At 27.4% G+C, this 57,671-nt stretch carries 51 protein-coding genes and 1 riboswitch (2 of these 52 running past the window's edge); of the genes, 39 read left to right on the top strand and 12 right to left on the bottom strand.

The features are described 5' to 3' along the window. From clpX to ABUA17_RS03400, 7 genes are all read left to right on the top strand, one after another. Nucleotides 1-948: the 3' portion of an ATP-dependent protease ATP-binding subunit ClpX gene (clpX, locus tag ABUA17_RS03430; protein WP_042396251.1), read on the top strand. The gene continues 348 nt to the left of window position 1, outside the view; the window shows 948 of its 1,296 coding nt (coding positions 349-1,296); the start codon falls outside the window, past its left edge; its stop codon occupies nt 946-948. Between the two features lie 160 nt (nt 949-1,108). Next, nucleotides 1,109-2,764, top strand: coding sequence for an ATP-dependent protease LonB (gene lonB / locus ABUA17_RS03425; protein ID WP_042396249.1), 1,656 nt, complete (start codon nt 1,109-1,111; stop codon nt 2,762-2,764). Nucleotides 2,765-2,936: 172 nt separating this feature from the next. Beyond that, nucleotides 2,937-5,267, top strand: a complete 2,331-nt coding sequence (lon, locus tag ABUA17_RS03420; RefSeq protein ID WP_055291221.1) for an endopeptidase La — start codon at nt 2,937-2,939, stop codon at nt 5,265-5,267. Next, a complete protein-coding gene (gene yihA / locus ABUA17_RS03415; RefSeq protein ID WP_042396246.1) occupies nt 5,257-5,859 on the top strand; it encodes a ribosome biogenesis GTP-binding protein YihA/YsxC in 603 nt (200 codons plus the stop codon). The genes lon and yihA overlap by 11 nt, the downstream gene beginning before the upstream one ends. A gap of 151 nt (nt 5,860-6,010) precedes the next feature. After that, entirely contained in the window at nt 6,011-6,370 is a 360-nt protein-coding gene (locus ABUA17_RS03410) for a hypothetical protein (protein WP_052330613.1), read from the top strand. Between the two features lie 23 nt (nt 6,371-6,393). Further along, complete coding sequence (locus tag ABUA17_RS03405) at nt 6,394-6,690, top strand: hypothetical protein (RefSeq protein WP_042396244.1); 297 nt, start codon at nt 6,394-6,396, stop codon at nt 6,688-6,690. A 109-nt stretch (nt 6,691-6,799) separates the two neighbouring features. Next, nucleotides 6,800-7,315, top strand: coding sequence for a hypothetical protein (locus tag ABUA17_RS03400; RefSeq protein ID WP_042396243.1), 516 nt, complete (start codon nt 6,800-6,802; stop codon nt 7,313-7,315). A gap of 149 nt (nt 7,316-7,464) precedes the next feature. Here the strand turns inward: ABUA17_RS03400 and ABUA17_RS03395 are convergent, their stop codons facing one another. Both ABUA17_RS03395 and perR read right to left on the bottom strand, forming a co-directional pair. Continuing rightward, nucleotides 7,465-8,388, bottom strand: a complete 924-nt coding sequence (locus tag ABUA17_RS03395) for a hypothetical protein (RefSeq protein WP_042396241.1) — start codon at nt 8,386-8,388, stop codon at nt 7,465-7,467. Nucleotides 8,389-8,463: 75 nt separating this feature from the next. Then, nucleotides 8,464-8,871 carry a transcriptional regulator PerR gene (perR, locus tag ABUA17_RS03390; RefSeq protein ID WP_042396239.1) on the bottom strand — a complete coding sequence of 136 codons (408 nt, stop codon included), beginning with the start codon at nt 8,869-8,871 and terminating at the stop codon, nt 8,464-8,466. 219 nt (nt 8,872-9,090) lie between these two features. Between perR and ABUA17_RS03385 the strand changes: the two genes are divergently transcribed. Continuing rightward, nucleotides 9,091-9,420, top strand: coding sequence for a hypothetical protein (locus ABUA17_RS03385; protein ID WP_042396237.1), 330 nt, complete (start codon nt 9,091-9,093; stop codon nt 9,418-9,420). Nucleotides 9,421-9,683: 263 nt separating this feature from the next. After that, a complete protein-coding gene (locus ABUA17_RS03380) occupies nt 9,684-9,908 on the top strand; it encodes a hypothetical protein (RefSeq protein WP_042396235.1) in 225 nt (74 codons plus the stop codon). A 39-nt stretch (nt 9,909-9,947) separates the two neighbouring features. On the opposite strand, the gene ABUA17_RS03375 is transcribed toward ABUA17_RS03380, so the two are convergent. Beyond that, nucleotides 9,948-11,414, bottom strand: coding sequence for a nicotinate phosphoribosyltransferase (locus ABUA17_RS03375; RefSeq protein ID WP_042396228.1), 1,467 nt, complete (start codon nt 11,412-11,414; stop codon nt 9,948-9,950). 122 nt (nt 11,415-11,536) lie between these two features. Here ABUA17_RS03375 and ABUA17_RS03370 point away from each other — a divergent pair, with 122 nt between their 5' ends. The 5 genes from ABUA17_RS03370 (at nt 11,537) to ABUA17_RS03350 (ending at nt 17,999) form a co-directional block, all read left to right on the top strand. After that, nucleotides 11,537-13,531, top strand: a complete 1,995-nt coding sequence (locus ABUA17_RS03370) for an ATP-dependent helicase (protein ID WP_042396225.1) — start codon at nt 11,537-11,539, stop codon at nt 13,529-13,531. An 81-nt stretch (nt 13,532-13,612) separates the two neighbouring features. Beyond that, nucleotides 13,613-13,999: a hypothetical protein gene (locus tag ABUA17_RS03365; protein ID WP_042396224.1), complete on the top strand. Its 387-nt coding sequence runs from the start codon at nt 13,613-13,615 to the stop codon at nt 13,997-13,999. Between the two features lie 119 nt (nt 14,000-14,118). Beyond that, the gene (locus tag ABUA17_RS03360) at nt 14,119-15,300 is read left to right on the top strand and encodes a M20 metallopeptidase family protein (RefSeq protein ID WP_154821204.1); all 1,182 of its coding nucleotides are present in this window, start codon (nt 14,119-14,121) and stop codon (nt 15,298-15,300) included. A 105-nt stretch (nt 15,301-15,405) separates the two neighbouring features. Then, nucleotides 15,406-16,374: an RluA family pseudouridine synthase gene (locus tag ABUA17_RS03355; protein WP_042396219.1), complete on the top strand. Its 969-nt coding sequence runs from the start codon at nt 15,406-15,408 to the stop codon at nt 16,372-16,374. Between the two features lie 20 nt (nt 16,375-16,394). Next, nucleotides 16,395-17,999, top strand: coding sequence for a putative polysaccharide biosynthesis protein (locus ABUA17_RS03350; protein ID WP_042396217.1), 1,605 nt, complete (start codon nt 16,395-16,397; stop codon nt 17,997-17,999). A 62-nt stretch (nt 18,000-18,061) separates the two neighbouring features. On the opposite strand, the gene ABUA17_RS03345 is transcribed toward ABUA17_RS03350, so the two are convergent. Next, nucleotides 18,062-21,292: a GGDEF domain-containing protein gene (locus ABUA17_RS03345; RefSeq protein WP_195951231.1), complete on the bottom strand. Its 3,231-nt coding sequence runs from the start codon at nt 21,290-21,292 to the stop codon at nt 18,062-18,064. A 250-nt stretch (nt 21,293-21,542) separates the two neighbouring features. On the opposite strand from ABUA17_RS03345, the gene ABUA17_RS03340 reads away from it, so the two are divergent. Next, nucleotides 21,543-23,000 carry a catalase gene (locus ABUA17_RS03340; RefSeq protein ID WP_042396211.1) on the top strand — a complete coding sequence of 486 codons (1,458 nt, stop codon included), beginning with the start codon at nt 21,543-21,545 and terminating at the stop codon, nt 22,998-23,000. Between the two features lie 65 nt (nt 23,001-23,065). On the opposite strand, the gene spoVB is transcribed toward ABUA17_RS03340, so the two are convergent. After that, on the bottom strand, nt 23,066-24,565 hold the full coding sequence (gene spoVB / locus ABUA17_RS03335) for a stage V sporulation protein B (protein WP_042396209.1): 1,500 nt from the start codon (nt 24,563-24,565) through the stop codon (nt 23,066-23,068). A 201-nt stretch (nt 24,566-24,766) separates the two neighbouring features. Here spoVB and ABUA17_RS03330 point away from each other — a divergent pair, with 201 nt between their 5' ends. The 17 genes from ABUA17_RS03330 to ABUA17_RS03250 all read left to right on the top strand — a co-directional run bounded on the left by ABUA17_RS03330 (nt 24,767) and on the right by ABUA17_RS03250 (nt 42,332). Beyond that, entirely contained in the window at nt 24,767-26,047 is a 1,281-nt protein-coding gene (locus ABUA17_RS03330) for a PQQ-dependent sugar dehydrogenase family protein (protein ID WP_042396207.1), read from the top strand. Nucleotides 26,048-26,231: 184 nt separating this feature from the next. Next, nucleotides 26,232-26,729: a hypothetical protein gene (locus tag ABUA17_RS03325; protein WP_195951232.1), complete on the top strand. Its 498-nt coding sequence runs from the start codon at nt 26,232-26,234 to the stop codon at nt 26,727-26,729. Nucleotides 26,730-26,745: 16 nt separating this feature from the next. Then, nucleotides 26,746-28,431 (top strand): B12-binding domain-containing radical SAM protein, encoded by a 1,686-nt coding sequence (locus ABUA17_RS03320; protein WP_195952290.1) that lies wholly within the window; start codon nt 26,746-26,748, stop codon nt 28,429-28,431. Nucleotides 28,432-28,638: 207 nt separating this feature from the next. Continuing rightward, nucleotides 28,639-28,965, top strand: coding sequence for an ATPase (locus ABUA17_RS03315; protein WP_042396199.1), 327 nt, complete (start codon nt 28,639-28,641; stop codon nt 28,963-28,965). Beyond that, nucleotides 28,952-30,901 carry a V-type ATP synthase subunit I gene (locus ABUA17_RS03310; protein WP_055291919.1) on the top strand — a complete coding sequence of 650 codons (1,950 nt, stop codon included), beginning with the start codon at nt 28,952-28,954 and terminating at the stop codon, nt 30,899-30,901. The genes ABUA17_RS03315 and ABUA17_RS03310 overlap by 14 nt, the downstream gene beginning before the upstream one ends. A gap of 13 nt (nt 30,902-30,914) precedes the next feature. Next, entirely contained in the window at nt 30,915-31,397 is a 483-nt protein-coding gene (locus ABUA17_RS03305) for a V-type ATP synthase subunit K (RefSeq protein WP_042396194.1), read from the top strand. 48 nt (nt 31,398-31,445) lie between these two features. Continuing rightward, nucleotides 31,446-32,030 (top strand): V-type ATP synthase subunit E, encoded by a 585-nt coding sequence (locus ABUA17_RS03300; RefSeq protein ID WP_195951154.1) that lies wholly within the window; start codon nt 31,446-31,448, stop codon nt 32,028-32,030. Between the two features lie 11 nt (nt 32,031-32,041). After that, on the top strand, nt 32,042-33,043 hold the full coding sequence (locus ABUA17_RS03295; protein WP_042396190.1) for a V-type ATP synthase subunit C: 1,002 nt from the start codon (nt 32,042-32,044) through the stop codon (nt 33,041-33,043). Then, nucleotides 33,036-33,347 carry a V-type ATP synthase subunit F gene (locus ABUA17_RS03290; protein WP_042396298.1) on the top strand — a complete coding sequence of 104 codons (312 nt, stop codon included), beginning with the start codon at nt 33,036-33,038 and terminating at the stop codon, nt 33,345-33,347. Before ABUA17_RS03295 ends, ABUA17_RS03290 begins: the two co-directional genes overlap by 8 nt. Nucleotides 33,348-33,364: 17 nt before the next feature. After that, nucleotides 33,365-35,140 (top strand): V-type ATP synthase subunit A, encoded by a 1,776-nt coding sequence (locus ABUA17_RS03285; protein ID WP_154821327.1) that lies wholly within the window; start codon nt 33,365-33,367, stop codon nt 35,138-35,140. Next, entirely contained in the window at nt 35,133-36,515 is a 1,383-nt protein-coding gene (locus ABUA17_RS03280) for a V-type ATP synthase subunit B (RefSeq protein WP_042396183.1), read from the top strand. Before ABUA17_RS03285 ends, ABUA17_RS03280 begins: the two co-directional genes overlap by 8 nt. Before the next feature lie 3 nt (nt 36,516-36,518). After that, nucleotides 36,519-37,160, top strand: a complete 642-nt coding sequence (locus tag ABUA17_RS03275) for a V-type ATP synthase subunit D (protein ID WP_055277905.1) — start codon at nt 36,519-36,521, stop codon at nt 37,158-37,160. 201 nt (nt 37,161-37,361) lie between these two features. Continuing rightward, complete coding sequence (locus ABUA17_RS03270; RefSeq protein WP_195951153.1) at nt 37,362-38,309, top strand: MraY family glycosyltransferase; 948 nt, start codon at nt 37,362-37,364, stop codon at nt 38,307-38,309. A gap of 63 nt (nt 38,310-38,372) precedes the next feature. Further along, nucleotides 38,373-38,521, top strand: a riboswitch (SAM riboswitch). Between the two features lie 145 nt (nt 38,522-38,666). After that, a complete protein-coding gene (gene metF, locus ABUA17_RS03265) occupies nt 38,667-39,554 on the top strand; it encodes a methylenetetrahydrofolate reductase [NAD(P)H] (protein ID WP_055291911.1) in 888 nt (295 codons plus the stop codon). 11 nt (nt 39,555-39,565) lie between these two features. Continuing rightward, nucleotides 39,566-40,021 (top strand): S-ribosylhomocysteine lyase, encoded by a 456-nt coding sequence (locus ABUA17_RS03260; protein WP_042396168.1) that lies wholly within the window; start codon nt 39,566-39,568, stop codon nt 40,019-40,021. A gap of 323 nt (nt 40,022-40,344) precedes the next feature. Further along, on the top strand, nt 40,345-41,064 hold the full coding sequence (locus tag ABUA17_RS03255; protein ID WP_042396165.1) for a LytR/AlgR family response regulator transcription factor: 720 nt from the start codon (nt 40,345-40,347) through the stop codon (nt 41,062-41,064). After that, nucleotides 41,064-42,332: a sensor histidine kinase gene (locus ABUA17_RS03250; RefSeq protein ID WP_154820711.1), complete on the top strand. Its 1,269-nt coding sequence runs from the start codon at nt 41,064-41,066 to the stop codon at nt 42,330-42,332. Before ABUA17_RS03255 ends, ABUA17_RS03250 begins: the two co-directional genes overlap by 1 nt. A gap of 118 nt (nt 42,333-42,450) precedes the next feature. Here ABUA17_RS03250 and ABUA17_RS03245 read toward each other — a convergent pair whose 3' ends face one another. Next, on the bottom strand, nt 42,451-42,588 hold the full coding sequence (locus ABUA17_RS03245; RefSeq protein WP_195951152.1) for a hypothetical protein: 138 nt from the start codon (nt 42,586-42,588) through the stop codon (nt 42,451-42,453). Further along, a complete protein-coding gene (locus ABUA17_RS03240; RefSeq protein WP_154820710.1) occupies nt 42,566-43,147 on the bottom strand; it encodes an accessory gene regulator B family protein in 582 nt (193 codons plus the stop codon). The genes ABUA17_RS03245 and ABUA17_RS03240 overlap by 23 nt, the downstream gene beginning before the upstream one ends. 239 nt (nt 43,148-43,386) lie before the next feature. On the opposite strand from ABUA17_RS03240, the gene ABUA17_RS03235 reads away from it, so the two are divergent. Beyond that, nucleotides 43,387-44,640, top strand: coding sequence for a sensor histidine kinase (locus ABUA17_RS03235; RefSeq protein ID WP_195951151.1), 1,254 nt, complete (start codon nt 43,387-43,389; stop codon nt 44,638-44,640). Between the two features lie 45 nt (nt 44,641-44,685). On the opposite strand, the gene ABUA17_RS03230 is transcribed toward ABUA17_RS03235, so the two are convergent. Then, the gene (locus ABUA17_RS03230) at nt 44,686-44,838 is read right to left on the bottom strand and encodes a hypothetical protein (RefSeq protein WP_195951150.1); all 153 of its coding nucleotides are present in this window, start codon (nt 44,836-44,838) and stop codon (nt 44,686-44,688) included. Nucleotides 44,839-44,995: 157 nt separating this feature from the next. On the opposite strand from ABUA17_RS03230, the gene ABUA17_RS03225 reads away from it, so the two are divergent. The 3 genes from ABUA17_RS03225 to helD all read left to right on the top strand — a co-directional run bounded on the left by ABUA17_RS03225 (nt 44,996) and on the right by helD (nt 49,201). Beyond that, complete coding sequence (locus ABUA17_RS03225) at nt 44,996-45,265, top strand: ACT domain-containing protein (RefSeq protein ID WP_042396157.1); 270 nt, start codon at nt 44,996-44,998, stop codon at nt 45,263-45,265. A gap of 27 nt (nt 45,266-45,292) precedes the next feature. After that, nucleotides 45,293-46,648, top strand: coding sequence for a PFL family protein (locus tag ABUA17_RS03220; protein WP_042396154.1), 1,356 nt, complete (start codon nt 45,293-45,295; stop codon nt 46,646-46,648). A 267-nt stretch (nt 46,649-46,915) separates the two neighbouring features. Further along, a complete protein-coding gene (helD, locus tag ABUA17_RS03215; protein WP_042396150.1) occupies nt 46,916-49,201 on the top strand; it encodes an RNA polymerase recycling motor HelD in 2,286 nt (761 codons plus the stop codon). Nucleotides 49,202-49,384: 183 nt separating this feature from the next. On the opposite strand, the gene ABUA17_RS03210 is transcribed toward helD, so the two are convergent. Next, nucleotides 49,385-50,311, bottom strand: a complete 927-nt coding sequence (locus tag ABUA17_RS03210; RefSeq protein WP_042396148.1) for a hypothetical protein — start codon at nt 50,309-50,311, stop codon at nt 49,385-49,387. Nucleotides 50,312-50,476: 165 nt separating this feature from the next. Between ABUA17_RS03210 and ABUA17_RS03205 the strand changes: the two genes are divergently transcribed. Together ABUA17_RS03205 and ABUA17_RS03200 are read left to right on the top strand one after the other, a co-directional pair. Further along, nucleotides 50,477-51,628: a hypothetical protein gene (locus ABUA17_RS03205; protein ID WP_195951148.1), complete on the top strand. Its 1,152-nt coding sequence runs from the start codon at nt 50,477-50,479 to the stop codon at nt 51,626-51,628. Between the two features lie 60 nt (nt 51,629-51,688). Further along, nucleotides 51,689-53,725 carry a coiled-coil domain-containing protein gene (locus tag ABUA17_RS03200; RefSeq protein ID WP_195951147.1) on the top strand — a complete coding sequence of 679 codons (2,037 nt, stop codon included), beginning with the start codon at nt 51,689-51,691 and terminating at the stop codon, nt 53,723-53,725. 216 nt (nt 53,726-53,941) lie between these two features. Here ABUA17_RS03200 and ABUA17_RS03195 read toward each other — a convergent pair whose 3' ends face one another. Together ABUA17_RS03195 and ABUA17_RS03190 are read right to left on the bottom strand one after the other, a co-directional pair. Next, nucleotides 53,942-55,078, bottom strand: coding sequence for an aminotransferase class V-fold PLP-dependent enzyme (locus ABUA17_RS03195; RefSeq protein WP_055277884.1), 1,137 nt, complete (start codon nt 55,076-55,078; stop codon nt 53,942-53,944). A gap of 28 nt (nt 55,079-55,106) precedes the next feature. Then, on the bottom strand, nt 55,107-55,382 hold the full coding sequence (locus tag ABUA17_RS03190) for a putative Se/S carrier protein (RefSeq protein WP_042396137.1): 276 nt from the start codon (nt 55,380-55,382) through the stop codon (nt 55,107-55,109). 308 nt (nt 55,383-55,690) lie between these two features. On the opposite strand from ABUA17_RS03190, the gene ABUA17_RS03185 reads away from it, so the two are divergent. Next, nucleotides 55,691-57,391, top strand: coding sequence for a YrzE family protein (locus tag ABUA17_RS03185; RefSeq protein WP_055277883.1), 1,701 nt, complete (start codon nt 55,691-55,693; stop codon nt 57,389-57,391). A gap of 31 nt (nt 57,392-57,422) precedes the next feature. Here the strand turns inward: ABUA17_RS03185 and ABUA17_RS03180 are convergent, their stop codons facing one another. Further along, nucleotides 57,423-57,671: the final stretch of an NUDIX hydrolase gene (locus ABUA17_RS03180; protein ID WP_042396131.1), read on the bottom strand. The gene runs 378 nt beyond the window's last position; the window shows 249 of its 627 coding nt (coding positions 379-627); the start codon falls outside the window, past its right edge; its stop codon occupies nt 57,423-57,425.

The raw sequence follows: 57,671 nt of genomic DNA, 5'->3' as shown, positions 1-57,671 counted from the left end.
ACTGGTTCAGGTAAAACACTTTTAGCTCAAACATTAGCAAAATTTTTAAATGTTCCATTTGCAATAGCAGATGCTACTACATTAACTGAAGCAGGATATGTAGGAGAAGATGTAGAAAACATTTTATTAAAATTAATACAAAATGCTGATTATGATGTTGAAAAAGCTGAAAAAGGTATAGTATATATTGATGAAATTGATAAGATTGCTAGAAAATCTGAAAACCCATCCATAACTAGAGATGTATCTGGTGAAGGGGTTCAACAAGCATTATTAAAAATATTAGAGGGAACAACAGCTTCTGTTCCACCTCAAGGTGGAAGAAAGCATCCGCATCAAGAATTTATCCAAATTAACACATCAAATATTTTATTTATTTGTGGTGGAGCTTTTGATGGAATTGATAAAATCATTCAAAAAAGAACAAGAGTTAGCACTATGGGATTTGGAGCTGAAATACAATCAAAAGAAGCAAAAGATGTTGGAGAGTTATTAAAAAATGTTCTTCCAGAGGACTTGTTGAAGTTTGGTTTAATCCCTGAATTTGTAGGAAGATTACCAATGGTAGTTTCTCTAGAATCATTAGATCAAAATGCATTAATTAATATTTTAAGTCAACCTAAAAATGCATTAGTAAAACAATATAGTAAATTGTTTGAATTAGATAATGTAGAGTTAGAATTTACTGAAGATGCACTTAAAGCTATTGCAGATGAAGCTATAGCAAGAAAAACAGGTGCTAGAGGATTAAGAGCAATTGTTGAAGATATAATGATTGATGTAATGTTTGATGTACCATCAGACGAAAATATAAGTAAGGTTGTTATAACTGAGGATTCAATTAAATCTAAGAAGTTACCAGAATTAATTAGACTTGGTGAAAATGAAGTTAGACCTGTTTTAAAAACTAAAAAAGCTAAAAAAAGAAAAGGCATGGAAACTGCTTAAAAAAATCACCTCTAGATTTCTAGAGGTGATTTTTTTTATTTTTGAACGATACCCTTAATATAGAAAAAATAATATTTATTGCTACATATTATGGAATAATAGAACAGTTATAGGTTAATAATACAAAGAGAGTTTAGAAAAAAAGGGAGGATATAAATTCATGAGTGAGATAATGATTATTTTACAAACTATAATGATGGTTCTATTTATCATATACTTATTTAATAGCAATAAAGCTACTCGTTCTAGAACTGTTGTAGTTGATAAAGAAAATAAAAAAGAAATGGAAAAACTTTTGAAAATGAGAAGGATAAAGCTTTCAGAACCTTTGACTGAGAAAAGTAGACCAACTTCATTTGATGATATTATTGGTCAGAAAGATGGGATTAAAGCTTTGAAAGCAGCCATATGTGGTCCTAACCCTCAACATGTTATTATTTATGGACCGCCCGGAATAGGTAAGACTGCTGCTGCAAGATTAGTACTGGAAGAAGCCAAGAGAAAGGAAAAATCACCATTTAAAGAAAATGCTAAATTTGTGGAGATTGATGCTACCACAATTAGATTTGATGAGCGTGGAATTGCAGATCCTCTAATAGGATCAGTGCATGATCCTATTTACCAAGGGGCAGGTGCTTTGGGAGTGGCTGGAATACCTCAACCTAAACCAGGCGCAGTTACAAAAGCTCATGGAGGAATATTATTTATTGATGAAATTGGTGAGTTGCAACCTATTGAAATGAATAAACTACTAAAGGTTTTAGAGGATAGAAAGGTATTTTTAGATAGCTCCTACTATAGTTCTGAAGATCCTAATATGCCGACTTATATTAAAGAAATATTTGATAATGGATTACCAGCTGATTTTAGGTTGATTGGGGCAACAACACGTAGTCCAGATGAAATAATTCCGGCTATTAGATCAAGATGTGTTGAAGTGTTTTTTAGAGGCTTGCAACCAAATGAAATAAGGGAAATTGCCCAAAAAGCAATTAGTAAAGTTGGGTTAAATACTTCTGATAAGGGATTAAATCTTATAAGTAGATTTTGTAACAATGGAAGAGAAGTAGTTAATTTAATTCAATTGTGTTCAGGAATTGCTATTAATGAAGAAAGAGATTATATTACTGAGGATGATATTAAGTGGGTAATAGAAAATGGTCAATATACAGAAATACAAGAAAAGAAAATTTCAGATAGACCAGAAGTTGGTGTGGTGAATGGGTTAGCTGTACATGGAGCTAATATTGGAATGCTTATGGAAATAGAAGCAACGGCAAAGAAGATAGAAGGTAGGGCAGGGGAGTTAAAGATTTCAGGTATTATTGAAGAAGAAGAAATTACTATGAGTAATAGGAAAGTAAAAAGAAAAAGCACCGCATTTTCTTCAATACAAAATGTATTAACCGCTTTAAATAATATATATGATTTAAAATGTGATAAGTATGATATACATATTAATATTCCAGGAGGTATACCGGTAGATGGACCATCAGCAGGTATAGCAATTGCTACTGCTGTATATAGTGCTATATTAGAATTACCTATAGATAATAAAGTTGCGATGACAGGAGAAATTAGTCTTTTAGGTACGGTTAATCCTATAGGTGGTGTTAATGCAAAAATATTAGCAGCTCAAAAAGCAGGGGCAAATAGAGTTATAATACCAGCTGATAACTGGAATGAATCATTTTTGAATTATGAAGGAATTGATGTGATTAAAGTTTCTAATATAAAAGAGGTATTAGACGTGTGTATATTAAATAATGATAAAACAAAAATTGATATTCTTTCAGCAAAGGCAAAGGAGTTATAAAGAGTTAAATGACAAATGCTGATTATAGGTATTTGTCATTTGTTTTTCTTATTTAAACCTTCACGGTAATAAATTAATATGAGAATTAGTATAAAGTTGAAAAAAAATAGTTTTACGTGTATAATTTAAAAGTTAGATATTTTATTTATGATGATTAGAATGGAGGGGGAAAATGAATACTGATTCTATTTTATTACCGTTAATACCTCTTAGAGGTATTACTATTTTTCCCAATATGATTATACATTTTGATATTGGAAGAGAAAGGTCTATTGCAGCTCTTGAAGAAGCAATGTTAAATGAAAGCAAAATCTTCTTAGTTACACAAAAAGACCCTGAAGTAGAAATTCCAGAAAGTAAAGACGATATGTATAGTATAGGAACTATATGTAAAATTAAACAAATACTTAAGTTGCCAAAAGGAACTACAAGGGTTTTAGTTGAAGGGCTTGAAAGGGCTACACTATTAGAGTTTGAAGAAAAGGAAAAATTCTTACAAGCTAAAATTGAAAAAATAGTAGAAGAAGCAACTGAAGTTGAAAGTAATGAAGATATAGCTTTCAGAAATCAGTTAGGAAAAGCCTTTGCAGAGTACATTTACTCAACAGAAGGTGATGATAGTAAAGTACTTAAAATGATGGAGCAAGAGAAGAATTTAAGTAAGATTACTGATTTAATAGCCGCTTATATTCAATTAGATGATAAAAAGAAGCAATCAATATTAGAAACTATAGATGTTTATGAAAGAATAGAAAAGTTACTTGTGTTTATTGATGAAGAAATTCAAATAGTTGAAATTGAAAAAGAAATAGGCAATAAAGTTAAGAGTAAGATTGATAAGAGTAATAGGGAATATTTCTTAAGAGAACAAATTAAAGCTATTCAAGATGAACTAGGAGAAGATGAAGAGTCAAAAGAAATAAACAAATATACGCAGCAATTAAAAAAGCTTAAACTTTCTAAAGAAGTAAAAGAAAAGGCGGAATATGAATTATCGAGATTAAAAACATCAAATTCAAGTGAGGCTAACAATATAAGGAATTATCTTGATTGGCTAGTAGCAATTCCTTGGAATAAAGCTACGAAAGATTCATTTGATATTAAAAAAGCTGAAGAAATTTTAGATAATGAGCATTACGGTTTAGATGAAGTTAAAGAAAGAATTTTAGAATATTTAGCAGTAAAGAAATATACAAAGTCTTTAAAGGGCCCTATACTTTGCTTAGTAGGACCTCCTGGAGTTGGTAAAAGTTCAATAGCTGAATCTGTGGCTAAATCATTAAATAGGAAGTTTGTTAGGATTTCATTAGGTGGTATTCGTGATGAAGCTGAAATTCGTGGGCATAGAAGAACATATATTGGTGCTATGCCAGGAAGACTTATTTTTGCTTTAAAAGAAGCTAAGGTTAATAATCCACTAATACTATTAGATGAAATAGATAAGTTAAGTAATGATTATAAGGGAAATCCTGCTGATGCTTTATTGGAAGTATTAGATCCAAAACAGAATAAAACATTTAGAGATAGCTATATGGAAGTTGAAACTGATTTATCTAATGTAATGTTTATAACAACAGCAAATTCATTGGATACTATTCCACATGCTCTTTTAGATAGAATGGAAATAATACAGGTTTCAGGATATACTTATGATGAAAAATTTAATATTGCAAAGAATTACTTGGTAAAAAGGTTAATGGATGAATGTAATGTTGAAAATAATGCAATAAAGATATCAGATAACGCAATTAAAGAAATTATTAATGGTTATACTAGAGAATCTGGAGTTAGATCTTTAGAAAGACAAATTAATAAGGTTGTTAGAAAAAGTATTACTGAGTTAATAAAAACAAATAAAAAGAGTATTATTGTTTCTTCAAGTAAGTTAGAAAAGTATTTAGGACCAGTAGTTTTTGAGTATGATAAAGAAGAAAAAGAAGATAAGGTTGGAGTTGTTACCGGGTTAGCATGGACTGCATATGGAGGAGATACATTACCAGTTGAAGTTGCAGTAATGAAGGGAAGCGGTAAGTTAGAATTAACAGGACAATTAGGATCTGTTATGCAAGAATCTGCAAAGGCAGCATATAGTTACGTTAGAGCTAATGTTGATAAGTATGATATTCCAGCAGAATTTTATAAAAAGAATGATATTCACATTCATGTTCCAGAAGGTGCGGTACCAAAGGATGGCCCATCTGCAGGAGTGACAATGGTTACTGCTTTAGTATCTGCATTATCTAAGAAAAAAGTTAAAGGTAGTGTAGCTATGACTGGAGAAGTAACATTAACAGGAAGAGTATTACCTATTGGTGGAGTTAAAGAAAAATGTTTAGCAGCACATAGAATAGGAATAGAGACTGTTATTTTACCAAAAGATAATAAAAAGAATGTAAAAGAAATACCATCTTCAATTAAGGGGAAATTAAATTTAATTTTTGCTGACAAGGTTGAGGATGTATTACAAAATGCATTAATCGGAGTTGATGATAATGATAATTAAAAATTCAGAATTTATTATATCTGCTGTTAAAAGGAATCAATATCCTATAGATGGTAGAAATGAAATTGCCTTTGTTGGAAGATCTAACGTAGGTAAAAGTTCAATAATAAATGCCTTAACAAATAGAAGAAAACTTGCTAAAGTTTCACAAACGCCTGGTAAGACAAGATTAATTAATTTTTTCTTAATAAATAATGATTTTTACTTAGTTGATTTACCGGGATATGGATATGCTAAAGTTTCTAAAAAGGAAAAAGAAAGTTGGGGTAAAACTATTGAAATGTACCTAACTGATAGAGAAGAATTAAAAAGAGTAATTTTACTTGTTGATTCAAGGCATAAACCAACAGCTGATGATATCATGATGTATGAGTGGATAAAGCACTTTGATTATGATTGCATTGTAATTGCAACAAAAAGTGATAAATTATCTAATAATGAATTAGGTAAGAGTAAAAAAATAATAAAAGAAACACTTGGACTTGGAAGTACTGATAAATTTTATTTCTTCTCTTCATTAAATAAAAAGGGAAAAGATGAGTTAATAAATAATATTTTTGAAGATTTATCAGAAGAGGCAAAGTCAGTTTAATAAAAAAGCTACCTGTGAAAGGGTAGTTTTTTTATTGGAGAAAAAGATAAAAAAATTATTGGATGGGAAGGGAAAATAGTGTCAAATGAAAATAAAGAGAATAGTATATAGTATAAAAACAAAAAAATAAATCATTAGGAGGAATGTAAAGATGCCTAGTATGCATGATATGATTGATGAATTGAATGACATGGATTGTCCTAGTTTTTCTGCATCAGAACCTGTTGGAAATAATTTTTTAACTACTGGTTGTGGTTTTGGTAGCTGGATTTGGATATTATTAATTTTATTCTATGCTGGACAAGGTGGAACTGCTAATACAGGATGCTGCTGTGGAAATACAGCTTCAAATAATTGCTGTTGTAATAATTCTTATAATAATGCTTATAATAATGGATCATTCTGTGGTGGAGGATATTTATTCTTACTTGTAATATTATTCTTATGCAATGGTACTTTTGGTTGTGGAAATAATGGATTTAATACAAACTGCAATGGATCTCTACTATAACTTAGTAGGAAGGAGGAATAATTATGTCAAAGAAGAGAAATAAGAAATGTTGTTGTCAAGAATGTTGTGAACCTTGTTGCTGCAATAATGCTACAGCTAACAATTATGGATCATGCTGTGGAAATGTTTTTGGTGGATTAAATAATTGTGTAGCACCAATTATATTTTTATTAATTGCTTGTGGATCAGGACTTCTTAATAATAATTGCTCATATTTAATAATCTTATTATTCTTACTATGTGGTGGATCTTATGGAAATCTATTTGGAGGAAATACCGTAGGAAGCAATTGCTGCTGTGAAAGTGACTGCTGCTGCTAGTTAAGAGGATGGAGGGTCTTTATGACCCTCCAAAAAAATATCCTTTTTTATAAACATATACAGTTTAATTACATATAATGGAGTAAAGAAATAATTTGGAGGTACTTATATGTCCAAGCGTAAGCATAAAAATAGAAGCGATACTAGACGTGAAGGTACAAGTGATAATAGAAATAATGCTAACGTAAATGCCAATACTAATAGTAGACCAACATATAATAATGGACCATTTGGTATAAACCCTAATCAATTATTAAGTAGTATGTTTGGAAATATTGATATGAATCAAATAAATAGTTTATTACAATCAATGAATACACAAGGATTTGATTTTAATAATTTAAACTTGGGAAATTTAATGGGGAATATAAACAATATGGGAAATGAATCAAATATAAGAAATAATTCAAATGATAACAATCAATATTCTTCAAATAATGAGAATGTTAATACTATAGATGATGATTTAAACTTTACTACAAATGAAAGTTTTGCTGGTAAAGGAGAAAGAAATGATGAGAATATTCAAATGCTTAGAGCTATTAGAAGTATTGTAGGTGGCGAGAGAGGTAGATTCATCGATAGGGTAATTACTATGTATAACGATGGTATATTTGATGAGTAATAAAATTTTAAAGGTGTATAAAATTGAGTAAAAGGTTAATACTATTAATGTACCGGAGAGTATTCTCCTATAGCGAATGAAGAGAAATCTTCATTAAGCTAAACCCCCCCATCCCCCTTTTAGGCCGCTTTTTTTAGCGGCCTTTTATATTACTTTTTTATTATGGAAGATATTTTAAATTGATTTGATTCATCTATTTCTGCAGTAACATATAAGAGGAGTTCTTTTGGTTTTGAATCAGAGCTAGTAAAATTGATTTTCTCGAAAGATAGTATCCAACATAATGAAGATGTATTACCAAATTCATTCCAAGTAGTATCATAACAATAAGCTTTTTGAAATGAATATCTATAATTACTTTTATCTAAATTCCATAATAGTCCTAATTGATCACTTTCTATTGTAGAGGTAAATATATCTGGAGCATCATCGAGCTCATAATCAGCCTCAACACAATCTATTAATAATTGAATAGAATTAAGTGAAGGTATCTTTGGTGAACTAAAACTAATATCTTTCAGTGTGGTAGAATTTAAAATATAGCCTTCTGTAGCTTCATCACCCTTAGAAGAAGATGTTGTATAAATTTTAGGGGTTTTCGAATTGTTAAAGTCTAAAATAGATAATATATTATTTTGAGTAAAAAATACTTCTTGAAAGCTATTATTTTCCCATTTAAAAATATAAAAAGTTGATTTGTTGTTTTTTAATCCACTTATTATTATTTCGGGAATCTTATTTCTATTCAAATCTATGTATGAAATTTTTATAGCGCAAGATGGAGAAATATCAAGTAAAGAATAGTCAAATTCGTTACTTTTTAATAATGTTTCTCCCAGAGAGTTTTTAATTTTTATTGAATAAGTTGAATTGGTAGAGATAATGGATAACTCATCATTTTCGCCATCGCCATCAAAATCATATTCCTGATTATTTTTATTGCTATTATATGCATTTGATAGAGTTTGTGAATTTCTCATGTATGTATTTAAATATAATCCTAAAATGATTACAAAAAAAATTAATGGTATTAATTTTAAAAAGTTCTTTTTTTGTAAATTAAAATTAAACATAGCATCACCTCAGTAAAGTATATGTGATTGCTATACAATAAATAACTTTAAGCAAGAAAAAAAGTCAGTAGAATACTACTGACAATCTTTACATAATCCATAGAAGAAAAGTTTGTTCCATTTTACATTATAGTGAGTATTTTCTTCAACCATTTTATTTAATGGTGAAAAATCTATGTCGCATAAATCATCAACTTTACCACATTGAATACATTGTATGTGACCATGTTCACTACAGTTTCCATCATATCTAAAGTTTCCTTCACCAACATTTAATTCTTGAACCAATCCTATTTCAACTAAGGTTTTTAGAGTTTTGTAAACGGTAGCAAGACTCATTGTTGGATAGTTAGGTTGTAATGCTTTATAAATTGTTTCGGCTGAAGGGTGTTCACTTGTGCTTTTTAAATATTGATAAACAGCTAATCTTTGGGGCGTTAATTTTAATTTCTTTTCTTTAAATGTTAAAATTATATCATCCATTAATGACACCTTCCTATATTTATTTAATATAATTATATAAGAAAATATTATTCTTTGTCAATAATATTTATTAATTAATAAAGTGGTATAAATAAAATAATATTGTAAATATATACATATTGTGATATTTTATAAGAAGAATTAATTTGCACATATAAAAGATGTAAATTGCATAATATAAAGTTTAGTATTATGTTTAAATTAAGGAGGAGAATTTTTATGGCAAAATATAAAGTAGGCGATGAATTATTAATAATTAATGATCCTAGCGAAGAAAATGAAAAATTAAAATCTTTAACTAAATTAACTCTTGACGGGGATTATGCACAAATATCATGGGGATTAAAAATAGTTAATGTTGAGTATGAAAAACCTTATGTTACATTAACTTATACTAATGTTGATGGTGAATTAAATAAAGTTTTTGCTGAATGTAAAGATATTGAGAACTTTGATCAACAAAAGGTTTTAGAAAAAGCTTTATTAAAAGCATTCCAAAATGAAATAATTAAAATTTCTGTAGTTAAGAACTCAGCATTAAAGAGATAGAAAAAAAGAAATAGTAAAAAAGAACTAATTTTGATGAGAAATTAGTTCTTTTTTTATTGAAATATTATAAAAATATTGATTTAATGAGAAATTATGTTATATTATATATAAATAGTATAAAATAGTGAGATATCAAATTAATATTTATCGAAAGTAAAATTTTTGTAAAATGTCATAAAAATATGTAGAAGTGTTTATTTATTGATAAAAATCATATATAATAAGTATGTGATTTCGTTTACAAGTAAGTGGGGGTATGGGTTATGAGTAAATGTCCATTTTGGTCAAGCAGAAGGGAAAAAGTTAGTTGTAGTAATGAGTGTCCAATGAGTCCAGCTCTAAATAACAATGAAATTTGCCCTTTTATTGAACATTTAGCAGAGGAAAAGGTTGTTTTTAAGGATATACTTGATGAGGATTTTGCATATTCTCAAAATACTAAGCTAGAATATATGATACCTTCTTATATAGGGTATAAAGATGAATAAATAAGAGTCACTGAGTGTTTTCTCGGTGACTCTTTTAATTTACTTAGATTTTTCAATTAATAACTCTTGTTTTAAATTCCAAAGTTTAGGTGAAAGGTCCACGTAGTAAGTATGAGGATTTTCGAATCTTAAAATTTCAGGCCATAACTTTGAAGTTTCTTGTTTTGAAAACTTTTTAATATCAAGTACAGAAGGTGAAGTATACACTTGATTACCATTATCAAAGATTTTAACTAATAAATCTTTTGCATAGAAATTAGTAACTTTCTTTCTTTTCCAAGTATGAACAGGATCGAAAATTTCTAATTCAGAACTTTCATCGATTACTTCATCATTTAAGGCAATAACATCAGCAATAGCTACATCTGTAGTCTTATCAAATAATCTAAATATTTTTTTGAAGCCAGGGTTAGTTATTTTTTCACTATTTTCACTAATTTTTATTTTAGGAATCACGGTAGAATCTTTTTCTACAGCAACTAGTTTATATACGCCTCCAAATACAGGTTCTGATTTAGCTGTTATTAATCTTTCACCAACCCCAAATGAATCTATACAAGCTCCTTGAGCTAACACATCTCTTATTATGTGTTCATCAAGTGAGTTAGAAACTATTATCTTACAATCTGGATAACCTGCAGCATCTAAAGTTTTTCTACATTTTTTAGTTAAGTAAGTTATATCTCCAGAATCTATTCTTATTCCTGTAGGTCTTTTCCCAAGAGGGGCTAATACTTCATCAAATACTTTAATAGCATTTGGCAAGCCAGATTTTAGAACATTATAAGTATCAATAAGTAAAGAACAATTATCAGGATAAGTTTCTGCCCATGATTTAAATGCTTCATATTCAGTATCGAATAATTGAACCCAGCTGTGCGCCATTGTTCCAACTGCAGGAATATTAAAATATTTATCAGCAATTGTACAAGCTGTAGAATCACATCCACCTATTATAGAAGCTCTTGCACCGTAAATAGCACCGTCATAGCCTTGAGCTCGTCTAGAACCAAATTCCATAACAGTTCTACCATCAGCAGCTCTACAAATTCTATTAGCTTTAGTAGCAATTAAAGTTTGATGATTAATTGTTAAAAGAATCATAGTTTCAATAAATTGAGCTTGAACAACAGGTCCTCTAACAGTTACTAAAGGTTGATTAGGGAATACAGGATTTCCTTCAGGAATAGCCCATACATCACAAGTAAACTTAAAATTTCTTAAGTAATCTAAAAATTCCTCAGAGAAAAGATTTTTTTCTTCTAAATATTTTATATCACTTTCTGTAAAAGAAAGGTTATTTAAATATTCAATAAGCTGATCTACACCAGCCATTATACAATATCCACCGCCATCAGGAACTCTTCTAAAATACATATCAAAATAAGCTATTCTATCTTGAACACCCTTATTAAAGTAGCCATTAGCCATTGTTAATTCATAAAAATCTACTAACATAGTAAGATTTCTTTCATTGGTAACATCAAATCTCATTAAATTTTCCATATTTATCTCCTTTATTGAAAAATACCTAAAGTTATTGTACAACTATATATAAATTATTACAATATAGTTATTTATATAATAATTATGGAGATAATTAAAATAAATAACTTAAAGGAGAACATATGAAGATATTATTAGACAGTTATCAGGTGAAAGCTATTAATATAAAAGATAAGAACACTTTAGTAGTAGCAGCTCCAGGTAGTGGTAAGACTACAGTAATAATTAATAGAGTTAATTATTTAATTGAAGAAAGAAAGGTAAAGATAGGGAACATAATTGTTATTACTTTTACACGTGCTGCTGCAGAAAATATGAAAACAAGGTATAAGAATAATTTCAATAAAAATGTGGCTCCGTTTTTTGGAACATTTCATGGATTGTTTTATAAAATTTTATTAAGGGAAGGTTATGAAATAAATATAATTGACAATGGGAAAGGACATGGAATTGTAAAGAGTGTATTAGGAAAGTATTTTGATGATGTTAATGATGATAAAATACGAGAGGTTTTAAATAATATTTCTCTTTTTAAAACTTCTTTAGGCGATATAGAAAACTTTAAGCCTTCAATTTCTATGGAAATATTTAAAGAATGCTATGAACATTATGAAGAATATAAAACTAAAGAGAAGTTATGGGACTTTGATGATTTATCTATTAGGGTATTATATTTGTTTAAAAATAACAAAAATATTTTAAGTAAATATAAAGAGATATTTAAGTATGTATTAGTCGACGAATTTCAAGATTGTGATGAACTTCAAATAGAATTTATTAAGATGATAAATCCTCAAAATGAATTATTTGCCGTAGGTGATGAAGATCAATGTATTTATTCATTTAGAGGCTCAAAGCCAGAGTATATGATAAATTTTTCAAAGTCATTTAAAGATGGTAAGAAGGTATATTTATCAACAAATTACAGAAGTAAAAAAAATATTGTAGATATATCTAAGAAATTAATTGCTAATAATTTAGGTAGAAATAATAAGGAAATAATTTCTTATGAAAGTGATAAGGGAGTTGTTAAGTTATTTAAGCCTTATAATGAATTTGCTCAAGGAGAAGAAATAGCAAATATTATAAAAAGTTTTGTTGGAGAAAATTACAGTAATAATGCAGTGCTTTATAGAACAAATATGGAAGCAAGAAGTTTAGTTGATACTTTTACTAGAAGAAAAATACCTTTTGTTTTATTAGATAAAGGATATAATTTCTTTGAACATTTTATATGTAAGGATATAATAAATTATTTAACTTTATCTATAGATCAATTTAATAAAGAAGCTTTTAATTCAATTATTAATAAGCCATTTAGATATGTAAGTAAAAGTAATTTGAGTTATGTTTCTTCATATAGGGAGCATAGAAATGTTTTTGATATTTTAATTAATAAAAATGATATACCTCCATTTCAAGCAAAGAAACTTGATGAGTTAAAGAAGGAAATTATATATCTTAATAAAATTTCATTAGGTAGTGCAATTCAATATATAATATCTTCACTTGGATATATTGATTATTTAAGAGAATATGCTAATAAATTTAATCAAAATTTTAGTGATTTAGAAGATGTATTAGAAGAATTAAAAGGTGCAGCAGAAGGTTTTAAAACTATTGTTGAATTTTTGGCTCATGTAGAAAATGTTAAGGAAGAAATAGAAAAGAGTAAGGTAGTTCAAGATGGGGTTATTTTGAGTACAATCCATGGCGTAAAAGGAATGGAATTTAAAAATGTATTTATTATAGATTGTAATGAAGAAACTATTCCACATAAGTCATCAATGGAAGATAACTTAGAAGAGGAAAGAAGACTTTTTTATGTTGCAATTACTAGAGCTATTAAAAATTTATATGTCTTTTCACCTAAGACTATAAGAGGTAAGTTTAGTGATATGTCTAGATTTATTTTAGAGAGTGGATTAGAAGAGGAAAGTAGCGTTGTAGATTATGGTATTAAAACTGGAGATAGTGTTTATCATAGACAATATGGAGATGGTAAGGTTAAGTCTATAGAAGGTGATAAAATAACTTTAGATTTTAAAGAAGAAATTTTAAGAACATTTTCTCTACGAGTATTAATGGAAAATAATTTGATTATATTAATTAAGTAACTTTATTTAATTAATATTTATTATTCTGGTAATAATATTAAATGATACAGGAAAATCTTTTACTAGAAGGTAGGAGTAGCTATGGAAAAATATATAAAAATTCTTAAACTATTGATATTTACATGTACTTTGTTTATAGGGATAAACCTATGTCAGCTTTATCCTGAAGCATATTCACCTGAAGAAGGGCAAAAAATAGAAGCATTTATAGATAAAAATGAAGATTTACTTAGCAGTGAAGAAAAAGATAATTTAAGTGAAATAATAAATAAATTAAATAAATATGTTGTATTATCACAAGAAGAAAGAGAATATATTAGGGAATGTGAATTAAATGTGATAAGAAAAAAGCTAGGCGATGCACAATTTGAGGAGTATAAAAAGTTAATTGAAAAGAGAGCATCAGGTGCAGAATTCCAACAACCTGAAAGATTTAGATTATATGAACTGGAGAAAATGTTAAGATAGTATTAAAAAATCTATAAATTATTAAACTAATTGAATAAAAGAAATACATAATATATAATTAATTCAATAGGCTTATATTTCAAATATAAGCCTGTAAATTTTTTGGGGAGAAGTTTATAATGAAAAATTTTAATTTAGAAGCACATAATATTAAAGAAGAATTAAAAGAAATAAGAAGAACTCTTCATCAATATCCAGAATTAGGGTTTGAGGAGACTAATACTTCAAGATATATAAAAGAGTTTTTAATCAAAGAGGGAATTGAATTTAAGGAGTTTGCAAAAACTGGAGTTTGTGGAATTATCAATGGAACTAAAGAAGGAAATAAAAAAGTTATTGCTTTAAGAGCAGATATTGATGGACTACCAATGCAAGATAAAAAGAGTTGTCAGTATGCTTCTAAGGTTAAAGGAAAAATGCATGCTTGTGGTCATGATGGACATACAACAATTCTTCTAGGGGTTGCTAAGATATTAAATAAGTATAAAGCTGAGTTTAGTGGAACAGTAAAACTTATTTTTGAACCAGCAGAAGAAACTACTGGTGGAGCAAAGGTAATGATAGAAGAAGGAGTACTTGAAAATCCTAAAGTTGATGTGATGTGTGGACTACATGTTGAAGAAACTATTGATTGTGGAACTATTATGGTTAAAAAGGGGACAGTAAATGCAGCTTCAAATCCATTTAGTATAACTATTAAAGGGGCTGGAGGGCATGGAGCTTATCCAGATACTGCAATCGATCCAATAGTTATAGCAAGTCATGTTGTTACTTCGCTTCAAGGTATAGTAAGTAGGGAGATAAAACCAGTTAATCCAGCTGTAGTTACAATTGGTAGTATTCATGGTGGGACTGCTCAAAACATTATTCCAAGTGAAGTGAAATTGGCTGGTATTATTAGAACTATGACTATGGAAGATAGAGAGTTTGCAAAAAGAAGGTTAAAAGAAATTGTAAATGGTGTTTGTGCAACTTTTAGAGGAAGTGCAGAAATTGAGATTGAAGAATCTTATCCATGTTTATATAATGATGATGACATGGTGGAATTATTAGAAAAAAGCGCTAAGGAAGTAATTGGTGAAGAAAATGTTAAGTTGCAAAAGAATCCTAAATTAGGTGTTGAAAGTTTTGCATACTTTGCAAACGAAGTACCTTCAGTATTTTATTTCTTAGGAATAAGAAATGAGAAGAAAGGAATAATTTATCCAGCACATAATAGTTTATTTGATATAGATGAGGATGCATTGCCAATTGGAGTGGCAATTCAATGTGAAATTGCGGTAAATTATTTGACAAGATAAGAAAATAATATTAATCTATTAAAATGGATAAAATGACAAAAAAATAGACTGTTTATAGTTATGTTAAATAATTGTAAACAGTCATACAATATAGGAGTTGGTTTTTTGAAAATTGAAATAGGAACAAATGAAGCAGGGCAAAGATTGGATAAGTTTTTAAGAAAGTATTTAAAGGATGTTCCATTAAGTGCTATTTTTAAAGCTTTAAGAAAGGGTGACATTAGAGTTAATGGAGTAAAGAAAAAAGAAAATTATCCATTAGAATTTGGGGATGTAATTGAAATTAGATATTTACAAAGTAAGCAAGAGAAAAAAGAAGATACATTTATTAAAGTAAATTCAAGCGGACTTATGATTACATATGAAGACGAGAACATTTTAATTGTTGAAAAATGGCCTGGGGTTTTAGTACATCCAGATCAAAAGGGAGCAGAACCTTCACTTACAGATTATGTATTGTCTTATTTAAATGGAAAAGGTGATTACTTACCAGAAAAAGAAAAAACATTTACACCGGCTCCATGCAATAGATTAGATAGAAATACTTCAGGAGTAGTTATTTTTGGAAAGAATTTTGAGTCATTAAGAACTATGAACGAAATGATTAGAGAAGGTAATGTTAAGAAGTATTATAATGCGTTAGTAAAAGGTAAAATAAAAGATGGAGTATACAAAGGATATATTTCAAAAGATGAAAATGAAAATATATCTAAGGTATATGATGAAAAGAGACCTAACACTAAGGAAATTGCTATGGAAGTAAAGACAGTTCAAACTAATGGAGCATATTCATTACTAGAAATTGACCTTATTACAGGTAGAAGCCATCAAATTAGAGCACATTTAAGTCATTTAGGAAATCCTATCATAGGTGACTTTAAGTATGGAGATAAAAAGTTAAATTCATTCTTTGATAATAAGTTTGGATTAAATTATCAATTCCTTTATGCTTATAAGCTTATTTTTAAGGGCGCTAATGGGAAACTTGAGTATTTAAAGAATAAAACAATAGCAGAAGCGCTTCCGCCAATGTTTAAAAAGATTAAGAAGGATGTATTTAAATTTACTATATAAGATCATAAAAGGGGAAAGTTATGGAAGAGAAATCAGTGGGTCGTAGTTTTCTTATATTATCTATAGCGGGGATACTTGTAAAAGTAATGTCAGCAGCATATATTCCATTGTTAAGAGCTATAATTGGTACAACAGGAATAGGAATATATAATGCAAGTTACAGTTATTTTGTTTTTATATTAGCTATTACAAGCTTAGGAGCACAACCAGCAGTTGCAAAGGTTGTATCGGAATTAAGGGCTTTAGGACATGAAGAAGATGCATTAAGGGCAATGAAATTAGCAAGAAGGTATTTAGCGATTATCGGTGCTATTATTACAATTGCATTTATGATGCTTATCGGACCGATTGCTAAAATAACTAAATGGGAAACAGCAACACTTTCTTTAATGTTTCTAGCTCCAACAGTATTTTTTAGCTGTTTATTAGCTACATATAGAGGATACCTTCAAGGTATAGAGGAAATGAAGACTCTAGCTATTTCGCAAGTTATAGAGCAGCTTGTTAACGTAGTTTTAAGTTTAATATTTGCTTTTGTGCTTGTAGGAATAAGCATAGAATGGGGAAGTGCTGGAGGTACTGTAGGTACAACTATAGGTGCAATTGTAGCACTTATATTTATCTTAATAATATATGATAGAAATAGATTAGAAGAAAGAGCAGAAGAAGAAAATAAAGCAGAAAAACATATTAGTGATAAAATGATACTAAAAAAACTTGTTAAGTATGGAGTGCCGATAATAATGGTAGCTGCATTACAAAATTCAAGTGGTATGATTGATACTATAAATGTAAAGGGAAGACTTCTTGCAGCTGGTTTTAATGATAATAGAGCAACTGAGTTATATGGAATACTAGGATGTTATAATACATTGCTTTATGTACCGTTATCAATAGTAACAGCATTAAGTTCAGCAATTTTTCCAAGAATAATAAATGCATTTACAACAAAGAAAAAGAAAGAGTTAAAATCACATATAGCATATAGCTTTAGATTAACTTATTTAATAACAATACCAGCAGCAGTTGGTTTATCTATGCTAAGTAAAGAAGTATATATTATGATTTATGGTAGTACAGAGGGATATCAATTATTGATGTATGGTTCTGTTGTGTTGATTTTTATGTCACTTTCAGCTATACAAAATACTATTCTTCAAGGAATAAATAAATTATATTTAGTATTAAGCACTGCTTTTTTAAGTATTATAATAAAATTTGTTATTAACTATTTTTTAGTTGGAATAAAGGATATTAATATATTAGGAGCTGTATTTGCAAGTTTCTTTGCTTTTTTAGTTCCTGTAATAATAAATCATAATAGATTAAGAAGAATATTTAAAATGAGAATACCTATAGTTAAAATGGCTTTAGTACCATTATTAGCTTCGTGTGTTATGGCATTAAGTATCTCATTATGTAAAATTCCAATAAATAGATTTATGAATATAGTACAAGGTGGAAGGGCTATAACGTCAATAGTAGCTTTAATGTTAATTGCTATAGGTGGAGCTGTATACTTTGTAGCTATGATTTTCCTTGGTGGTATAAAGAAGAAAGATTTAGATATGATTTCACCTAAGTTATTTACTTTATTACCAAGATTTTTAAGAAAGAATATGTAAATAATATAAATATAAATATAAATATAAATGGTCTGTTACGTTAAGTAACAGACCATTTATATTTATATATTGTTAGCAACTATAAATTGATGTTTTCCACGTTTTTTTGCTTCATACATTGCATGATCAGCACTTTCAATTAAATCAGACATAGTAGTACAGCTTGTTATATTCATTGTTATTATACCAATAGAGCATGATAATAGTTTTTCGTTGGGGATAGTGATATCTTTCATCAAGATTTTTGATATTCTATCACTAAAGCCAATATATTTTTCTAAAGAATTATATATGTTATTTGCCACTGATAAAATTTCTTCATTAGAATAATCTTGTAGTAAAAGTAAAAATTCATCTCCACCGTATCTAATAGGTGAATTATGTTTAGGCGTTACAGAGTTGAGTATTTCTGCAAACCAAATTAATACTTGATCCCCAATTTTATGTCCAAAAGAATCATTGTAGTATTTAAAGTTATCCAAGTCGATATAAAATAATGTTACAGTATTTGAATCATTAGGATTATAATCTAATAAGTTTGAAAGTCTATTATAAAATCCTTGTCTATTACAAATTCCAGTTAGCATATCTGTATAAGCACTTTGTAATAATTTTTGTTGTCCTTCAATTCTTCGAATAGTTTCAAATAACTGTTTAGTTGTTAAGTTTATTAAGCGTAAAAATTCATTGTTAAGTGTAATTTCATTATTAATCATTTCTCCAGAGGATTTAGTTAAGCATAAATAAGAGGCTTTTAATTTATTATCCTTCAAAATAGGAATAAAAATAAATGAATGTATATTTGAGTTTATTAGTAATTCAATTTTGTTAATAAAAGACTTTAATTTATTTGTCAATGACGTTGAATGATTAGGATAAACAAAACCTTGTTTATAATCTGATAATAGTGAAATAAGTTTTGGTAATTTATTATTTATATTATCGTCATTACTTGAAGAATAAATTAAATCTATAGTTGAATTTTCGTGTAATAACATAAACGAATAATCTAATGCAAATCTACTTTCAATTAAGGACATAGAACTTGATAAAACTTTATCTAAATCATCTAAAGAAGATAAGTTCTCTTGGAAAAGATTTAAAAAGTTTATTTCATCTACTTTTGAATTTAATTCATTTAAAGATGCTTGTTGTTTAGCAGCTTCTACTACCCAATTCATTGATGATGGATCATGAGGTATTTGAATTGGATTAGGATCATTACCTTCAAGAATAGAAAGATAGTAGTTAAAATTATTTTCTCTACAGTATCTTATTCCATATTCTTTATACTTATTAGCTTCATTAAAATTACCTAATTCAGTTAATAAAGAATAGTATTCATAATTAAATTTAGGTAATAAACATTTTAAAGATCCTTCAAGTAAACCAAGATAATAGTTAGCTTTTTCAAAGAATGATTTAGCTTCTATCAATTTATTTTCTGTTTTTAGTAAAAGACCTTGTAAAAAATTTGATAAAAAGAATTCATCATCATCATCTTTAAAGAATTTAATTGTAGCATCTTTACATTGAGTCTTCATGTTTGATAAAAATGAATACGCTTTATAGTAATTTCCTAAGTAAAAATTATTTAATCCTACAATTCCATATAATCTAGTTAATGTAGTCAAACGTAATCTATCTACTTTTAATACGTTTAATATTGATAAACAAATGTTAAAGCAGTCATTTGCTTTTGTATATTGATTAGAAAGAAGAAAATTAAATCCTTTATTAAAAATAGTCATACATATTTCATCAAAATTCCAATTATATCTCAAATTTAATAATGCCAAATCGTAATAAGAGTTAGCTGTTATATAATCTTCATTTGTTAAATAATAATATCCTATACCATTATAAGTTTGAGCTAGTCTAAAATAATCTTTCATTTCCAATAATAAAACTTCAACTTTTTTATAATAAGTTATACTTATATTATAAAAACCTCTTACAGCGTAAACTAAAGCAGTTTTTAGATAAGAAGATAATATACAATTTTGATTATCTAATTCAAGTGCTAAGCGTCTCCCTTCGTTAGAATATGATATCTTTTTATCTTCAGGACCTGAATATTCAATTTCATAGTAGGAATGAGTTAAAAAATATGCAAGCATATTTTTTCGCTTATATTTTTTTGCAAGATAAATAAATTCATTAGCAAAATTAAATTTATTTAAATTTGTTCTATATTTAGCAAATTCATTAATCCAAAATATTAAAGAATAGGAATTAAAAATAAGCTCTTCGTTATTTAGTTTTTTTGAAAGTGTATAACTTTGTTTTGATAATGTTTCGGCTAAAGAAAATTTTTTCTTTAATATATTAATCATAGAAAGCTTTTGAATTGCTATGAGTCTAAAATAGTCATTTCCATTTTCTAATGAAACATTTGAGAGTAATTCGTAATATTTTAAGCTTTCATCATAATTTTCTAATAAGCAATATGTATTTCCTAATTTCAATAAAGTTAGGTATAATTCCTCTAAAGTGTGTTTTGAATTATTTTCTTTTATTAAATCATAATTTATTTTATAAAAATTTAGAGCTTCCTCTAAAGCAAAAAAATTATAGTAATTATCGCCGTTAAATAAATTATCACTATTATTTAAATTTATATAATTATTATCAGAGCTTTGAGTTTTATTTATTAAAATTTTATTAGAAAACTCAAGTAATAAGCCGTCTAATTCTAATAATTGAATTAAGTCGTCAAAATTGCTTTGAAAATTTTCGTTATAATAATGGTAATCATTTAGTGTAAGTATTATCTTAAAGTTATTATTGGAAGAACTAGTAAATAACCATTTGAGCCAGTTTATGGTAGATATAGGTGCATAATTTATATTTTCTAAAGTAATAAGTAGTGTTTTTTTCTTACCATAATAATTAAAAAAATTTAAAAACTCTGTGAAAAATCTCGATTTTTCATATGCGTAGTCAAAGGGTAAAATTTCTTCTATTCTATTTGCTTTACCATTAAAAATAAAACTTTTGAATAATTCTTTATGTGCCGGATATACAGATAATTCATTCATTAAATAATCTAAGTCTTTTTTGGTATTCGTAAAGTTTTTTATTAGTGAACAAAATGGTGAATACGGTTCCAAAGTGGGGTAGAACTTATAGTCTGTATAAAAAGTATTATATTCTGAATTTGAAGATTTATTTAAATAATTTAAGTTTGAATCGAAGGATTGTCCATTTTTTTTAATTAAAAAAATACTTGCTTCATTTCTTTCAATTTCTTTTAAAATAGATGAATAGCGACCAATATCTATATTTAGCATAATAACCTCTCAATAAAAAAATAAAATTAGTGTTTAATGTGGAATTATAGTAATTATAAAGTATTTAGTATTTAAATTTAATTTTAAAAATATAAAAAAATTAAATTTACAATTAAATTCCATGATATTTAACCAGTAATATATATTATATCATATTATTTACAAAAATTAATCATTTATTAGATGAAAAGAGATAAAAAAAACACGATTTGAATAGTATATATTAGGAAATTTATTTTAAGGAGTAATTATGAAAAATAAAAGAGATGAAAAAGATTGCACATTAACCACTGATAATGGCATTCCTATTTCTAATGATACAAGCTCTTTAACTGTAGGGGAGGATGGTCCTGTTTTATTAAAAGATACCAATTTAATTGAAAAGCTTGCTAGCTTTGATAGGGAGAGAATACCGGAAAGAGTAGTACATGCAAAAGGATCTGCAGCTTATGGATACTTTGAAGTAACAAATTCTATGAGAAAATATACAATAGCTAAGGTTTTTACAGAAGAAAATAAAAGAGTACCTGTTTTAGTAAGATTTTCAACAGTTATAGGTTCAGAAGGTTCTGCAGATACAGCGAGGGATCCAAGAGGATTTGCAGTTAAATTTTATACTGATGAGGGGAATTACGATATTGTTGGTAATAATTTACCAGTATTTTTTATTAGAGATGCTTTGAAATTTCCAGATATGATTCATGCATTTAAACCAGCGCCAGACACAGGAGTAACTGATTTAAACAGGTTTTGGGATTTTATTTCAGTTAATCCTGAATCAACAAATATGATAACATATGTATATTCAGATCTGGGGACTATAAAAAGCTTTAGAAAAATGGAGGGATTTGGGGTTAACACATATGTCTGGGTATGTCCTATGGGAAAGAGAAGGTTAATTAAATATCACTGGAAGCCACTTTTAGGTGTTGAAACAATAGATAGAGATAAAGCAATTATGTTAGCAGGAATAAATCCAGATATAGCAAGACAAGATTTATATGAGTGTTTAGCTAGAGGAGAAAAAGTTAAATATGATTTATATGTTCAAATTCTAGAGTTGGATGATATTGATAAGCTTAACTTTGATGTTTATGATGCTACAAAAATATGGCCAGAAGATAAAATTCCATTAATTAAAGTTGGAACTATGACATTAGATAAAAATCCAGATAATTTTTTTGTAGAAACAAATCAAGCTGCATTTGCACCTTCAAATTTGGTACCAGGAATTGAGGCTTCAAATGATAAATTATTACAAGGGAGATTATTTGCATATAGGGATACTCAAAGGCATAGATTAGGACCAAACTTTAATCAACTTCCTGTTAATGCTCCAAAAGTTAAGGTTTGTAATTATCATCAAAATGGTAATATGAGATATAGAGGAAATCCTGGACATGTTAATTATAGACCCAATATGCTTGACAATAATAAACCAAATTTGGCAAAGGATATAGCAAGTCAACATATTTGTTTGAACGGTGAAGAAGTAAGAAAGGTGATTGAAAAGGCTGATGATTTTACTCAAGCTGGAGAAAGGTATAGAAGCTTGTCAAAAAAGGAGAGAGAACATTTAATATATAATATTTTATGTGATTTAAAAGAAGTAAATAGAGAGATTCAGGAAAGATTAATTGCTAATTTTACAAAAGCAGATAAGGATTTTGGGGAGTGTATAAAAAAAGGGTTAAAAATTAAAGATTAAAAATGTGAGGACTTTAAAAATAAGGTGAAAAAGCTTTAACTTGTTCTAGCTTTTTCACCTTATTTTTAATATTCATCTATTCCAAATCTGCTTAAATAAGCAAATACTCCGAATGTAAATATTATTATTAATATATTTTTAAAATAAAATAAATCTGTTAGTAAATACTTATTTGCTAAATTTAAAATTAAGAAAATTAAAATTCCTATTAAAGAAAAAATAATTATATTAAATAAAGATAAATTTAATTCAATGTGTTTTTTTATTTCATGTAAATTAATTATTAAATTTAAAGTTGAAGTAACAAATATAGTAATTACGTAAGAAAAAATATTTATACTAGGTATAGCTGTGAAAAAGTATAAGCATAGTATTTCGGTAACAGAAACTATTATTGAATTTCTTAATATAATACTTTGTCTGTTTAGTCCATTTAATATTCCCACCATTGTATTTGAAACAAAAAATATAGGTGCTGAAAGTGAAGATAGCTTAATGTATAATCCTAAGTCATCTCTATGATAAAACATCTGTCCAAGAGAATCTGGTATAAGTTGACAAATTACTGTTGTTGCCATTCCTAATAGAAAAGCAATTTTTAAAACCATTCTTATTCTTACGGAGGCATTGTAATATTCACCATTGCTTATAGTTTGTGATAAATCAGGTACGAGAAGCGTATTTATTGAATTTACAACAATTAAGGGAAAAGTAACTATAGTTAAGGCCATTCCATTAAATTTACCTATTAAGTTTAATGCAGAACTATAATCTAAACCAGAAGCAACAAGCTGTCTTGGAACAACTAATGTTGAAATTGTTGAAAAAGCATTTCCTAAGAATCCATTTAAGCATAAAGGTAATGAAATTATAAGAACATTAAATAATAATTGAGCTTTTCTTTCAGGTTTATCGTGACCTATAGGCATTCTTTTTTTTGTATATCTAAAATAAATATAAAGTAATAAAAGACTTTGCAATTCTCCTATAGCTAGTGACACAAATGCTAATGTTACTATTGAAGTTAATGTTTGAGCTTTAAACATATATATAAGTAAAGTTATGGTTATTATTCTCATTGCTTTTTCAGATATGTCAATTATAGCAGGAACAGTGATTTTGGATGTTCCGTAGAAAAAACCTTTTAATATATTTGAAAGTGCAATAAAAACCATGGCTGGACAAGTAACTCTTATGGCATTTAAAGTTCTAGGATCCTTAATTCCATATTTACTTATGTAAGGTGCAAGAAAAAATACTATAATTCCAATAACCATTGCCCATATTATGTTAAAAAAAGCAACGGATCGAATAGTTTTAAATAAATTATTATATTCTCCATTAGCTTCATAAATAGCGGAACGTTGAGAAATAGCTGCAATTATTCCAGCAGTCATTAAGCAAATAAATAAGTTATATACTGGCATAACTAAACCATAAATAGCAAGACCTTCAGGACCTGCAATATTTCCTAGATACATAGAAAAAATAAATCCGAGTATTCCGGTTGTAATGTTAGAAGCAGTTAAAAAAAATGAATTTTTAAAGAAATTATCTTTTTCCAAATTATTTTCCTCCTTTTGTAGATATTTATTAAGCAAAAACATATGAATACTAATTAAACAATTTACCAATATTTAATAAAGTTGAATTACATTAATACTTATTCAGCAGAATAAAACAATATGATATTAAAGAGCATTATTTAAATATAAGTAATATTTTGTTATGTAAAAAAATAAATTTATTATGAAGGGGTGAGGCTTATGAAGAAATTTTTGCAATGCATAATTTTATCAGTTGCGATAGTTAGTATTTCTTTTGGAATTTATAAATTTAGCAAAGGGTATGATCTTAATTTAATTTATAAAAATATTGATTGGTCAATTACAAATAAATCAGTAGAGGGAGCAGTATCATTTACGTTTGACAGAGCTAATAATTTGTACATAGCTTTTAAAGATACAATAAAAGTAGTTAATGAAAGTAATAATGAAGAAGTATTAATATATGATAAGTCGTTAAATATATATGATATTGCTTGTAGTGGAGATTCTATAATTATAGCTACGGATAATAGAGTAATAGCTTATGATCTATCTAATAAGGAATTTAGAGATATAGTAACTGGATTGCCTAATTTAGGAATTAATAATAAAACTAATATTACTTTAAAAGATGAATATTTATATATAACTATAGGTTCAAATACAAATGCAGGAATTGTAGACGAGGGAAATAAAAATGAAGATATTGCATCTTTCGAATGGGTATCAACTGGTATTGGATATAATGGAAATTATGGATTTACTAAATTTGGACAAGTAGTGAATTCAGGGGAAAAAATAAAAGAAGGTATGTTAAGTAATGCTTCAATATTAAAATACAATTTAAATACTGGAAAGCTTTCGACTTATGCAACTGGAATTAGAAATGTTGAAGGAATAGCTACAAATAGTATGGGTGAATTAACTGCAATTGTAGGTGGAATGAATGAAGAGGGAGGAAGAGAAGTAAAAGATGATGTTGATTATATATATGATATAAAAGAAAAGGCATGGTATGGGTGGCCTGATTTTAGTGGTGGAGACCCTATTACTTCTCCAAGATTTTCTGATGGAACTAATAAATTATCATATATTATTGAAAATCATCCAACAGAGACACCATTGCCACCTAGATATCAACATAATAGTTTACAATCCCTAAAAGGACTAGCTATTGATTATGAAGGAAAGTGTTTTCCAAAGGATACTGTAATTTTTGCTGATAATAAAGAAAATTGTATATATGTATTAACTGAATTAGGAACTTCAAAAGCTATCGTAAGTTTAGATAAAAATAGCTATATAGAAAAAATACGTTATAATAATTCAAGTATATATTTATTAGATAGTAAAGCGGGATGCATATATAAGATTCAAGGAGAAATAAATAATAGTTCATTTAATTTACCAAATATAATTTGGATTTTTATTGCTATATTGGTAATTGCTATTGTAATGACTATTATATATAAAGTTAAAAATAAGAGAAAAAATAAATAAAATCCTAAAAATATCTTATGGGAATTCCATAAGATATTTTTTTGTATTATTATATATAAATAAGGAAAGATAAAAGCTTAAATACCAAAAGAAAAAATAATTGTTAAAAATGATTTACATAAGTTGAAAATAATAATAATAAAATTTATTAAAAGAAAAATAATTTATAAAAGGGAGAGTAAATATGGGAAAAACAATTATATTAAATTTAAGTGGTGTTAAGTTATTAGGTGATGTACTAGACGTTGGTGAAAGCTACGGAGTAATTTACAATATTTCTAAAGATACAATTGACGAAGTTTGTGTTGATCTATTAGAAGGAAGTATAGATGAAAAAGGTATACAAGGTGAGTATGATGTATGCACTATATTCTTTTACTTAAGTAATTTATGGAGAGAATCAGCTCGTGTTCAATTGATAAATGAAGTAAGTAAATTAATAAAAGTAGGTGGAGAAATATATATTTGGGATATAAATAAAGAAATGGGAGAAGTATCAAATAATAAGGTGATGGCAGTATTACCATCTGGTAAAATAAAAGAGTTTGAGTTTAAAAATTTAAACCCTATTTCTACATCAAATATAGATAATACTAAAAAAATGTTAGAAAATATGTATAGTATTAAGGAAGAGAAGCTTTGGGAGGATATATTTTTCATTAGGGGAGAAAAAATAAAGTAACGAAAGGAAGAAGAAAGTGAAAGTTTTATTAACAGCAATTAACTCAAAATTCATTCATAGTAATTTAGCAGTGAGGTATCTAAAAGCATTTACTGAAGACATGGATTATACATGCAAAATTAGGGAGTTTTCAATTAATGATAGAGATGAAAAAGTACTTGAAGAAATTATAAAGGAAAAACCTGATGTAGTTGCTTTCTCAACATATATTTGGAATGTTGAGATGGTGAAAAGATTATCTAATCTTATAAAGATAGTAAATAGTGATATAAAAATTTTATATGGTGGCCCAGAAGTATCTTATGATAGTTTAAATATATTAAAGGAACTTAATGGTGATTATTTAATTGAGGGAGAAGGAGAAAAAACATATAGAGAATTTATTGAATATTGCCTTGGGAAAAGAGAGATTAGAAGTATAAGAGGATTATATTTTAAAGAAGGCAATGAAGTAATAGGAAATGGTAATAGACCTCTTATGAGTATGAATGAAATAGTTTTCCCATATAAGATGGATGAAGATTTAGATAATAAGATAGTGTATTACGAGGCATCAAGGGGCTGTCCATTTAACTGCAAATATTGTCTTTCATCAACAACTCATGGAGTAAGATTTTTAGATATTGAAAGAGTAAAAAAAGAATTGCAATTTTTCATAGATAAAAAAGTAAGACTTGTTAAATTTGTAGATAGAACTTTTAATTGCAATTTTAAATTTTCAACAGCTATATGGGAATTTTTAATTAATGCTGAAACAAAAACTCAATTTCATTTTGAAATATCAGCAGACATTTTAAAACCACAAGAATTAGAATTGCTTAGAAAGGCACCTAAAGATAGATTCCAATTTGAAGTAGGAGTTCAAACTACTAATGATGATGTATTAAATAGAATTAATAGATTTGTTAATTTTAGTGATATTAAAGAAAAGGTTGTTGAATTATTAGAAATAAAAAATATAAAACAGCATTTAGATTTAATAGCAGGATTACCAGGTGAAGACATAGTATCATTTAAAAAATCATTTAATGATGTATATAGTATTGAACCTGAAGAAATACAGTTAGGATTCTTAAAGCTTCTTAGGGGATCTTCTATGAGAGAAGAAGCTGAAGAGTATGGAATGAAATATTCACCATATCCTCCATACGAAATTATTTCTACAAAGGATATTTCTTATGATGAGCTTTTAATATTAAAAAAAGTAGAAAGTATGGTAGATAAATATTATAATTCACAGAAATTCAATAACATAATAAAAATATTAGTTAAGTGTTTTGATACTCCTTATGATTTTTATTTAGAATTGGGAAATTACTTTGATAAGAAGGGATACTTCGATAGAAATATAGGTAATAGTGAATATTATAAAGTATTTTTAGATTTCAATATGGAAATAACAAAACTAGATAATAAAATATTACGAGATATAGTAAAGTATGATTACTTAATGTTTAATAAAAGAAGAGGGATGCCAGAATTCTTAGGAAAAGGAGTAGGTAAGGAAAAAGAAAATGAATTTAAAGATAGATTAAGAGAAAAATACTCCTTTAAAGATTATTATGTAGAGGGTTTTTGCATAGATATAAACAAATATATAAAAACTGGTGAAATAGAAGAAAGAGAATCATATTTCTTATTTGGATATGATGGACACATTATAGAAATTGATAATTTAGTTAACATAAAAGAAAATAAGTAAATTACAAAAAGAAAATAAGTAAGTAAAAAATATAATAAATAGATAATTATTACAAAATTAAAGTGTTGTTTAGGAAATGTTAACAAAAAAAAGTTGAAAAATTGTAAAAACCGTGTATAATTAAAAAAGAGATAAAAAGTAATTAATACTATATTAAGTATTAATATTTATATTATCCAACTTGTATATAGTAAAGGTGGTGAGACTTTGGCATTAGAAGCAATTAATGAGATAAAGGAAGCTGAGAAAAAGGCTGAAATGATAATTTCAGAAGCTAAACAAAATGCAAAAGAAATTGTTAGCGGTGCTACTAAAGAAGCAGATATCAAATATGATGAAATAATAAGCGAAGCAAAAGCAAAAGCTAATAACTTATTAAATGCTGCTTTAGAAGAAGGAAATAGCAATGCAGAACCGATCTTAAAGATTGGAGAAAAAGAAATAGAGGCTATACGTAATATGTCTCAAGATTTAAAAGATAATGCTATTAATATAGTTGTTGAGAGGATAGTGAAGATTCATGGCAATAGTTAAGATGAACAAATTCACTTTGCTTACTTTTGAATCTAAAAAAGAAGAACTTCTTCGTAGATTACAAGGATTTTCAAATGTAGAATTTATAAATCTACAAGATGAAAATTTATTAGAAGCTAATGAAGAGTTAAAAAATCTTAATAAAGACGAAGTAGATTCAAATATTGCAAAGTATGAAGAAGATTTATCAAAGGCTAAAACTACTCTAGACTTTTTAACTCACTATATGCCTAAAAAGTCAGGATTAAAAGCATTAGAGGATGACAAGGAAAACTTAACTATTGATGAATTAGAAAATGCAGTTAAGAACATAAACTGGAACGAAATTTATTGTAAAGTTAAGGAGAAGGAAGATGAGCTTCACAGCATAGAAAGCAAAATTACTAAGCTAGAAGGCGAAATTGAAGTTTTAACTCCATGGCAAGCCTTAGATATTTCTTTTGAAGCTCTAAATGAGCTAAATATGGTGTCAACTTTCGTTGGAAGTATTTCAAAGCAATATGAAGGACAACTTAATGAAAGTTTAGATGCTGAATATGTTGAAATTATCTCAAGAGGTAATAACGATATAAACATATTAGTTGTGTCTTTAAAAGAAAGACATGATGAAGTATTAAATCTTTTAAGAGGATTTGGATTTAGTTCATTTAAATCAGAGTTTGATGAAATACCACAAGTTGTTATAACAAATCATGCTCATGAGATAGAAGAATTAAAATCAAAAATATTCTTCGTAAAAGAAGAAGTAGCTTCTTTTGAAGAAGACTATAAGAAAATGAAATTAGTTTATGATTATCTTACAAACATAGTTTTAAGATATAAAGCTTCAAATAACTTCTTAAGAACTACAAACACTGTTGCTATTCAAGGATGGTGTGAAGTAGAAAAGAATGAAGAATTACAAAAGATATGTAAGGAAGCTTTAAATGACGACTATTATATATCATTTGAAGAAGTAAAAGAAGATGAAGTTGATGCGGTTCCAGTTAAATTAAAAAATGGATTGCTTAACAAAACATTTGAATCTGTTACAGAGATGTATAGTTTACCAAAATATAATGAAGTAGATCCAACTCCATTATTAGTGCCATTTTATTTAATATTCTTTGGTATGATGGTTGCTGACGTTGGATATGGATTAGTAATGTTAATAGCTGCCTTCTGTGCAATGAAATTCTTAAAATTAAATAAGAAAAATGAAGATTTTGCTAGATTCTTCTTATTCTTAAGTATACCAACAATAGTTATTGGTTTAATATACGGATCATTCTTTGGAGATGCAGTTAAAATACCAGGATTAATAAATCCAACTGAAGATGTTAATACACTTTTAGTGGCTTCTATAGTATTTGGTGTTATACAAATATTCTTTGGATTATGTATAAAAGCATATACGCTTATTAAAGCAGGAAAACCAAAGGATGCATTTTATGATGTTGGTTCATGGTTAATTACTTTAATTTCTATTGGAGTATTAGCAGGAACTATAATGCTAGGATGGCCATCAATAGTTAAATACATTGCTATAGCAGCTATGATATTTGGTATGCTTGTAATAGTATTAACTGGTGGTAGAGCAGAAAAGACAAAAGGTGCTCAAATAGGTCAAGGTTTATATTCATTATATGGAATAACAAGTTATATTGGTGACTTAGTTTCATATACAAGACTTATGGCATTAGGTTTATCAGGTGGATGTATTGCAGGAGCATTAAACTTATTAATGAAATCATTAACTGGTCCAGCAATAATATTATTACCATTTGTGTTTGTAGCAGCTCACGTATTTAACTTATTATTAGGTTTATTAGGAGCATATGTTCACACAGCAAGATTACAATACGTAGAGTATTTCTCAAAATTCTACGAAGGTGGAGGAAAAGCATTTACTCCATTTAAAGCATCAGAAAAATATATGAATTTAAAGGAAAATTAGGAGGATTTGAAAAATGAATACATGGATACAATTTTTTATGGAAAATAATGGTGGTTTAATATTTGCAGCTTTAGGTGTTGCATTAGCAGTTGGTTTATCAGGTATAGGTTCAGCTAAAGGTGTTGGACTAGTTGGGGAAGCGGCTTCAGGATTAGTTACAGAAGAACCAGAAAAGTTCGGTAAAGCATTAGTATTAGAATTATTACCAGGTACTCAAGGTTTATACGGTTTCGTTGTTGGTTTCGTTGCTTACACTAAGATGTCATCAGGAATGTCTTTAGAACAAGGTTTATACTTAATAGGTGCTTGTTTACCAATCGCTTTAGCTGGTTTATTCTCAGGTATAGCTCAAGGTAGAGTTGCTGCTTCAGGTATCCAAATATTAGCTAAGAGACCAGAACACAACACAAAAGGTATCATCTTATCAGCAATGGTTGAAACTTACGCATTATTAGGATTCGTTATATCATTCATGTTAGTAAGTATGGCAATGTAATTAATACATGCAATATTATTAGCATCATAAAGATTGGAGATATAGATTATGTCAAATGTAAAGAATATAACTTCTAAAATCCTTAAGGATGCAGAAGCTGGAAAGGAAAATATCTTAGCAACTGCTGAAGAAGAAAAGAATAAAATTCTTTCTAAAAAAATAAGCAGTGCAAATGAAATTGCACAAGAAATTTTAGAAAAAGCTGAAGTTGAAGCAAAATCTAAAAAAGAAAGAGTAATTTCTAGTGCTAAATTAAAAGTTAGAAATAACAAATTAGCAGCTAAGCAAGAAATTATAGATGAAGTTTTCGAAAAGAGTATAGATAAGTTAACAGAATTATCTAAAGAAGAATTCTTAAACTTTGTTAAAAATACAATTTCAACAATGAATTTAACTGGAAAGCAAACATTAATTTTAAATGAAACAGGGTTAAAGTTTGTAGATGTAGCCTTCATTGAAGAATTAAACTCAAAGGTAAAAGCACAAATCACTTTAAGTGAAAAAGCTGGTAATTTTAAAGGTGGTTTCATCTTAGAAAATGAAGGTATAGAAATAAATAGCACTTTTGAAGCTCTAGTAAGCTCATTAAGAGATGAGTTAGAGTTCGAAGTGGCGCAGGTGTTATTTAGTTAAGGAGGGGTAGTATGGATGTAATGCAATTTACTCAAGCTCTTTCAAGAATTTGGGTATTGGAAACAAGACTCCTTGATAAATCTAAAGTAGAAAGAATGTTAGAAGCTAATTCTGCTGATGAAGTTTTAAAAATACTTGGTGAAACTGAGTATGCTAATATAATGGGTAATGTTAAAAGAGCGGCTGATTATGAAGAAGTTTTAAGTACAGAACTTAAAAGAGTTTATAAATTAGTTTATGAACTTTGCCCAGTAAAAGAAATAGTAGATCTAATGAGCATTAAATATAAATACCATAATATTAAGGTATTATTAAAAGGAAAGTTCTTAGATAAAGATTTCTCAAACATGTTAATTGATTTAGGTAATGAAGACTTAAATGAATTAAAGAGAAAAATAGATACAGATAATTTTAGAGATTTAAAAGGAAATGTTGAAAAAGCGGTTTTAGAAGTAATTGCTGATTTTGAAGCAAATAAAGATCCTCAAAATATTGATATAATTGTAGATAGATATATGTTTAAAGAGTTAGTTGAAATAAAGAAATCTTTAAATTATAAATTTACAGATAAACTTGTAAATGCAATTATTGATGCTACAAATGTCAGAACTTTACTAAGAATTAAAAAGCAAGGTAAAGGAAGAGAATTTGCATCAGAAGTTTTAGTTAGTGGTGGATCTATAAGCAAAGATACATTAGTAGCAATCATTAATGAAACACCAGAAAATATTATTTCTAAATTAAGTACTAGTGCCTATTCAGATTTAATAAAAGAAGGTGTTGAAAGCTACATAGCTACTAATTCAGCAAATCTTTTAGAAAAATTAAGTGATAATTACATTATGGATTTAATGAAAAGCGGTAAGCTTGTAACATTTGGACCAGAAAGAATTTTATCATATATTTATGCTAAAGAAACAGAAATCAAAATCATTAGAATTATAATGGTTGGTAAGCTTAATAATATTGCTGAGGAAGTAATAAGAGAAAGGCTGCGTGATATTTATGTATAAGAAAATCGGTGTAGTTGGAGATAAAGACTCAGTTTTAGCATTCAAAGCTATTGGAATAGATGTATTTCCAGTTGTAGAAGCTGATGAAGCTAGAATTGCCGTTGATAGAATGGCTATGAATGGATACGCAGTTATTTTTATAACAGAGCAAGTTGCAGTAACAATTGAAGAAACAATTGAACGTTACAATAAGCAAATGCTTCCTGCTGTAATATTAATTCCAAGTAATCAAGGAACTTTAAATATAGGTTCAAAGAGAATCAGCGATAGCGTAGAAAAAGCTGTTGGTGTGAATATTTTATAGGAAGGCAGGTTAGAGATTTGAAGACCGGAAAGATAATCAAGGTTGCAGGTCCTTTAGTTGTTGCTGAAGGAATGGACGAAGCAAATATTTATGATATGGTTAAGGTTGGAGAAAAGGGTCTTATCGGAGAAATCATTGAAATGAGAGGCGATAAGGCATCTATCCAAGTTTACGAAGAAACTACAGGAATAGGGCCAGGGGACCCAGTTGTTACAACAGGGGAACCATTAAGTATTGAATTAGGACCAGGACTTATAGAGTCAATGTTCGATGGAATACAAAGACCACTAGATGCATTTGAAAAAGTAGCTCAATCACCATTCTTAACAAAAGGTGTATCAGTTACTTCATTAAACAGAGAAAGAGTTTGGACTTTTAATCCTATAGCTAAAGTTGGAGATAAAGTAGAAGCTGGTGATGTAATCGGAACAGTTCAAGAGACATCTGTTGTATTACACAAAATAATGGTTCCATATGGAGTAGAAGGAACTATTAAAGAAATTAAGGCTGGAGACTTTACAGTTGTAGATACAGTTTGTGTTGTTGAAACTGCTAAGGGAGATAGAGAAGTTCAACTTATGCAAAAATGGCCAGCAAGAAAAGGTAGACCATTTGCACAAAAATTAAAACCAGAAGCACCAATGACTACAGGACAAAGAGTTATAGATACATTCTTCCCAGTAGCTAAGGGTGGAGCTGCTGCAGTACCAGGTCCTTTCGGAGCAGGTAAGACAGTTGTTCAACACCAAATAGCAAAATGGGGAGATGCTGAAATAGTTGTTTACGTTGGATGCGGTGAACGTGGTAACGAAATGACAGACGTTCTTAATGAATTCCCAGAGTTAAAAGACCCTAAAACTGGTGAATCATTAATGAAGAGAACAGTACTTATAGCAAACACTTCAAACATGCCAGTTGCGGCAAGAGAAGCTTGTATATATACAGGTATCACAATAGCTGAATACTACAGAGATATGGGATACTCAGTATCAATCATGGCAGATTCTACTTCAAGATGGGCAGAAGCATTAAGAGAAATGTCTGGTAGACTTGAAGAAATGCCAGGGGATGAAGGTTATCCAGCATACTTAGGATCAAGACTTGCTGACTACTATGAAAGAGCTGGTAAAGTTGTATGCTTAGGTAAAGATGGAAGAGAAGGAGCAGTTACTGCAATCGGTGCGGTATCACCTCCAGGGGGAGACCTTTCAGAACCAGTTACTCAATCAACATTAAGAATAGTTAAAGTTTTCTGGGGATTAGATGCTCAACTTGCATATAAGAGACACTTCCCAGCAATAAACTGGATTAACTCATATTCATTATATGCTGATACTGTAGATGGATACTTAAATAAGACAGTTGCTGAAGATTGGTCTGCATTAAGACAAGAAGCAATGACTTTATTACAAGAAGAATCAGCTTTACAAGAAATCGTAAGCTTAGTAGGTATAGATGCATTATCAGAAAAAGATAGATTAAAATTAGAAGTTTCTAAGTCTATAAGAGAAGACTATTTACAACAAAATGGTTTCCACGAAATAGATACTTATACTTCATTAGATAAACAATACAAAATGTTAAAGCTTGTATTATTATTCAGAAAAGAAGCAGAAAGAGCTTTAGAAGCAGGAGTTTACTTAGATAAGATCTTAGGATTAGAAGTAAGAGACAAAATTGCAAGAAGTAAATATATCCATGAAGATGACATAGCTAAGATGGATGATATTGCTGCTGAATTAAGAGCTGACATTGATACTTTAATCAACGAAGGAGGGGTTCTTAATGCTTAAGGAATACAGAACAGTTACAGAAGTTGTTGGTCCTTTAATGGTTGTTGAAGGAGTTAGCGGCGTTAAGTATGATGAACTAGTTGAAGTTGAAATACAAACTGGTGAATTAAGAAGAGGTAAGGTTCTAGAAGTTAATGGATCTAAAGCAATGGTTCAATTATTTGAAGGTTCTTCAGGAATTAACTTAAAAGGAACTAAGGCTAAATTCTTAGGAAAGCCACTTCAATTAGGTGTATCAGAAGATATGCTAGGAAGAGTATTTGATGGAATGGGTCATCCAATTGACAACGGACCAAAGATAATACCAGAAAAGCAATTAGATATTAATGGGGAAGCAATTAACCCAGTATCAAGAAACTTCCCATCAGAGTTCATTCAAACAGGAATATCTGCTATTGATGGATTAAATACACTAGTAAGAGGACAAAAGTTACCAGTTTTCTCTGGTTCAGGTCTTCCACATGCTCAATTAGCTGCACAAATAGCGAGACAAGCGACTGTATTAAATTCAGATGCTAACTTCGCTGTTGTATTTGCTGCTATAGGTATTACTTTCGAAGAATCTCAATTCTTCGTTGATGAATTTAAGAAGACTGGTGCTATAGATAATGCTGTATTATTTATGAACCTTGCTTCTGACCCAGCTATCGAAAGAATAGCTACACCAAGAATGGCATTAACAGCTGCTGAATTCTTAGCATACGAAAAAGACATGCACGTTCTTGTTATTATGACAGATATCACTAACTATGCTGAAGCATTAAGAGAAGTTTCTGCAGCTAGAAAAGAAGTTCCAGGTAGAAGAGGTTACCCAGGTTACTTATATACTGACCTTTCTACATTATATGAAAGAGCAGGTAGAATTAATGGAAGAGGTGGATCTATCACTCAAATTCCAATATTAACAATGCCTGAAGATGATAAAACTCATCCAATTCCAGACTTAACTGGATATATTACTGAAGGTCAAATAATCCTTTCAAGAGAATTATACAAGAAGGGAATTATGCCTCCAATCGACGTTTTACCATCACTTTCAAGACTTAAAGATAAGGGTATCGGTAAGGGAAAGACTAGAGAAGACCATGCTGATACAATGAACCAATTATTCTCAGCTTATGCTCAAGGTAAGCAAGCTAAAGAGTTATCAGCAATCTTAGGTGAATCTGCATTATCAGAAACAGATAAAAAGTTTGCTAAATTTGCTGAAGCTTTTGAAGAACAATATGTTTCTCAAGGATTTGAAACTAACAGATCAATAGAAGAAACTTTAAATTTAGGTTGGAAATTACTTAAGATTCTTCCTAAGACAGAACTTAAGAGAATCAGAGATGAATATCTTGAAAAGTATATGCCAAAGGGAGATGAAGAGTAGAATATGGCAAAGTTAAATGTCAATCCTACTAGAATGGAGCTATCTAAGCTGAAGAAGAGATTATCTACTGCAGCGAGAGGACATAAGCTTCTTAAAGATAAACAAGATGAATTAATGAGACAATTCATTAACCTTGTTAAATATAATAATGAACTAAGAAAATCAGTTGAAGCTGAACTTGAAGGTTCATTTAAAGATTTCGTTATGGCTAGTGCTGTAATGAGCTCGGAATTCTTAGAAGAAGCAGTTGCTTATCCAAAAGATAGTGTATCTGTTGAAGTAGGAACAAAAAACATAATGAGTGTTAATGTTCCACAAATGAAATTCCACAGACAATTACAAGATAGTGAAGGAAGCATTTATCCATATGGTTTTGCCAATACATCTTCTGAATTAGATGATGCTATAGGAAAGCTTGAATCTATACTTCCTAAGCTACTTGAGTTAGCTGAAGTTGAGAAATCAACTCAGTTAATGGCTGATGAAATTGAAAAGACAAGAAGAAGAGTTAATGCGCTTGAATATATGACTATACCTCAATTAGAAGAAACTATTAAGTTCATAAGAATGAAACTTGATGAAAATGAAAGAGGAGCTTTAACTAGATTAATGAAGGTTAAAGATATGATTAACTCAAGAGCATAATTATTTAACATTATCACAAAAAGGAGCTGTTTTAAAATGACAGCTCCTTACTTTTTATACAAACTATTATATAGAAATGAAGTTAAAGTTTTTCATTTTATTAAGATTATATTATGTATTTGATAATAGAAAGAAATAATAGTATAATGCTAATAGAATACATAATAGTGCATATTATGTGGAATTTTAAGGAGAAATTTAATGAAGTATTTAATAGCGACAATTTTGTCATTTTCAATAGTATTTATTTTGACACCAATACTAATGAAAGTGGCACTTAAATATAATTTTACGGATAAACCAACTAAGAGAAAAAAGCATAGAGGACCAATTCCGCTTTGTGGTGGTATTTCTATGTTCATAGGATTCTTTATACCTTATTTTATAGTATTTTATGATCATCCTTTTAAAGAAAAGTATGGTATTTTTATAGGAGCACTATTAATATTGATAATAGGGGTAGTAGATGATTATTATAAAAGTATTGGTAAAGAATTTGCTATTATACCAAGATTAATAGTTCAATTATTAGCAGCAATAATTGTGTATAAGTCAGGAGTAGTTTTTCAAGGTTTTACTAATCCTTTTACTAATACATATGTTGTTTTACCAACAATTATTCAATTTATATTAACTATAACTTGGATTTTTGGGGTTACTACAGTAATTAATTGGTCTGATGGTATGGATGGCCTAGCAGGAGGATTATCCTTTATATCAGCAATGACTTTTGCAGCATCAGCAGTAATATTATCACAATCACCATCATTATTATTTTCATTAATGATTGCAGGAGTTGTATTAGCATTCTTGTTTTATAATAAGTATCCAGCAAGGATATTTATGGGAGATTCAGGAGCTAATTTTTTAGGGTTTATATTAAGTATAATAGCTTTAGATGGTGCATTTAAAGCGGCAACAATATTAAGTTTATTAATTCCTATTTTAGCACTGGCTGTGCCGATTTTTGATAATATATTTGTAATTTTTAAAAGATTTTCAGAAGGAAAGCCCATATATCAGGCTGATAGAAGTCAATTACATTATAGATTAGAAGCTAAAGGATTGAATACAAAACAAGTAGTTAGTTTTATAAGCGCAATAAGTTTAGTATTTAGTATTATTTCTATTTTAATGTTATTAATATAATGGGATTTAATAGCAAAAAAATAATTATTTACAAAATGAAAAAAATTTTGTATAATTTAATCAAACTTATCAAGAGTGGTGGAGGGACTGGCCCGTTGAAACCCAGCAACCTATTAACAGTTACTAGTTAATAAACTATTAACTAAAAACTATTAATTATTAACTATATTAATGTGGTGCTAAATCCAACAGCAATGGCTGAGAGATAAGGATATTTTATTGGGAAACGTGTTTATAATACCTAAAGGAAATATCCTTTAGGTTTTTTTATTTTATAAAAAATAATAATAAAGAAGTTTTTTATGTGTATATTAATTATGACAAAGGCTTTTTATAAATTTTAAGGGGGCTATTTAAATGAAAATTGATGAAATATTTGCAAAAAAGGATTTGGTGTTTTCTTTTGAAATTTTTCCACCAAAAACGACATCTTCAGTAGATACTATTTATAAAACTTTAGAAGAATTAAAGGATTTAAAGCCAGATTTTATTAGTGTAACTTATGGGGCAGGAGGAAGCTTAGTAAATAATAGAACAACTGAACTGTCCTCCTTAGTAAAAGAAAAATATGGAGTTGAAGCAGTAGCACATTTAACATGTATAAATTCTACTAAGGAGGAAATAGACTATATATTAAATGATTTAAAGGCACATGGGATAGAAAATATTTTAGCTTTAAGGGGAGATATACCAGAAGGTGGAGTCTTAAAAGGAGATTTTAAATATGCATATGAACTTATTTCTCATATAAAAAAAAGAGGAGATTTTAACATAGCAGCAGCATGTTATCCTGAAGGTCATGTTAAGGGGAAAAATTTAAAGGAAGATTTAATACATTTAAAGTTAAAGGAGGAAAGTGGAGCGACTCATTTTATATCTCAGTTATTTTTTGATAATAATTATTTTTATAATTTTCTAGAAGAAAAGGATAAATTAAATATAAAATCGTCTATTGAGGCAGGGATTATGCCTGTAACTAACAAAGCTCAAATAGAAAGATTAACTTCGTTATGTGGTGTTAATTTACCAGAAAAATTTATAAAGATAGTTAATAAATATGAATATGATAGAGTGGCATTAAGAGATGCTGGAATTGCATATGCTGTTGAGCAAATAGTTGATTTAGTTTCAAGTGGTGTAGATGGAATTCATTTATATACAATGAATAATCCATATGTTGCTAGGAAAATAACAGAAAGTATAAGTTCGATAATTAATTCTATTAATAAACAAAAAGCAATTTAGGAGGTATTAGAATGAATAAAGTAGAAAGTTTTGAATTAGATCATAGAAAGGTAAAGGCACCTTATATTAGAAAGTGTTGTACATTAAATGGACCACAAGGAGATTTTGTAACAAAATTTGATATTAGATTTTTACAACCTAATAAAGAAGCATTTGGTACTGCTGCTATGCATGGATTAGAGCATTTATTAGCACATGAGTTAAGAAGTAATTTAGATGGAATAATAGACTTATCTCCAATGGGATGTAGAACTGGATTTTATCTAAGTATATTTGGTGATAGAGAAGCTAGTGAAATTAAAGTTGCAGTTGAAAAATCACTAAAAGATATTTTAAATGCAAATGAAATACCAGCAGCAAATGAAGTCCAATGTGGAAACTATAGAGATTTATCACTATTTGGAGCAAAAGAGTATGCCAAAGAAGTATTAAATAAAGGATTTTCTTTAAATATATATGGAGAGTAGAAGATAATACACTAATTAGTGCAAGTTTGAGGGTAGATTTGTTTGTTTTGCATAAATATTAAGTATAGTAACTCACTTTATAATATTTAATTTATTAATAAATAAAAAGCCAGTTTTTACTGGCTTTTTTAATTTTCATTTTTAGCATAATTATAAATAAAGAGTATTTTTCTAATGGCTAAATATACGTATTCTTTAATAGTTATATTATTAATTTTTGTATAGTACTATAACTTGGATAAAGTAATAATTTATAGATGGTGTGGAAAAATGTCCAATATTGTATTATAATAAGCTTATATGCATATTTTGGAGGGGCGAACATGAACATATTATTAGTTGAAGATGAAAGAATTCAGCGTGTGGCACTGGCATCTATTATTAAGTCAAATTTCATCGATGTTCGAATATATGAAGCTGCATCACAAGCTGAAGCAATAAAGATAATTAATGAAAAAGATATACATCTATTTTTTATTGATATTCAATTAAAAGATTCTTCAGGATTAGAATTAGCAAAAAAAATAAGGCAATACAAGCAACATGCTTTAACTGGAATCGTATTTGTAACAGGAGAGCTTATACACATTATAGAAGCATTTAAGAGTATTCATTGTTATGATTTTATTGTAAAGCCTTATAAGGAAAAGGATATCATCAAGATTATTGATGTATTTTTAAACTCATCACCTTTAAAGAGTATTAAGGAAGGAAATTATACATTTATTGATATAGATTCAAATATATCAGTTAAATTATATCATAATGATATTATTTATATTGAGTATAGTGATAAGACATGTGATATACATACTATTTCAGGAATATATAGCGTGAAAAGAACCTCTTTAGCTAAGGTGTTAAAAAGTATAAATGATGAGAATATTATTCAAACTCATAGATCTTTTGCAGTTAATCTTAAGTATGTAAAGGAAATAGAGAAGACTTATGAAAAGGTGTGGAACATTAAGCTAAGATCATGTGACGATATTGCTTTATTAAGTTACACATATAGACAAGCATTCTTAAGGGGGATTGAATAATGGAAATGATGAGTTTAGTAATTTCATTTATTGAAATGACGTCTATATTTTTAATATATAATGTTTTAATAAATGGAGATATTAAAAAAAATATATGTAAAAAAATATTACTTTCTGTAGTGATTTCATTGATATATTTTATATTTACTAACATATATTATGCAGATCCCTTAATAATTCTTATAGGAATATTATTTTTAAATTCTATGATAATAAGCAAACAGGAAAATAAGGATACAATAGTAACTTACATTGAATTTATTGTTAGTTCAATGGTTTTATTCGGAGTTGAATTAATAATTAGTCTAATAGTATATGTAATTATGGGAAGTGATAATTTAAGTCCTTCCATATATTTAATAATATTAACTGTGATAATGTGTATTGTATTATATTTACTTCATACTAGTAAAGTAATTAGAAGAATAGAATTTTCAAAGTTTTTTTCAAAATATAAAAGTATAAATATAATTATTTTAAATTTATTTGTATTTTTCTTATTTATAAAGGTGTTAATGAGCAATGAGATAATGAATACTAAAATTATGATACCTATAACAACTTTAGGTTTAATACTTATAGGAGTAAATTGCTATTTTTATGTATTTTTATATAAAATGTTTAATGAACGTAAAAAGAATGAAATAAAAAAATCATTTAATCCACTTATTAATGATTTAATAAGTAAATTAAAAGCAAATGAACATGAATATAAAAATCATCTAAACACTATTTGGAGTATAGCTCAGGTTACTCCTTCTGAAGAAATCAAAGAGAAGTTGAAAGAATATATAGGTAATATTGTTGATGATACAGAAGAGTTTTCAATGTTATTAAATATAGAAAATACAATAATTAAAGCTGTTTTATATAATAAAGCACAAAGAGCTGAAAAATTGGGAGTAAAATATAATTATAAGGTTTCTAGTGATTTTAAGGAAATACAGTTAGATAATTCAGAATTAACTGTGATATTGAGTAATTTATTAAATAATGCTATTGAAGCAACATCTTTTATTGAGAAAAAAGAAGTTATAATAAATATAACAGAAGATGAAAGATATTATAAAATAGAAGTTAAAAATTATACTAGTAATTTAAAATCAGAAGATTTAACTCAAATTTTTAAAGTTGGCTATACCACTAAGGGTGAAGGTAGAGGTTATGGACTAGCTAATGTGAAAGCCATTGTAGACAAATATAAGGGAAAAATACAAATGAGCTTGGAAGATGATATGATTAATATCAGTATTTTATTTTTAAAATAATAATTAAATAATGTAATAAATACTCTGTGAGAATAAATATTTTTATGGAGTATTTATTAAGATAAAAAATAAAGACAAAGTTATTTTACTTTGTCTTTATTTTTATTAACAATATAAATTACTTTTTTTTCAGTGGTGGAGTTGGTTCACCCCATAAAATAAGACTATTAGGAGCAGCACATGTAGCTATTTGATTAGCTGTTCCAGTTACTACACACATAAGTGCAGCTAATTTAACCATAAATTTTTTTTTCATTTTTACAAACCTCCCATAAGAAATCTAATATTATATAAAAAATTATTAGTAAACCACAATTAATGTAATATTTTGATAGAAATATATTTGATATAATAAACCAAATAATAAATATAGCACTTACAAAATTTTTGAATTTAATTTTTTTATATTGTGTTTGGATTTCTTCCCTATTAGAATTAACAGGTTTAAATTTTCTAGTTACAATAATACAAAACAATATAAAAAAGAATTGTATAATCAAATTTATTGAAGGAAGAAGATAAGCTAAGTAATATATTAAAATAAAAGATAAATTGCTTTGAATCATGCAGTTTATATAGTTTTTAGCATGACTTCCTCCAATATAAGGCCTTATTAGCATTAATAAGGTAATCATTAATAAAAATGCTGAAAACTTGTCCAAAATTAATGAAACTAAAATCATAACAATTAATTTAGAAAATTCACCATAAAATAATTCTAAACCATATCTAATTTTATCAATTTCATAAATATCAGTCATTCCCATATTGGTAACAATAAAATCTAATTGTTTTTTTATAAACTTATTACTCAATGGTATACCTCCTTAAGTACTACATAAATTATTATAATATAAAGAATACATAAATACCAATAAAACCATAAATTTCATTAAAATAATCATAAAAGGAATAACAAGTATAAAAAAAAGAAAATAATCATTAAAAAACTTCTTATAATGCACATAATAAATGATAATTATTGATAAAATGTAAAAAAAATACTTTCGAATTTTGTCATATTATGATACAATTCATAAGGAGGGAATTGGAGGTGTTGGAAATATTAAGTTTTATTGAATATACAAGTATGTTAATGATTTACCATCTTCTTTTTATAGGAAATACTGATAATAAAATAAAGAAACATCTTCTTATTTCACTAATAGGAGGAATAGTAAGCGCAACTCTATTTATAATATTTAATAGTTTTGGTACAGTAACAATTATATTAATTTTATTATTATCGCTTATTGTTTCTTGTAAAATATATGAAAAGAATATTATTGTAAATATGGTTGAAATTATTATTGCAAGTATTGTATTAATGATAGTAGAAATGATTTTTACAATTGCAATAGATTTAATTGTTGGACATATTAATTTATCAGAATGGGTTTATGCTATATTATTAATAATATCAATGAGTTTAACATTATATTCTATATATAAATTTATAGGAAAAAGAGAAATAAATTTTGATTTGTTTATAGAAAAATATAATTCTATATTGATAATTTCTGTTAATATAATTATGATATTTCTATTTTTTAGACTATTAATTCAAAATGAGTTTATAAAAGAATTACCTATAAATGAAATTGGAATTTTATTTATTTCTATAATTTCAATAAACGTATTTTATTTTTATGATGTTTATAAAAAAGATAAAAAGAAAAAAAGTTCAGAAATAAAAGAAAGTATGAATCCACTTATACAAGAGCTAATAGATGAAATGAAGGCTAATGAACATGAATATAAGAATCATTTAAATATATTATATTGTATGATACAGGTATGCAAAGAAGATGAATTAAAGGATAAAGCTAAAAAGTACATAGGTAATGTTTTTGAAAATAAAAACTTATTAAATAATTTATCTAAAGTAGAAAATACAATTTTAAAAGCAGTTTTATTAAGCAAAATAAATCAAGCTGAAAAAAATGAAATAGATTGCTATTATTTTATTGATAGCCAGCTTGAAGGAGTGCCTTTAGATGATAGCGAACTTACAGTAGTTTTAAGCAACTTATTAAATAATGCAATTGAAGCTGCAAGTAAGAGTGAGAAAAAAGTAATTGAAATTTCAACTGAGTATTATGAAGGAAAATATATAATTGAAGTATCTAACAGTGTAGATAATCTTACAAAAAGTATGGTAGCTGATATTTCAAAAATAAGATTTTCTACTAAAGGGACAGGCCGAGGATATGGTTTATATAATGTCAAAAATATAGTTGAAAAATATAAGGGTAAAGTTAATATGTCATTAGAAGAAGACATATTTAATGTTTTAATTGAAATATAAAGCAAAATGATATGAAAAATACTAGGTATTTTTCATATCATTTTTTTATTTAGTTTTACTTTTAAGATTTTTATCAACTTTTTCTAAATAATTATGTTTATTTACAATGCCTTCTTCAAAAGATTCTACAGCATGTTTTGTAAAATTTCCGATAGATGCTAGATGCGATGAATTAATAGAATTAACATTTTTACTCATAAAAAACACTCTCCTTTAATAATAGTATTCCAAATGATAAAAAATCTATTATTTAACTATATGGATTAAATTGACAATAATTCTATATAAGTGTAGAATTAATATAATTTATGGGGCAAAATTCCTTAAATTATAAATATATGAGGGAGAGAGTAAAATGAAAGCGATATTAACAGTAATAGGCAAGGATAAAGTAGGGATTATAGCTGGGGTTAGCACAGAATTACAAAAGCTAAATATAAATATTTTAGATGTTAATCAAACAATCATGGGTGAGTTTTTTACTATGATAATGATGTTGGATTTAAAATTAAGCAGTAATAATTTTGAAGAAATTAAGAAGGCTTTAGAGTTAAAAGGAAAAGAACTTGGTGTTGAAGTAAAAATACAAAGAGAAGAAATATTTAACTCAATGTATACAGTATAAAATTATAAGCTTTAATGGAGGAAAATTATGAATGCAAATAATATTTTAGAGACGATTAAAATGATTGAGGAAGAGAAATTAGATATAAGAACAATAACAATGGGAATTTCTCTTTTAGATTGTATAGATAGTGATGGAGATAAAGCTAGGGAAAAAATATATAATAAAATTACTACATGTGCTAAAGATTTGGTAAAGGTAGGAAACGAAATAGCAAATGAATTTGGAGTACCAATAGTTAATAAAAGAGTTTCTGTTACACCAATTTCTATAATAGCAGGTGCAACTGATGAAACAGATTATGTAAAATTTGCAGAAACATTAGATAAGGCAGCTCATGAATTAGGAATTGATTTTATAGGAGGATTTTCAGCACTAGTACATAAAGGATATACTAAAGGTGATAGAATTTTAATTAATTCAATTCCAGAAGCCTTAGCAAAAACAAGCAAAGTATGTGCATCTGTAAATGTGGGTTCAACTAGATGTGGTATTAATATGGATGCAGTAAAAGAAATGGGACAAGTTATTAAGAGAACTGCTGATTTAACTGCAGATAAAAAGGGGTTTGGATGTGCAAAGCTTGTAGTATTTGCAAATGCAGTAGAAGATAATCCTTTTATGGCAGGAGCTTTTCATGGGGTAGGAGAAGCTGACAGGGTTATTAATGTAGGAGTAAGTGGACCTGGAGTAGTTCAAAGAGCTATTGAAAAGGTAAAAGGAGAGAGCTTTGATGTAGTTGCTGAAACTATTAAAAAGACAGCATTTAAAATAACAAGAATTGGACAATTAGTTGCACATGAAGCTTCAAAAAGATTAGACACACCATTTGGGATAGTAGATTTATCATTAGCACCAACACCTGCAATTGGAGATTCTGTTGCACATATATTAGAAGCAATGGGGTTAGAAGTAGTAGGAACACATGGAACCACAGCTGCGCTTGCATTATTAAATGACCAAGTTAAAAAAGGTGGAGTAATGGCATGTAGTCATGTTGGCGGGTTAAGTGGAGCATTTATTCCAGTATCTGAAGATGCCGGCATGATAGATGCTGTTTTAAATGGATCATTAAATTTAGAAAAACTTGAGGCAATGACAGCAATATGTTCAGTTGGATTAGATATGATTGCAGTTCCAGGAGATACATCTGCAGAGACATTATCGGCTATGATTGCAGATGAAAGTGCAATAGGAGTTATAAATAACAAAACTACGGCTGTTAGAATAATTCCAGCTCCAGGATGCAAAGTTGGTGATATGGTTGAGTTTGGGGGATTATTAGGTAGAGCGCCTGTAATGCAAGTAAATAAATATTCTTCATTCGATTTTATTCAAAGAGGTGGTAGAATACCAGCACCGATACATTCATTTAAGAATTAAATCATTTTATTATTTAGAGATATCACATGAATTTATTAGTTATAAATTAATATATTTCATTATATATCTCTATTTTTTATGTTATAATAAGGGATTTGGACAGTAATTAATATTTTTAATATAATAAAATTTGGAAAAGACAAAATAAAAGTGTTTAAAATAGGCAATACTATAAATAATTATCACTATACAAATTAAAGATAGTGGATTATTATTAAATGTTGCATAAAATATTAGAAAAAAATAGATTGGTCGTGATGAGAACAAATGAATGAAAATTTAGCTTTAGAGAAAGAAATTCTTGAACAAAAGCGTAAAGATATATTAAAAGAAGTAGAACAAAAGAAAAAGTATCAAGAAGAAATAGAACAAAAATTAAGAGTAGTGACAAAAGAGGCTAAAGGAAGTTATAGTCAAGAAAAAGAAAATACAGAAAAGATATATAATCTTTTAAAGAAGGAAATAGAAAATTATGAAGAGGCAATAAAAAATCCTTACTTTGGTAGAGTTGATTTTGATGAAAAGTTTGGAAACCAAGAAAAGATATATATAGGTAAAAAGGGAATAACATCAACTTATGATGGTGAAGAAATAGTTGTAGATTGGCGAGCGCCTATAGCAGATCTTTATTATAGTGGTACAGGTGGAGAAGCATATTATAGGGCTCCAATGGGAGTTATTGAAGGCGATTTGAATTTAAAAAGAAAATTTTTATATAAATATGAAAATATAGATAGAATTTTTGATGAGGCTACAAACGAGATTATTATAAATAGTGAAGAAGGTTCTGGACTTGTTGATGAATTCTTAAAGATTAATTTAGAAGAAAGTCGTGGTAAGAAGCTAAAAGAAGTAGTTGCAACAATTCAAAAAGAGCAAAATGATATAATCAGATGGCCTAAAAATTTACCTATAATAGTTCAGGGGTCAGCGGGATCGGGTAAAACCACAGTTGCATTACATAGATTGGCGTATTTACTATATAGATATAGAGAGTCTATGGATGGTAAAGATATTTTAGTTTTAGCACCAAATAAATTATTTTTAGATTATATTTCAGATATTCTTCCTACATTGGGAACGAGTGATGTGAAGCAAACAACATTTCAAGAGCTAGTTATGAAACAGTTAAAGTTAAGAGGAAAGATTAAAACTAAGGATGATAAATTAAAAGAACTTATTGAAATTGAAGATAATGTAGAAAAGCAATTTATAATTGATTCCTCTAGAGTAAAGGGGAATTTAACTTTTAAAACAATAATAGATAGATACATAGCACTATTAGAAGGAAGTTCACTAGAAATAGATGATATATTAATTTCAGGTTATGTCTTATTTTCAAAGAGAGAAATAATGAGACTTTATTTAAAGGACCTTTCAAATTATCCTATAAACAAAAGAAAAGATGAAATAAAAAGATATCTAAGTTTAAAATTGAAAGAAAGGATATCGAGTCTTCTTATTCAAATTGATAGAGAATGGGATTTGAAAATTAGAGAAATAAAAAAGAGAATGAATGATGGTGAAGAAAGAAGACATAGATTAATAGAAATATATAACGAAAGAGATAGCTTAAAAGAACATGTTAACCATGATTCTAAAAAAGTAATGAATGATTATTTTAAGCATTGGAGAGGTATAACTTGTAGTGATATTTATTATAAGTTATTTGAAGATGACCAAGTGTTTGAAATAGCCACTGCTAATAGAATTCCTGCAGAATTAGCAGAATATATTAAAAATGATGTTATTAGAAATCATGAAAATGGAATAATAGATGAAGATGACTTACCAGCATTATTTTATATTCATATGATGCTAGAAGGTATAGATGAGAAAAATAAGTTTAAGCATATTGTTGTGGATGAAGCACAAGATTATAGTCCTCTTCAAATATATTTAATCAATAATATGACTAAAGGAAACTCATTAACTTTAGTAGGAGATTTAGCTCAAGGAATATATCATTATAAAGGAATTAGACGATGGGAAGATATAATTGAAGGAGTATTTGATGGTAAAGCAACCTTTATTTCTTTAAGTCAAAGTTATCGTTCAACTGTCGAAATAATAGAATTTGCTAATTCAGCTTTAAAAGCACAAGAATTAAATATAAAGAGTGCAAAACCAGTATTAAGACATGGGGATAAGCCTCAAATTATAAAATCAGTATCAAGAAGAGAATCTGTAAAGTTAATTGATGAAATAGTAAAGAGATTAAATTCTCAAGGGAAACATAGCATTGCAATTATAACTAAAACTTATAGTGAAGCTAAGCTTTTAGATAAGGAATTGAAGAAGTATACTGACTTAGAATATACTTTGATAAAAGGAAATGAGAAAGAAGCAGCACATACAGATATAGTAATTATTCCGACTTATTTAACAAAGGGATTAGAATTTGATGGTACTATTATCTATAATCCAACAGAAAAGAATTATCCAAATAATACATTGAATCAAAGATTATTATATGTAGCTTTGACTAGAGCTCTTCATAATGAGTATATAATTGCGGAAGATGAGTTATCAAAGAATATATTTATGAATTAATTTAAATAATAAGAACGATAAGATATATGGTAAAAGTAATTATCTTATTGTTCTTTTTGTATATAGTATACATTGTATGTAAATGTTAACAAAAATAAAAATCTCTACATGAAAGAAATTAATTCCTTCATGTAGAGATTTTTTTTATCCTGCCTTATAGATACCTTAAGTTTGCTAAGAAAATTAGCAATTACTATATGGTGGATTAAAATCATCATATGGGAATGAAAGTTGATTAAATGTTGCACAAGGATCATTAACAATTGATGGTTGACATTGAGGTATTTCACCAATGTCACTTGTGACAACAGTCATATTTGTAATCCTATATAATTCAATGATTGTAAATAAACCTATTATGATATCAGCACGGCCGTATACAGTAGGTGCTGTACCAGGAGTAGTTGAAACAGGATATTTACAAATAGTATTTGCTAATGAGTTTGCAATTGCTTGTACATAAACTTCAGGTAAATTATTAGTATTTGATTGTGAAGCTTCACCAGTTATAGAATCGAAGGTTACAACTGTAGTATTATCATCTACACAACCACCTTCTAATGAAATCTTCTTAGTATAAACTGTATAAGCTGGAATAGTATTATCAGGTAGATCAGAAGGTCCACCAGTTACTGTTACTGCTAAAACATTACCAGAACTATCTAATAATTGTAAATAGTAAGTGAAAGTATAAGTTACTACAACATCATAAAATCCAGGAATATTAAATTGACCTTGAGGATTTACTTTGGCAGCAATACTAGTTGCAAAATTAGTTAAAGAAAGACTTTTTACTGTACTATCAAAAATAATAGTATTTCCTTGAGTAATTGTACCAATAATTGGACTTCCGCTAGCACTTGATAAACTTTCTGCATTTAACATACTAGAAGGTATAGGAATGATTTGACAAGGATCCGGCATTACTGGTCCTGGATCATCTGATGAATCAGAGCAATCCATACTGCATGGCATTGGAGGTGGCATCATTGGACCACATATTGGTTTTAAGCAGTCTTGTTGTTTACATCTTCCATATATTTTTTTAGCTATTAAACACTCATCATAGAGTGTATCAGATTGAACAACATTAAAATTGTCTTGTGACATATATATATCCTCCTTAAATTCTAGATTAAGATTAATCTAATACTATAATATGAGGGGGATAATAAATTGTGAAAAATACTTTTATACTCTCATTATCAATAAATTTAATACATATTCATAAAAATAAATACATATTTTTACTATAGAATAATTTAAGGTGATATTATGATTAAAAAAGTAAAATTCATTAATTATGAAGAAGAGATTTATAAAATTTTTATGGATCAAAACAATTTATATTGTTCAGTATCAAATAAAGTACTAGAGTTGAGTAGTGGGATAGAAGATTATTGTTTAGAATATTTTAATAACTCTATATGGATAGCATTTTATGATAAAACATATAGAATTTCACTAATAGAAATATGTTTAAAATATAATGAAGAAATAAAGTTAAAAAAACATTTTTCTATGGAGACAAGTAAGTATTGTAATAGTATTGATTTATTAGAAATGAACATCAAAAATAAAGAGCAAATTAATCTAATTTTTAGAGGATGGAATAAAACTAAAACTAAGGCATTAATTTATAATAATAAAATAGCAGCATCAAATAACTTAAGAATAATATCAGATGGAATTTCTAGCGGCAGCAGCAAACCATATATGGTTTATTCCTATGAGGATATGGCATATATATTACTTTGTGAAGAAAATCCAAATCATGAATATGTTATTTATGATTTATTAAATGAAAATATTACGACAAGTTTTAACTTGGCAAATGCTAAAAATATTTCATTAATAACATATGAACAACAACCAATATTGTTCTATAGTAAAAAAGTAAGCAATAATTTAGAATTAAAATTTAGGAATATAAATTTAGATAAAGTTGATGAAGTATTAAAAGATGAAATAAGCTTAGATTTACCTAAAAATATAAAGGATCCAATAATATCAACATTTATGAATAAAGTATATGTTGTTTGGAAAGATGAAAAAGGAATTAATACAGCAAAATCAGAAAACTTAAAAGAGTGGAATTTTAATTTATATAAAAATAAACCAATAAGTGCTTCAATTATTAAGGTAATAAATAATAAGGCAGAAAAAATCAATACTTATTTTAATGCTAATATTATTACAAATTATATTTATAGTGAAAATAATAATAATATTCAAAGTGAAAATAACCTAATAAATATAAGTGGTGAAAATACTATTGAAAATAAAATTAAGTATATAAATAAAATTAGTGAACTAACTAGAAAATATAATAAGAGATATAATGAATATTTAAGAAGAATTAATGAATTAAATAAAATAATTGATGAAAAAGATAGATTAATAGGTGAATTGTTAAATAAAAGATAACAAGTATCAAATATTTTTAATTAAGCATAGCTTATAATAGGAATATTGTGGGGGAATAAAATGAAAGTATATGATTTGGAAAGGTTTTGTATTGAACAAGAAGATAAAATAAATTGTTTTTATAGAAATGATAAAGAGATATTTATATCACAATATAAAGAACATCAATTAATTTATGAAAAATCTTTAATAAATGACTGCAAAATTTTAAATAATGTAATTTTAAATTTAGATAATAGTATAGCAATCATTTATATTAATTTAAATGGAGATTTAATCTTATGCAAATTAATTGATGATGAGCTTCAAAGTCCAATTTTATTAACTAAGTTAGTATCAAAATATAAATCAATTCAAATAGCATCCTTAAATAATATGTTAAATATTTTTTATATTAAAGAAGTAAATAATGTAAATGTATTATGTTTTAGAAGGCTAAATAATAAATTATTACTATCAGCTGATATCAGTATGGATACTTTAGATGTTAATCCAGAAATACCATATATTTTAAATGTTAAAGATAATAAGTTATTGGTAGCGTATGTAAAATTAGGAACACCTAATTATATTGGGTATAGATTATTTGATGAAAAAAAGAATAATTGGTCTGATTTTATAGTATTAGATGCATATCCGAAATTAATAGAAGATATTAATTTTATAAAAAATAATAAACATATAGCATATACTTATACTTTTAGAAAAAGTAATAATATAAACTTAGTATTTGGTGTTGGGGAGAATGATATAAGAAAAAGAATTATAGATGAGATGACAGAAAATGCAAAGTATACTGACATATCTATAATTGGTGATGATAGGCTTAATATAATAACTATAGATGAAAAAAATGCTAAGATAAGAGAAGTTAATAGTAAGGGCGAGGCTAAATTAAGTTTAGAAGTAAATTTACAGAATGTAGATAGTATAGAAAAATATTATTTTGAAACAGATAGAAAAATCTTAAAGAATACAATAATTATTATTAAAACAATTGAAGGTGAATTATATACTGATATAGATTTAATTGAAAATAATGCAGAAAAAATTAAGGTAGAAAAGGTAATTGAATTACCTCAAGAGCAGAGTGATTCTGTAGAAAGTGAATCTATAGAAAGTGAATCTATAGAAAGTGATGTAATAATGACAGAAGAAGAGTTGAAAAATGAAATGAAAGAAAAGACAATAGATAAGGAATATGTGGATAAGCTTATAGACAAAATAACAGGTTATGAGGAAATTATTAATAAATTTATGAGTAAATTTACACAATTTGATGATGATAGAGAAGAACTATTAAATAATATAGATGATTTAAATGATCAATTAGAAGAGAAGAATATAAAAATAAGTGAATTTGAATCATTATTGATTGAAAGACAAGACATGTTATATACATATGAAAATGAAATTAGAGAACTAGAAAGAGAAAAAGAAGAGGTTAATATAGAAATTGAAAGTAAAGTAAATGAAATAGAAAGCTTGAAACAAAGTATAAGTAAGTATAAGCATGAAAATGAATATTGTAATAATATAATACAAACATTAGAAAATAATAAGGAAATTGATAAAAAGATAATAGAAGAAAATTTAGAAAAGATTAAGTTTTTAAGTGCATCTATAAGTAAATATGAAAATGATCAAAAGTATTACAATAATAGAATACAGGAGTTAGAAAGTAATAAGGAAATTGATAAAGAAACTATAGATATCAATTTAGAAGAAATAGGAAAATTAAATAAAGCTATAAATAAATATGAAAATGATATTAAAGATTACAATAATAAAATAGAAGAGCTTAATAATATATTAACTGAAAATAAAGAAGAAATAAATAGAGTAAATGAAATGAATGATCAATTAAAGGAAAAAAACAGTGAAGAAGTTAGTAGATTAAATAAGCTTCTTAATAAAATAAAGATAGAAAATAAAGAATATGTGGATGAGATTGATGAATTAAAGCTCCAATTAAGCAAGTTAAATGATATTATTGAAAATGCAAAAGAAGAAAAAGCTATATATGTAAATGAAATAAAAGTGTTAAATAATAAAGTAAGAGAATTAAATAGAATTCTTAGAAATGGATTTATGTAGTTAGTAATTTAATATATAAAAATAAAGGGGGAATATATCTCCCTTTATTTTATAGTATGCCAAAATATAAAATTAGTATTTAGAGATAATAAAAAATATTACTGGGAATCAAAATTTCCAGTAATATTTGATTTATAAGAGGTTATATTACACAAAATTATCTACATTCTCAATTATCTATAGTATTACTAGATAGAATAAGATTATAATTATTTATTACTTATTATATAAATTTCTAATTGCAACTATAAAACTTTCTATATCATTAAAATTATTAAAATATCCAGGACTAACCCTAACAGTGCCTATGCCTTCTGTGCCAATTATTTTATGAATAAGAGGAGCACAATGATAGCTAGTGCGTACGTAAATGTTTAATGAGTTTAAATATTGCCCAACTTCAGAACTATCGCGGTTATCAATATTAAATGATAATACTGGAGTTTTTAGTAAAGGGTTTGTTTCTCCATAGAGCTTTACGAAGGATAAGCTTTGTAATTCATTGGTTAAATACACCATAAGTTCAGTTTCGTGATGCCTAATATTACTAAGTCCGTTAGATAAAATAAATTTTACACCTTCATTTAATCCTATTATTCCAGGGGTGTTTAAAGTACCACTTTCAAACTTATCTGGCAAAAAGTTAGGTTGAATAAATGAGTCAGAATTACTTCCGGTACCACCTTCCTTTAATGAAGGAATATCTATATTATCGGAAATGTATAAACCACCTGTTCCTTGTAATCCAAATAAAGATTTATGACCAGGAAAAGCTAATAAATCTATGTTCATTTTCTTTACATCTATATCGATATAACCAATTGTTTGAGCAGCATCGACTATTAAGAAAATTCCTAATGATTTAGCTAAATTTCCAATGGCCTCAATATTTTGAACTGTACCCAAAACATTAGAACCATGATTTATTATTATGGCTTTAGTATTTTTTTTTACAGATTTTTTTATATCGTTTATATCTAAATATCCTAGTGAATTAACAGGAATTATTGTTGTTTCAACATTATTTTTTCTTAATGTATATAATGGACGTAATACTGAATTATGCTCAATCATTGTTGTTATAGCATGATCTCCAGGTTTTAATATACCTTTAATAGCTAAATTTAAAGCCTCAGTAGTATTTGAGGTAAACACTATGTTTAGAGGATTTTCTATATTTAATAACTTAGAAAGCCTTTCTCTACAATCAAATATTTTGACCTCGCATTGAATTGATAAATTATGAGATCCTCTGCCAGGGTTAGCACAATAATTTCGCAAGCAGTCATCTACAGAATTATATACTTCTGCTGGTTTTGGAAAGGTTGTTGCAGCATTATCTAAATATATCATAAATCCTCCTAATTTATATTATTGATAATTAAATGTCAATTTTTTCATAAACATATCGTTTTGTTTTTGTATTGACATATTTTTTATGAATTGCACGAATAGGTGCATTTTTATCTTTTATAATTTCTATAACATTATCTATTTTATCTTCAGATACTTCAATAGAACGTGCACAGCCTGCTGAAAGGCAACAAGGGGTTTGAATCATATAAATTTTTATTGATTGTTCTTTTAGTAATTTATATAAATACATGCTATAGTTTGCGGAATCAAAGGTTATTATATATACCGGTTTCTCAATCATTTTATCTCCCCCTAGTGTGATTTCTTATAATAGTATATTCATAGTATATAAATTCAGTGTAAGAAATGATAAGAAAAGTTCAATGGCTAGATAATAAAACCTATATAAATAAGCGAATTATATTTCTATTAAGTCAATAATATATATATGAATTTTTTATAGAGGAAAAGATTATATAATCTGGTATGAAAAATTTAAACTGAATACAAAGGTTAATAAATACCTTTTTAAAGTATAGAAATAAACTTTTTAAAAAGTATTGCATTCGATTAAATAAGATAATATAATATTCATATGGAGGGATAAAAATGAAAGTACAAGGAAGTTTAAAACAATATCTAAAATGGCTAATAGGGAGTTATATAGTAATTGGAATATTATTATTATTTAATAGTAAACTAATTTTTGATTTTTCATTAAGTTGTGCAGTCTTAATAATACCGTTTGTATTATGTACAATTGGATATGGTGTAATTACATTAAATAAAAAATACATAACTAGCGGTATTATAGTAGGGATTCTATATGTTGTAGCAATGGTAGGGTTTAGTCCAATTATAATGCCAAGTGCTCATAGAAATTTAATTGGAGATGTTGAAGAAATCGAGTTTACAAGCAAGATAGAGCATATGGATTTAAATCAATTACCAATTATAGATAAGGAGTTAGCTTATAAGCTTGCTGATAAAAAGTTAGGGGAGATACCTAGCTTAGGAAGTCAAGTTACAATAGGGGATTTATCATTGCAAAGTGTGAATGGTGAGCTTTATTATGTTGGACCATTAGAGCATTCTTCATTTTTCAAATGGTTAACTAATCATGAGGGAACTAAAGGATATATAAAAGTTAGTGCTACAAATCAAAATGATGTACAATTGGTAACTGAATTAAATGGGGAAGAAATACATTTAAAATATATTCCATCAGCATATTTATTTAGTGATTTAGATAGACATGCTTATTTAAAAGATATGACAGCAGGTCATACTGATTATACTTTTGAACTAGATGATGATGGAAGACCTTACTGGGTAATAACAAGATATGATAATGCAGTAGGATTAACAGAACAAAAAGCTATAGGAACAGAAATAATAGATGCTCAAACAGGTGAAACTAATATTTATGATATTGAAAATACACCAAGCTGGGTAGATAGAATACAGCCTACAAGTTATATAAATAATTATTTAAATAGGTGGGGAGAATTAGTTCATGGTATATTTAACTTTAGTGATAAAGATAAATTAAAAACTACTCCAGGTATGAATATTATATTTAACGATGATATTTGTTACTATTATACAGGAATTACGTCTGTAGGTAATGATGAGGGGTTAGTTGGATTTATGTTAACTAATACTAGAACTGGTGAAACTACAATGTATAAGACTGCTGGTGCCACAGAAAGTGCAAGTATGAAGTCGGCAGAAGGAAAAGTACAACAATATGGTTATACAGCAACGTTCCCATATTTAATTAATATACAATCTGAACCAACTTATTTCATGACTTTAAAGGATTCAAATGGACTTGTTAAACAATATGCTATGGTAAATGTAAAGAATTATAATACAGTGGCAGTTGGAGATACATTGCAATCAACTCTAAACAGATATTTAGAAGCGTTAACTAATACAAATATTTCTTTAGAAGGAAGTAATAGTGAAGAAGCTTTATCAGGTGAAGTTGAAAGGATTGGTTTAGTAGTTAAAGAAGGAACAAGTATTTATGATATTAAATTAAAAGGACAAGATAATTTCTTTACTGTATCAACTGAAACATCAAGAGAAGTTGCTTTAACACAAGTTGGAGACACTGTAGCTATTAAATTTATACAAGTTGGTGATGGACAGTATATTATTACTAATTCTTTCGAGAATTTATCTTTAAGAGGTAATATAGATAATAATAGTGAATCCTCTTTAGAAGAAGCAGGTAAAGCAAATGATAATAATGATTTAAATGTACAAGAGGATAATACTGAAGCAGCAACTGATATACAATAAATAAAATATAAATTTTAAGTAACTATCAAGGTTATACTTGATAGTTACTTTGTTTTAAAATTGATAAAAAGTTAAATAAAATTTTTGCAGTAAGTCCCCAAATAACATACTCATTATAAGTATAAAACAAAATTTCATAGGAACCTGTTTTAAATTTATAATCTTGCTTGCTTGGAATTAAATCATAAGGAAAATTATCATGAGGTGTTATATTAACTTTATTAATATATTTAGTAGGCTTATGATTTAATAAGTATTGTAAAGGAACTAAAAAAACCTT

This window comes from Clostridium sp. RTP31139st1_H3_RTP31139_211217, assembly GCF_040227035.1.
GTDB lineage: Bacteria > Bacillota > Clostridia > Clostridiales > Clostridiaceae > Clostridium > Clostridium saudiense.
This window is presented reverse-complemented; position numbering and strand designations above follow the sequence as displayed.

Coding starts and splice junctions, on each gene's coding strand:
- ABUA17_RS03340 (WP_042396211.1), top strand. CDS start 21,543: ATGAAAAATAAAAGAGATGAAAAAGATTGCACATTAACCACTGATAAT.
- ABUA17_RS03230 (WP_195951150.1), bottom strand. CDS start 44,838: ATGAGTAAAAATGTTAATTCTATTAATTCATCGCATCTAGCATCTATC.
- ABUA17_RS03380 (WP_042396235.1), top strand. CDS start 9,684: ATGAGTAAATGTCCATTTTGGTCAAGCAGAAGGGAAAAAGTTAGTTGT.
- ABUA17_RS03305 (WP_042396194.1), top strand. CDS start 30,915: ATGAATACATGGATACAATTTTTTATGGAAAATAATGGTGGTTTAATA.
- ABUA17_RS03360 (WP_154821204.1), top strand. CDS start 14,119: ATGAAAAATTTTAATTTAGAAGCACATAATATTAAAGAAGAATTAAAA.
- ABUA17_RS03400 (WP_042396243.1), top strand. CDS start 6,800: ATGTCCAAGCGTAAGCATAAAAATAGAAGCGATACTAGACGTGAAGGT.
- perR (WP_042396239.1), bottom strand. CDS start 8,871: ATGGATGATATAATTTTAACATTTAAAGAAAAGAAATTAAAATTAACG.
- ABUA17_RS03300 (WP_195951154.1), top strand. CDS start 31,446: ATGTCAAATGTAAAGAATATAACTTCTAAAATCCTTAAGGATGCAGAA.
- ABUA17_RS03350 (WP_042396217.1), top strand. CDS start 16,395: ATGGAAGAGAAATCAGTGGGTCGTAGTTTTCTTATATTATCTATAGCG.
- ABUA17_RS03210 (WP_042396148.1), bottom strand. CDS start 50,311: ATGTCACAAGACAATTTTAATGTTGTTCAATCTGATACACTCTATGAT.
- ABUA17_RS03275 (WP_055277905.1), top strand. CDS start 36,519: ATGGCAAAGTTAAATGTCAATCCTACTAGAATGGAGCTATCTAAGCTG.
- helD (WP_042396150.1), top strand. CDS start 46,916: ATGAATGAAAATTTAGCTTTAGAGAAAGAAATTCTTGAACAAAAGCGT.
- ABUA17_RS03385 (WP_042396237.1), top strand. CDS start 9,091: ATGGCAAAATATAAAGTAGGCGATGAATTATTAATAATTAATGATCCT.
- ABUA17_RS03365 (WP_042396224.1), top strand. CDS start 13,613: ATGGAAAAATATATAAAAATTCTTAAACTATTGATATTTACATGTACT.
- ABUA17_RS03225 (WP_042396157.1), top strand. CDS start 44,996: ATGAAAGCGATATTAACAGTAATAGGCAAGGATAAAGTAGGGATTATA.
- ABUA17_RS03260 (WP_042396168.1), top strand. CDS start 39,566: ATGAATAAAGTAGAAAGTTTTGAATTAGATCATAGAAAGGTAAAGGCA.
- ABUA17_RS03195 (WP_055277884.1), bottom strand. CDS start 55,078: ATGATATATTTAGATAATGCTGCAACAACCTTTCCAAAACCAGCAGAA.
- ABUA17_RS03185 (WP_055277883.1), top strand. CDS start 55,691: ATGAAAGTACAAGGAAGTTTAAAACAATATCTAAAATGGCTAATAGGG.
- ABUA17_RS03330 (WP_042396207.1), top strand. CDS start 24,767: ATGAAGAAATTTTTGCAATGCATAATTTTATCAGTTGCGATAGTTAGT.
- ABUA17_RS03325 (WP_195951232.1), top strand. CDS start 26,232: ATGGGAAAAACAATTATATTAAATTTAAGTGGTGTTAAGTTATTAGGT.
- ABUA17_RS03405 (WP_042396244.1), top strand. CDS start 6,394: ATGTCAAAGAAGAGAAATAAGAAATGTTGTTGTCAAGAATGTTGTGAA.
- ABUA17_RS03200 (WP_195951147.1), top strand. CDS start 51,689: ATGAAAGTATATGATTTGGAAAGGTTTTGTATTGAACAAGAAGATAAA.
- ABUA17_RS03245 (WP_195951152.1), bottom strand. CDS start 42,588: ATGAAAAAAAAATTTATGGTTAAATTAGCTGCACTTATGTGTGTAGTA.
- ABUA17_RS03290 (WP_042396298.1), top strand. CDS start 33,036: ATGTATAAGAAAATCGGTGTAGTTGGAGATAAAGACTCAGTTTTAGCA.
- ABUA17_RS03345 (WP_195951231.1), bottom strand. CDS start 21,292: ATGCTAAATATAGATATTGGTCGCTATTCATCTATTTTAAAAGAAATT.
- ABUA17_RS03205 (WP_195951148.1), top strand. CDS start 50,477: ATGATTAAAAAAGTAAAATTCATTAATTATGAAGAAGAGATTTATAAA.
- ABUA17_RS03280 (WP_042396183.1), top strand. CDS start 35,133: ATGCTTAAGGAATACAGAACAGTTACAGAAGTTGTTGGTCCTTTAATG.
- ABUA17_RS03410 (WP_052330613.1), top strand. CDS start 6,011: ATGCCTAGTATGCATGATATGATTGATGAATTGAATGACATGGATTGT.
- metF (WP_055291911.1), top strand. CDS start 38,667: ATGAAAATTGATGAAATATTTGCAAAAAAGGATTTGGTGTTTTCTTTT.
- ABUA17_RS03270 (WP_195951153.1), top strand. CDS start 37,362: ATGAAGTATTTAATAGCGACAATTTTGTCATTTTCAATAGTATTTATT.
- ABUA17_RS03220 (WP_042396154.1), top strand. CDS start 45,293: ATGAATGCAAATAATATTTTAGAGACGATTAAAATGATTGAGGAAGAG.
- ABUA17_RS03190 (WP_042396137.1), bottom strand. CDS start 55,382: ATGATTGAGAAACCGGTATATATAATAACCTTTGATTCCGCAAACTAT.
- ABUA17_RS03395 (WP_042396241.1), bottom strand. CDS start 8,388: ATGTTTAATTTTAATTTACAAAAAAAGAACTTTTTAAAATTAATACCA.
- ABUA17_RS03375 (WP_042396228.1), bottom strand. CDS start 11,414: ATGGAAAATTTAATGAGATTTGATGTTACCAATGAAAGAAATCTTACT.
- ABUA17_RS03250 (WP_154820711.1), top strand. CDS start 41,064: ATGGAAATGATGAGTTTAGTAATTTCATTTATTGAAATGACGTCTATA.
- lon (WP_055291221.1), top strand. CDS start 2,937: ATGAATACTGATTCTATTTTATTACCGTTAATACCTCTTAGAGGTATT.
- ABUA17_RS03370 (WP_042396225.1), top strand. CDS start 11,537: ATGAAGATATTATTAGACAGTTATCAGGTGAAAGCTATTAATATAAAA.
- ABUA17_RS03310 (WP_055291919.1), top strand. CDS start 28,952: ATGGCAATAGTTAAGATGAACAAATTCACTTTGCTTACTTTTGAATCT.
- yihA (WP_042396246.1), top strand. CDS start 5,257: ATGATAATTAAAAATTCAGAATTTATTATATCTGCTGTTAAAAGGAAT.
- ABUA17_RS03255 (WP_042396165.1), top strand. CDS start 40,345: ATGAACATATTATTAGTTGAAGATGAAAGAATTCAGCGTGTGGCACTG.
- lonB (WP_042396249.1), top strand. CDS start 1,109: ATGAGTGAGATAATGATTATTTTACAAACTATAATGATGGTTCTATTT.
- ABUA17_RS03295 (WP_042396190.1), top strand. CDS start 32,042: ATGGATGTAATGCAATTTACTCAAGCTCTTTCAAGAATTTGGGTATTG.